This window comes from Bacteroides acidifaciens (assembly GCF_024623065.1).
GTDB classification, from domain to species: Bacteria; Bacteroidota; Bacteroidia; order Bacteroidales; family Bacteroidaceae; genus Bacteroides; species Bacteroides acidifaciens.
The window spans coordinates 1-41393 of the sequence record NZ_JANJZR010000036.1 but is presented as its reverse complement, the minus strand read 5'-3'; the positions used below and the strand labels follow the sequence as shown (position 1 = coordinate 41393).

General features: G+C 43.5%; 28 protein-coding genes, 1 tRNA gene and 2 pseudogenes. 14 read left to right on the top strand and 17 right to left on the bottom strand.

Annotated elements, in window-relative coordinates:
* Nucleotides 1-229: 229 nt before the first annotated feature.
* The 4 genes and pseudogenes from NSB03_RS11935 to NSB03_RS11920 all read right to left on the bottom strand — a co-directional run.
* A pseudogene (locus tag NSB03_RS11935) lies at nt 230-367 on the bottom strand (cupin domain-containing protein); the annotation flags it as partial.
* Nucleotides 368-467: 100 nt separating this feature from the next.
* Entirely contained in the window at nt 468-1799 is a 1332-nt protein-coding gene (locus tag NSB03_RS11930; RefSeq protein ID WP_024987347.1) for a mechanosensitive ion channel family protein, read from the bottom strand.
* A 24-nt stretch (nt 1800-1823) separates the two neighbouring features.
* Complete coding sequence (locus tag NSB03_RS11925; protein ID WP_024987348.1) at nt 1824-2831, bottom strand: DUF4435 domain-containing protein; 1008 nt, start codon at nt 2829-2831, stop codon at nt 1824-1826.
* A gap of 62 nt (nt 2832-2893) precedes the next feature.
* Nucleotides 2894-3751 carry an AAA family ATPase gene (locus NSB03_RS11920; protein ID WP_024987349.1) on the bottom strand — a complete coding sequence of 286 codons (858 nt, stop codon included), beginning with the start codon at nt 3749-3751 and terminating at the stop codon, nt 2894-2896.
* 168 nt (nt 3752-3919) lie between these two features.
* Here NSB03_RS11920 and NSB03_RS11915 point away from each other — a divergent pair, with 168 nt between their 5' ends.
* Nucleotides 3920-4837 carry a DMT family transporter gene (locus NSB03_RS11915; RefSeq protein ID WP_024987350.1) on the top strand — a complete coding sequence of 306 codons (918 nt, stop codon included), beginning with the start codon at nt 3920-3922 and terminating at the stop codon, nt 4835-4837.
* Between the two features lie 116 nt (nt 4838-4953).
* Here the strand turns inward: NSB03_RS11915 and NSB03_RS11910 are convergent, their stop codons facing one another.
* The 9 genes and pseudogenes from NSB03_RS11910 to NSB03_RS11870 all read right to left on the bottom strand — a co-directional run bounded on the left by NSB03_RS11910 (nt 4954) and on the right by NSB03_RS11870 (nt 22594).
* The gene (locus NSB03_RS11910; RefSeq protein WP_135034939.1) at nt 4954-8976 is read right to left on the bottom strand and encodes a glycoside hydrolase family 2 TIM barrel-domain containing protein; all 4023 of its coding nucleotides are present in this window, start codon (nt 8974-8976) and stop codon (nt 4954-4956) included.
* A 186-nt stretch (nt 8977-9162) separates the two neighbouring features.
* Nucleotides 9163-10254 carry a methylmalonyl Co-A mutase-associated GTPase MeaB gene (gene meaB / locus NSB03_RS11905; RefSeq protein WP_024987351.1) on the bottom strand — a complete coding sequence of 364 codons (1092 nt, stop codon included), beginning with the start codon at nt 10252-10254 and terminating at the stop codon, nt 9163-9165.
* Between the two features lie 11 nt (nt 10255-10265).
* The gene (locus NSB03_RS11900) at nt 10266-11333 is read right to left on the bottom strand and encodes a DUF1573 domain-containing protein (protein ID WP_121765227.1); all 1068 of its coding nucleotides are present in this window, start codon (nt 11331-11333) and stop codon (nt 10266-10268) included.
* A gap of 109 nt (nt 11334-11442) precedes the next feature.
* Nucleotides 11443-16512, bottom strand: a pseudogene (locus NSB03_RS11895) (alpha-2-macroglobulin family protein); the annotation flags it as partial.
* Nucleotides 16513-17366: 854 nt separating this feature from the next.
* Nucleotides 17367-17576, bottom strand: coding sequence for a DUF3791 domain-containing protein (locus tag NSB03_RS11890; protein ID WP_022139844.1), 210 nt, complete (start codon nt 17574-17576; stop codon nt 17367-17369).
* Nucleotides 17577-17585: 9 nt separating this feature from the next.
* A complete protein-coding gene (locus tag NSB03_RS11885; protein ID WP_022139845.1) occupies nt 17586-18077 on the bottom strand; it encodes a DUF3990 domain-containing protein in 492 nt (163 codons plus the stop codon).
* 3 nt (nt 18078-18080) lie between these two features.
* Entirely contained in the window at nt 18081-18302 is a 222-nt protein-coding gene (locus tag NSB03_RS11880; RefSeq protein WP_228099336.1) for a DUF3791 domain-containing protein, read from the bottom strand.
* A gap of 1700 nt (nt 18303-20002) precedes the next feature.
* On the bottom strand, nt 20003-21460 hold the full coding sequence (locus tag NSB03_RS11875; RefSeq protein ID WP_121765168.1) for an aminoacyl-histidine dipeptidase: 1458 nt from the start codon (nt 21458-21460) through the stop codon (nt 20003-20005).
* 147 nt (nt 21461-21607) lie between these two features.
* Nucleotides 21608-22594, bottom strand: a complete 987-nt coding sequence (locus NSB03_RS11870) for a lysylphosphatidylglycerol synthase transmembrane domain-containing protein (protein WP_121765167.1) — start codon at nt 22592-22594, stop codon at nt 21608-21610.
* 113 nt (nt 22595-22707) lie between these two features.
* On the opposite strand from NSB03_RS11870, the gene rsmA reads away from it, so the two are divergent.
* From rsmA to NSB03_RS11855, 3 genes are all read left to right on the top strand, one after another.
* Nucleotides 22708-23529 carry a 16S rRNA (adenine(1518)-N(6)/adenine(1519)-N(6))-dimethyltransferase RsmA gene (gene rsmA, locus NSB03_RS11865; RefSeq protein WP_024987354.1) on the top strand — a complete coding sequence of 274 codons (822 nt, stop codon included), beginning with the start codon at nt 22708-22710 and terminating at the stop codon, nt 23527-23529.
* 47 nt (nt 23530-23576) lie between these two features.
* The gene (mgtE, locus tag NSB03_RS11860) at nt 23577-24917 is read left to right on the top strand and encodes a magnesium transporter (RefSeq protein WP_024987355.1); all 1341 of its coding nucleotides are present in this window, start codon (nt 23577-23579) and stop codon (nt 24915-24917) included.
* A gap of 85 nt (nt 24918-25002) precedes the next feature.
* On the top strand, nt 25003-26859 hold the full coding sequence (locus tag NSB03_RS11855) for a DUF349 domain-containing protein (protein ID WP_257466408.1): 1857 nt from the start codon (nt 25003-25005) through the stop codon (nt 26857-26859).
* Nucleotides 26860-27290: 431 nt separating this feature from the next.
* Here the strand turns inward: NSB03_RS11855 and NSB03_RS11850 are convergent.
* A tRNA-Gln gene (locus tag NSB03_RS11850) sits at nt 27291-27361 on the bottom strand.
* 262 nt (nt 27362-27623) lie between these two features.
* Between NSB03_RS11850 and rsfS the strand changes: the two genes are divergently transcribed.
* Genes rsfS through NSB03_RS11835 form a run of 3 tightly spaced genes read left to right on the top strand, consistent with a single transcriptional unit; the run spans nt 27624 to nt 31007 of the window.
* On the top strand, nt 27624-27983 hold the full coding sequence (gene rsfS / locus NSB03_RS11845; RefSeq protein ID WP_024987356.1) for a ribosome silencing factor: 360 nt from the start codon (nt 27624-27626) through the stop codon (nt 27981-27983).
* A 9-nt stretch (nt 27984-27992) separates the two neighbouring features.
* A complete protein-coding gene (gene ftsH, locus NSB03_RS11840) occupies nt 27993-30143 on the top strand; it encodes an ATP-dependent zinc metalloprotease FtsH (RefSeq protein ID WP_121765162.1) in 2151 nt (716 codons plus the stop codon).
* Between the two features lie 15 nt (nt 30144-30158).
* Complete coding sequence (locus NSB03_RS11835; RefSeq protein WP_024987357.1) at nt 30159-31007, top strand: phosphatidate cytidylyltransferase; 849 nt, start codon at nt 30159-30161, stop codon at nt 31005-31007.
* A gap of 106 nt (nt 31008-31113) precedes the next feature.
* Here the strand turns inward: NSB03_RS11835 and NSB03_RS11830 are convergent, their stop codons facing one another.
* The 3 genes from NSB03_RS11830 to surE all read right to left on the bottom strand — a co-directional run bounded on the left by NSB03_RS11830 (nt 31114) and on the right by surE (nt 33954).
* On the bottom strand, nt 31114-31884 hold the full coding sequence (locus NSB03_RS11830) for a NigD1/NigD2 family lipoprotein (protein ID WP_024987358.1): 771 nt from the start codon (nt 31882-31884) through the stop codon (nt 31114-31116).
* Between the two features lie 93 nt (nt 31885-31977).
* A complete protein-coding gene (gene lpxB, locus NSB03_RS11825; protein ID WP_121765161.1) occupies nt 31978-33114 on the bottom strand; it encodes a lipid-A-disaccharide synthase in 1137 nt (378 codons plus the stop codon).
* Between the two features lie 66 nt (nt 33115-33180).
* Nucleotides 33181-33954 carry a 5'/3'-nucleotidase SurE gene (gene surE / locus NSB03_RS11820; RefSeq protein WP_121765225.1) on the bottom strand — a complete coding sequence of 258 codons (774 nt, stop codon included), beginning with the start codon at nt 33952-33954 and terminating at the stop codon, nt 33181-33183.
* A gap of 348 nt (nt 33955-34302) precedes the next feature.
* Between surE and NSB03_RS11815 the strand changes: the two genes are divergently transcribed.
* From NSB03_RS11815 to NSB03_RS11785, 7 genes are all read left to right on the top strand, one after another.
* Nucleotides 34303-35067, top strand: a complete 765-nt coding sequence (locus NSB03_RS11815) for a ParA family protein (RefSeq protein WP_024987359.1) — start codon at nt 34303-34305, stop codon at nt 35065-35067.
* Nucleotides 35068-35078: 11 nt separating this feature from the next.
* Complete coding sequence (locus tag NSB03_RS11810; RefSeq protein WP_024987360.1) at nt 35079-35969, top strand: ParB/RepB/Spo0J family partition protein; 891 nt, start codon at nt 35079-35081, stop codon at nt 35967-35969.
* Nucleotides 35970-36854: a DUF5683 domain-containing protein gene (locus NSB03_RS11805; protein WP_024987361.1), complete on the top strand. Its 885-nt coding sequence runs from the start codon at nt 35970-35972 to the stop codon at nt 36852-36854.
* 33 nt (nt 36855-36887) lie between these two features.
* Complete coding sequence (locus NSB03_RS11800; protein WP_024987362.1) at nt 36888-38183, top strand: lytic transglycosylase domain-containing protein; 1296 nt, start codon at nt 36888-36890, stop codon at nt 38181-38183.
* A gap of 72 nt (nt 38184-38255) precedes the next feature.
* Nucleotides 38256-40496 carry a RelA/SpoT family protein gene (locus NSB03_RS11795; RefSeq protein WP_024987363.1) on the top strand — a complete coding sequence of 747 codons (2241 nt, stop codon included), beginning with the start codon at nt 38256-38258 and terminating at the stop codon, nt 40494-40496.
* A 1-nt stretch (nt 40497) separates the two neighbouring features.
* Nucleotides 40498-41010, top strand: a complete 513-nt coding sequence (locus NSB03_RS11790; protein WP_024987364.1) for an RNA polymerase sigma-70 factor — start codon at nt 40498-40500, stop codon at nt 41008-41010.
* Nucleotides 41011-41089: 79 nt separating this feature from the next.
* Nucleotides 41090-41393, top strand: a 304-nt coding sequence (locus tag NSB03_RS11785) for a hypothetical protein (RefSeq protein WP_257466407.1), incomplete at its 3' end; no start/stop codon positions are given.

The following is a 41393-nucleotide window of genomic DNA, read 5'->3' as shown; positions in this document are numbered from 1 at the left end:
TAAATATACATAAAAGTTCTCTCATATCAGCGGATAGAGAGAACTTTTTTTTCGGTGGGGACTTTTTAGTCAGCCCCGCCTGTATCCATTACGGGATACGGGCGTTTCCATACAAGGAAACTATAGGAAACTCTATTGCACTGGTTCCTAACCCTATAAACGTTTCGCAGGAATGCACTAGATAAGCTTTTTCTTCTTTCGGTAATTCTCACGGAATTCTTTAGGCGACGTAGTCGCCTATTATCTCGGATGAATCTCCTACCACCCGCCTTACTCCCGCCGCTTTCTCCGTGAAGTTCAATTCAAACTCGGAATGGTTGTGGATGGGATAAGTGAATTCAGTCTTATAGCGTTCCGCAATGTAAAAGGAGTTATCTCACGGATAATTTGGTTAGGTAACGGTGTGTTCATGACATAAGTAGTTTATTATGATTTTATCGGACTATCGCTTGTTCTTATCGTGCTTGTCAGTTCTCTATCTTTACGCCTATCCGGCGCAAATCCGCTCCCGAAGGATTTTGGAATACCTGTAAGTCAAACTCGGGGATGATGGCAAGTACATGGTCAAAAACATCCGCCTGTATGCCTTCATACGCCACCCAGACTTTATTGGCGGAGAAGAAATAAAGTTCTAACGGAATACCGGTTTCGGTAGGCTGGAGCTGACGCACCATACAAGTCATGTCCTGATTGACGGTGGGCAGGTTCTTCAGATAATTGGTAAGATAGGCGCGGAAAACTCCCAGATTGGTCTGCCGGCGGCCGTTCACCAGTATTGAATTGTCAATATCGTGTTCCTTGTTATATTGTTCCACCACTTTCTCCGTTTCGTCCACATAGTCTTTCAATATTTGTATCTTCCGGTACTTTGCCAGCATTTCCGGTGTGCAGAAGCGTACGCTGGTCATGTCTATATTGATGGAACGCTTCACACGGCGGCCACCGGATTCCTGCATCCCCTGCCAGTTCTGGAAAGAGTCGCTGACCAACAAGTAAGGCGGAATAGTGGTAATGGTATTGTCGAAATTACGTACTTTCACAGTATTCAAAGTTACTTCTATCACTGTGCCGTCAGCACCGTATTTCGGCATCGTAATCCAATCCCCTACTTTCAACATATTGTTGGCGGAAAGCTGGATACCGGAGACAAAGCCCATGATACTGTCTTTAAAAACCAGCATCAGCACGGCAGCAGAAGCTCCAAGTCCGGTCAATAGCACCACAGGACTTTGCTTTATCAGGATACTGATGATGATAATAGCTCCTATAAAGAATAGAATCACTTGTGCTGTCTGAAGAAGCCCTTTCAGGGGTTTGTCCTTATACTGCTCGCGTGCGCTGTACACCAGATAAATGGCAGTACATAAGGCACTCACGAAACGAAGGAATACGGCAAGTATGTAAATCAGGCAGAGCCGGCGAAGAAAATCGAGCAAGGAGGAATCCGCATGTTCGGGGAATGCGATAGGAATGGCAATATAGATTAATATCGGTGCGACCATCCGGCTGACATTCGCCATTACTTTGTCATTAAATACAATGTCGTCCCAAGTGGCTTTCGTTTGTTTCACCAGCCTGGATACCGTGCGCAGGATAATCTTACGGCAAATCAGGTTAGCCAACAGAGCTACACCAATGATAATCAGTAATATGATAAAGTTATCAATCTTATCCGCCCACACTTCATCCACACCCATTGACAACAAGGTATCGTTCACGCCTTGCATCATTGCATTACCGATATCTTGCGTCTCTCCATCCACCAGTGCAACAGGCACTGCATTTATTACTTCTTCCATAAGCTGTTTTCTCTCTTTTTCTTTTTAGTTTTCTTTCCCTTTTTCTAAATACTCATGTATATCTTGTCTCAGCCAGTCATAGTGGAACAGCCGTTTGTAAGCTACGTTCTTCTTCAGCATGATTTCCACATTCACCTGACTGTTCTGATAGCAAGTCAGTTCATTCTTGAATTGTTCACTATGTTCGGCCAATCGTTTGATTTCCTGTTCACGTTCCCGACGCAGCACCGTACATACGGGAATCAGAAGTTTCATGACCACGCTATCCATGACATGGTGTCCCTGCATATATAAATAGGTGGTTTCCGGCATCAACCCCAATTCTCTCAATTCATTACCCAGCGCATTCACTTGGTTGATGATACGGGAGAAACGCTTTTTCAGTTCCGACAGTTTTTGGTTGACGCGCCGCTGCAAATCTTCCAGGCTCTTTTCAGGATGCTTGATACTTATCTCCCGCAAGGCAGTATAGGTGTGGAAGTCGTACATTGGGAAAGTATAGGTATCCCGTTGGCGGTAGAACCACACGTTCCACAGGAAAAGAGGATATACAATTTCGGAATACCGTTTCAGGTAGGCATTGAAATCAAAGATGAAGCGGTCGTTCAATGTAGCTTGTACGCATACTTCATGCAAGCTTTCGGCAAAACAATGGTAGTTTTCAATGGCGTATGTATAGGTTTGGAATATGTATCTGTTCCGGTTGATTTTGCGGGAAGTATTGGTGGCTCCCTGCAACAGGAAGTCATAATCGCTGTCTACGCAGGCTATCAGGCTTCTTCCCAGTTCGGCTGTGTTCAGCGTGTTCATGAGAACCATCTTTTTCCCTTTCGCGAGGGAGTTGGCGGAAGGGAGCATCACCTGGAAATAGTGCTCGTCATCTTCAAACTCTTCGAGCAGGGTACGCCAGAAAGCGATGTCGTCATAGCTTTCTACGTATGCTATGATGCGACGGCGGGCTTTCTTCGGGTAGAGTTTATGGGCTGCGTTGAAGTATGAAGAAGTCAGGTTATCTCGTAGTGATTTTGCCATGTAGATAGTGATTAACGGTTTAGTGATTAATGATTAATGGTTTAGTGATTAGTGATTAGTGACTAATGGTTAATGAGCGGGGGTACTTTAAATCCGTTCGCTTCCGTTGAAATATCACTTACTTCCGTCACGGCATCCAGCCAGCCTTCCATGATGACAGCAGGTGAATGGGTGGTCAGGATTATCTGTACGTTCGGATTCAGTTCACGTATCATGGCAATCAACTTCTGTTGCCATTCTATATGAAGAGAGGCTTCCGGTTCGTCCATAAAGAGTACACAATGGCTGTTGTCCTGCACGAGTACGGTGAGCAGGATGACGAGCATTTGCTTTTCGCCGGAAGAAAGTTTGTAGGGAAACAGCAGTTCGCCGTCCTGATAGAAGGCGATGTCGTTCCGTTTGCGGTCTATCTTCTTGCGGGTGTAACTGAAAAGTTCGTCAATCATATCCTGAAAACGGCGTTTGGCTATGGACAGGGTAGCAGCCCTGCGACGTTCTTCTTCATCGTCACTGGAAAGCATTTCTATCATTTTGTTGCCGATGTTGACCTGATAGTCGAGGTAGCGGCGTTGCAGTAGATAGAGTTGCCAGTCCAGTTCGGACTTTACGTTCTTATCGGCCATGCGGGCGGTGAAGTCTCCCATCATCAGGGGACGGTCGTAGCTCCGGATAACGTCGTAGGGGATATAGGTTGCTTCGGGATTGTCAAAGAAAAGACGTACTCCGTTCTTTTCGTCACTTTTCATTTCACCGTAAAGTTCTTCGAGATAGCCGACGGAACGGTTCAGAATGGTGGTCTTCCCCACTCCGTTGATGCCGGAAAGAATGTTCACATCGGGACGCAAATCCCATCCTATATTAAAGCGTTCCCATAGTCCGTGGATTTCGATACGACGGATATAATTGGCCTGTTGTTCCATAATATTCAGTATTAATCAAGGCAAATATAAATAAATCATATGACAAAGTTGCTAGTAAACTCATCAAATTCTGAAAATACAAGAATAAAAAACTACCTTTGTAGCCGTTTTCTCTTTTCAGATGTTATTTTTATTAAGAAAACATATCGCAAACTAAATCTTATCAACATGAACAAAAGTAAGAATTTGTACGGTCACCTATTTGCACTTACAGCAAACGTCATGTGGGGGCTGATGGCACCTATCGGCAAGTCTGCCCTCCAAGAGTTTTCCGCCCTTTCCGTTACAACTTTTCGTATGGTGGGTGCAGCAGCCGCTTTTTGGTTACTTTCTATATTTTGCAAGCAGGAACACGTGAATCATCAGGATATGCTTAAAATATTCTTCGCTTCACTATTCGCTTTAGTATTCAACCAAGGAGTATTTATTTTCGGACTGTCAATGACTTCACCTATCGACGCTTCGATTGTTACGACGACTTTACCGATTGTGACCATGATTGTAGCTGCTATTTATCTGAAAGAGCCGATTACAAACAAGAAAGTACTGGGAATTTTCGTAGGCGCCATGGGAGCACTTATTCTTATCCTGAGCAGCCAAGCGGGAAGTAATGGCAACGGAAGTTTGATTGGCGACTTGCTTTGCCTAACTGCACAAATCAGTTTCTCCATTTATTTAACCGTATTCAAGGGACTGACTCAGCAATATTCGGCAGTGACCATCAACAAGTGGATGTTCGTTTATGCTTCCATGTGCTATATACCGTTCTCTTACTACGACATTTCCACAATCCAATGGGCTTCTATTTCTACTATCGCTATCATTCAAGTGCTTTATGTAGTGTTAGGGGGAAGTTTTCTTGCCTATCTCTGCATTATGACTGCGCAGAAACTACTTCGTCCTACGGTTGTCAGCATGTACAATTATATGCAACCGATTGTAGCTACGATTGCCGCCATTATTATGGGAATCGGTAGTTTTGGCTGGCAGAAAGGAGTGGCTATCGCACTTGTATTTCTTGGAGTATATATTGTGACGCAAAGCAAGTCGAGAGCAGATTTCGAGAAGATAGGGAAAGAATTATAAAACCTGAGAGTTTGTCAAAACTCCCTTTTTAACGAAATCCCCCACGCTACATTTATCTTGAACAGTAGCGTGGGGGATTTTTATTTATAAGAGGATAAATGGCTGCGAATAGCCTTTTAGTTTGCCAGAATCGTAAGTTCTGCTCCCGACGCAAAATCCTGCCCGTTCTGCGAACTCAACGCAGTAAAGCGGATATAGCGTGCTTTGACAGGTTTGTCGAACAATACTCTCTTTTCTTTTGAGTTGTTGGTAAAGGTTCCTTTCTTAACAGGCGTTCCCCATTCTTTTCCATCCATACTGACTTGAATGGAGTAGTCTTTAATATTACCGTTATTTCCATTCTGACGTGGCAGGTAGGTGAATCCTTTGATTTCCTTTACTTCTCCCGCATCCAAATCCACCCAATGCGGATACTTGGCTACCGTAACAGAATACATGGTATGCCAAATGGTATTCGGGTCATTATCCGTCAGGTTGGAAGCATCACCATCGCCCGATTCCTGACTACTGGCATATACCACTTCCGTACGGATACTTTCTATCTTTTCGAATGTCATCGTAGCGTTTACTCTCGGGTCATGTTCATACCATGCCTTTATAGTCCCCCCGTCACGCATCGGAACAGGAGTTGTGTACCTGTTCGCTTTCTTGTCTCCATTCAGTGAATAAAGAATCACGGCATCCTTCCTTGCAGACTTCAATTCCACCCGACCGGCACGATCACGTATAATGGAAAGAGGTATTTCACCGGCAGGAGCGACATTGGCAATAGCAGTCAAATCCACCTTATTCGCAGGACGGATAATGAAGCCCATATTATGCTGGTCTGCCAATACACGGTCTTGTACGAGCGGGCCACCCTGACCGCAACTGTTTCCACCCAATCCGGTAACCGCACAATCCAAATGCAGATAAGTATCACTTGCTTTCGGTAACTGATAAGGATGTGAAGCCAAAATCAGGTCGAGAGCAGAATACTGAAGAGCAGAAGCCGACAGACGGTCGGTAGCAATAAAGATAGCACCCTTACCGGCTTGATTGGTCAATGCACACCAACGGACATCCTCATGGTTACCCATATCCTGTGGTTTCGGGAAGTTCACAAACTCTCCGGCCACGGTATTGGTATATTGTTCGATGAACTGTCCTGTCTTACGGTCGGCATAATTATCTATCGGGCCACGGCCATAATACGTAAAGTCTGCATATTGCTGCGGCATTTTCACCATATAACCCAAACGAGGGAGAACGAGACTCGAACGATTGGAAGTAATGCTTGCCTGCAACTCGATAGAACCATCCTGATAAACAGTCCATATCTGATTGGTAGTAAACTTAAAGTCGTTATTATCAAACTTCCGGTCTGTCAGTTCCTCAATGCTGTTTTTACCGGAGCTTGTGCCGCCTTTGATGCGTGCACCGTTCGGAGCTTGAGATTCTACCGTATAGCTCACCATAACGGTATTATCTTTTCCGACTACCGTTACTTCCTTCACTGTATGAATCAAATTGTGCAAGCCATGTTCAAACCAAGGCTGATAGAACCAGTTATCATTATTCGTGAAAGCACGGAGAGCATCCAATTTCGGGCCATTCCCGTCTGTTATTACTTTTTCACCGCCATAAGTCAGGTTATAGATGCTTCCGGTCTGTGAATCAAAATTCACTTCGAAGCCTGTTCCTGTTATCTGAACATTCCTTGTTTTAGGGTCAACAAGGCTTTTCAGTTCTTCTGAACCAGCAGCCACTTCGCTGATTGACGGACGGTCGGTAGCCGCTTTGACTTGAATCTGTTCTTCAGCCATCACAAAATCCTTAGCAGCCCAAGGCATCTTGTCTTTCAGGACAAACTGCACTTTTACAAAGTATTCGGCATCCTTTTTAAGAGTTTGGTTGTAAGGCAGCGTAACCTGCATACGTTGACGGGGTGCTACATTAATATCCATCGGCTGACCGGTTTGCACTGGTTTTCCATCTTCGTACAATGACCACACCAATTGATAATCATCCGCCAAGTTCTTGAAATAATACTTATTGAAGACTTCGAACATGCCTTTTTCAAGGTTAACCGCTTTTACATCTATATTCTGATATACTTTCTTCACTTCATAATATTGCGGTTTCGGCTCCAAATCACCGAATACAATGCCGTTCATTACAAACTGACCGTCATTAGGAGTATCCCCAAAGTCACCGCCATAAGCCAAGTAGCGAGTGCCCGTCTTCGGATCATAATTATACATAGACTGGTCTACCCAATCCCAGATAGCGCCACCACAGAAGAAATTGGTAGACTCCATCGCATCCCAGTAATCCACCAGATTACCACAGGCATTACCCATCGAATGAGCATATTCCGAAATATGGAAAGGATACTTAATGTCATATTTTCCCTTCACCGCACCGCGTACCCAACCGATAGACGGATACTGGTTAGAGCCCATATCCACAATATCATTATTACGTTCATACTGCACGGGGCGGGACAAATCAAACTTCTTCAACGCATCATAAGCAGCCACAAAGTTCTTACCCGGCCCGGCTTCGTTGCCCAACGACCAAATAACGATAGACGGATTATTCACATTAGCGTGTACCATCTCCATCACACGGGCTACATGCGCGTTCTTCCATTCCACCGGATGAGAAAGGGAAGCAGCGCCATAATAATATTCATGTGATTCGATATTCGCCTCATCTTCCAGATAAATTCCGTATTTATTACACAAAAAATACCAATAAGGATCATCGGGATAATGCGAATTACGCACATGGTTGATATTCGCACGTTTCATCAGCATTATCTCTTTTTCCATCATCTCACGGGTGATGGCATGTCCTACTGCCGGATTGGATTCATGACGGTTTACCCCTTTCAGCTTGACAGTTTTTCCATTGATATAGTAGTAACGTCCTGCAAGCCCGAATTCATCCGCCGATGCAGGCGTATCCTTAATTTCCACCTTACGGAATCCCACAATAGTAGAAACCGTCTCAATCGTCTTGTTCTTCTTGTCCTTCAGCTCGGCTACCAACGTATAGCGATACGGAAACTCTGCCGACCATTTATTCGGAGCTTTTACGTTAAAAACCGTCTGAATCCGGCCCGTTTCGTTCGGTTCAATTTTTTCTATCACAGGAGACAAGATACCATCCACCAACGTATTCTCGTCAGAGTAGAGCTTGTTGGCATACAAAGAATAATACACTTTATAATTCTTGGCCGCTTTCTTATCCAAATTACGAATATCGGCATTGATAGTCAGAGAACCGTCCGTATAAGCCGCATCCAAATCGGGAGTAGCCACCAAGTCGCGGAAGTGAACTTTAGGCACCGAATACAAAGCTACCGTACGGAAGATGCCCGGCAAACGGAACATATCCTGCGCTTCCAGAAAGGAGCCGTCCGAGCTGCGATATACTTCGGCAGCCACCATGTTCTTGCCTTTTTGCAGATACGGGGTGATATTAAAATTAGCGGTATTGCGTGAATTTTTGGAGAAACCTACATACTTGCCGTTAATCCACAGATAGAAGAAAGAATCCACCCCATCGAAACTGATAAAGATTTCTCGTCCGTCCCAATCCTGCGGTATATCAAAATCACGGCGGAATGAGCCCACTTCATTGCGGTCTTTATAGGTAGTCCAGTTGGCAGGCGGCGTGCGCATCACTCCCCCACGCCAGTCGTCCACCTTCACACTATGCTGGAAGATAACCGGTTGATTGACATAAACAGGCGTTCCATACTTCTGGCTTCCGTCTTTCTGAATACCATAAATATTCCAACTGGACGGCACGGGAATTACATCCCACGAAGTAACATCAAAATCAGTCTGATAAAAATCTTTCGGACGGACATCGGGATTAGACGACCAATGGAACTTCCAGTCACCATCCAGCGATAGCCAGAACTTACTGTTCTCTGGCAATACTTTACGTGCACTTTCCAAATTCTGGAATGAAAAGAAGTAAGCATGCGGCTGTTCCTTATTCAATGCCAGATTTTCGGGAGATTCCCACTCATTTCCTGCCGGAGCACTCACCGAAGCATACGTGAAGCCCTCTAATGGTTGGCCTGCAAAACTTTGTGTTGTCAGGGTACAACACAAAAGACCGGTTAACAAGGTTTTGTTCATAAGGTATTTAATTCGATAACAATTATTTATGCCATGCATTTATATCTATGCTTTCCACTTTATAATAAATACACGCAAAAGGCATAGAGTCCTACATGAAAACAAAAAATTTAACGTATTTTCTCTATTTTAAAGATAAAAAGTTTATTCAGCAAGCGACTCCTGCCACCAAGCTTTACGGTATTCTTACTTCAAATCTTCAAAATAAGTATCGAGCAAACTCTTCGCGGCAACGAATGAAGTCAAGTTGCCGCCCAGCACCTGACGTTCCTTTTCCTGAAGCATCGCTTCAATCTTCGGGTTATGATAGAAACTGTCGCGCAGTTGCTCGTTGATGCTTTCATACATCCAATATTTGCTTTGTTCGTTGCGCCGGTATTCAAAATAACCGTTCTCTTTTACAAAGTCAATATACGCATATACCATGTCCCACACTTCCTTGACACCTATATTATAAAAACCGGAATAGGTCAGTACTTGTGGCGTCCATCCCGATTCGGGTGCAGGAAACAGATGCAAAGCGCTGCGGAATTGCGTAGCGGCCAATTTTGCACGTTCCAGATTATCACCGTCCGCCTTATTTATCACAATGCCGTCCGCCATTTCCATAATACCGCGTTTGATACCCTGCAATTCATCCCCCGTCCCCGCCAGTTGAATCAGCAGGAAGAAATCCACCATCGAATGAACAGCCGTTTCACTCTGTCCCACACCGACGGTTTCCACAAAAATCTTATCGAATCCGGCAGCTTCACAAAGCACAATCGTCTCACGTGTCTTGCGTGCCACGCCGCCCAACGAACCCGCTGACGGGCTAGGTCGTATAAATGACTTCGGATGTACGGAAAGCTGCTCCATACGGGTCTTGTCTCCCAAGATACTCCCTTTACTGCGCTCACTGCTCGGGTCGATAGCCAATACAGCCAACTTCCCCCCTTTTTCGAGCACATGCAACCCGAACACATCTATCGACGTACTCTTTCCCGCACCGGGAACGCCACTGATACCCACCCGAATAGAATTGCCGGAATAAGGCAGACACTTCTCTATCACTTCCTGAGCAATAGCCTGATGCTCAGGCTTCACACTTTCCACCAACGTCACAGCCTGACTCAATATAGTGACATCACCTTTTGTTATACCTTCCACAAACTCAGCTACCGAAAGCTGGCGTTTTTTAGGTTTCCGTTTCAAATAAGGATTCACAGACGAAGGTTGCTCAATGCCTTTGTTGACAACAAGCCCTTTGTATTCTTCACTATTTTCAGGATGTTCCATGACAATAAGATTTAGCGTTTGATATTGATTTCGACTTTCGGGCGCATCGGGTCGTTTGTTATCATCAGAATACGTAAATGATGTTTCTTATTACCTACATCACGCTTGCGAATCGTCACTTTGAGCTTCGTCATTCCATCCGGTGGAAGTACCGTTTTCTTCAGGCTCACCCCTACCGATGAATTAAAGACTTGCAGTTTGCTAATAATCAGCGGAGTTTTTCCCGCATTAGCAATCAATATATCATAGCTTACCTTTTTCTTCTTAATCAACGGCACGCTGAGGTCGATATCCGTTTCCGAAATACGCATGGCAGGAGCATTCAGAGAATCTGTAGCCGTCATACGCGAGAAATCGGGAAGAAGAATGGCCGAGACAGGTATTTCGTTATCCTCGCTTACCTTATCACCGGCGAAACGGGAAAGGTAAACCGAAGTCTGTGTCAATCCGTAATCTTTCAACTGGCTGGCATCCAGTGTCAGTTTGACTGTCCCTTTCTTTCCTTTCAACAGAACTTTCGGTTCCGCTTCCATTTTGAGATAAGGCGGCAAATGCATCAATACCGGTTCGTACGGACGGTCAGACAGGTTGGCAATGTTGAAAGTCAACGAAGGTTTCTGACCATGATATACATCGGTGAAAGCAAACTCGTCACGGTCCAAACGTATATTTCCGATAGCATACGGAAGAATCTTTGTAAAATCCTTCACTTCCTGCACCACCTCTCCGGTGAACTTCAGATAAACCAGATTCGGAGTAGCATTGCTATATATCCCGACCGACTTTTCAAAACGCCCCAATGCTTTCGCATCAAAAGAAGCCTTTACCGTCCCTTTCGCTCCCGGAGCAATCGGTTCTTTCGTCCAGTCGGCTACAGAGCAGGCACAGGAAGTAGTGACATTGGTAAGGACCAACGGCTGGTTACCGGTATTAGTGATTGTATATTCCACTGTCACCGGGCGTTTCCACTCTATTTGTCCAAAATTATGTGTCTCTTTATTCGAAGAGATACGGGGTTGGGCAACGGCTGCCAAAGCGACAGTAAGTAGAAAAAATATAGATAGTAAACTACGTTTCATGCGATACATTTTATATTTGGTGCACAAATGTAGCTGTTTTAGATGAGATATTGATTGGATTGAAAGGATTATTAACGGTGAACGCCAAACGTTCACCGTTAATAAATAATTATTTCACTTCCACCGTCATTGAGGCGGAATGTGAAGCATATTCTGGCGCATAGGCACATTGCATGGTCGCCAATCCCGTTTCGTAGGTTCCTGTACGGCTCACGCGGTAACTATATTCCAGCACATATACCCCTTTTCCAAGATGGTCGAAGAAGAAGTTGGTGGAAGCATCCTTGATATCTACATAATAACCGATTCCGTTGTTCCAGCGATAACCGGATACGCTGCCGATAGGTTCGAAGCAAGCTCCACGCTGGTCTTTCAACTGTACGAAGTCCATTGCACGGTCTACGCGGATACTCAAGCGTGAAACGACTTTATCACCTACCTTGAGAACTGTCTTCGCTGTTATAGGTTGTAATTGAGGGGCGTTATTTACCATACGTTCCACATACAATTGTTTCTCTACATTCAACTCACCGCCCTGTTGTTTCACATCACTTATAGGCGATTCGTATTCCGCATAAACAGCTCCCCAGACAATACCCGGATTTCTCTTTTCTACTTCAATCTTGCGGGCGTCCACCACATTTTTCTGCGTAAACGAACGCTTGATGTATCCAAGTCCCGGAACGGTAGTCTTGCTCGGTGAAACCGTTTCCATCACTTCATTAGCAATCACGATACGTACGTCGCCCTGGTTATCGAGCAGGTTAGTGCCTTTCATCAGTAGCGCATATACCGCATCGGCAGTAGCCACCGGAGAGTTCCACTGCTGCGTCTGTTTCTGCTTCAGCAACCAGAGCTTCATTTCCTCTACCGTCTCCGTGTTGCCGCCCATCAATTCCAATGCCTCCATCACGTCTACGTGAGCCTGCATCTTCATACCGCCCCACATATAAGGATTCTCGTTGAAAGCGAAGAACATACCCTGCTCGTCCGTTTTCGTCAGATGTTCTTTCAAGGATGCGACAAACTCCTGCGCCTCTTTCTTATGTCCCGCCTTATCAAGCACGATAGCAGCGATAGCCTTGGTATCCATCGAAACTGACGGAAGCAGTTCTTTTACCTTGGAGAGATAATAAGCGTAAGCCGCTTTATTGGCCGCAGGAACCTGTTCACTGGAAATGGCGATAATATACAGATATTGCAGGATACTGCCCGAAACTCCCGTGAACTTCGTCCCTTTTTTCTGCTCTTTCAGAATATTCTTGTATTCTTCCAAAGCCGACCGGTGTAGATACTTCAACGCATTAGTCTGCAAAGTAAGCGCGGTTCCGCTCAACTTCTCACCTGTCAACAAGGCAAGGCGGGCGTTCAATTCCGCAATATAAGCAGTAACATAATTACTACCGTTCATACCTTTATACCATGACCATGCACCGCTTGAATTCTGCAATTCCTGCAATCTTGTCAAGGCAGCGATATTGTTGCTGCGGATATTGTTCAAGTCGAACAACGTAGCGATACGCTCTTTCTGTTGTTCTTCGGTCTGCGCTTCGAGTACCCATGGCGATTCTGACAAGAGGATATTCTTCACTTCCTGATTCTTTTGCAGATTGCTGAGGAATGTCTCTTTTGTACCACCTTGAAGTTTCCAGCTATCGAACACTGCCTTGATACGTGGCCGGCTGTTCATTATATATGAAGCCAATGTATTCGCATAATAAGCAGTAGCCCACGAAATGGCATTATTATTGACCGGAAGGCTCAAAGAGGGCAATGCCTGAATAGCATACCAAGCTGGATTTCCGGTAAATTCAATCGTCAGTTTACGGTCGGTTGCCGTCTTGCTGTGCTGATTGAACAGGCTATCGAGTGAGAAAGTACGGGTTTCTTCCCCGCGTACAGGCATCGGAAGCGTCTCTACCAGATGTTCCTTGTCACTAAGCACCGGAAGCAATTGTTGTTCCCCGTCGCTGAACGTGCCGCTGTCGGCTATCATCCGGCATCCCAGTATTTCGTATTTATCACTTACGGTAAACATGAAATTCACACCAATCGTCTTTCCGGCAGCTATCGAGAATTTCTGCTTTTGCGTACTGATAACCTTTTCCGTCATCGGGTCGAAAAGAATCATGCTTACTGTTCCTGCTTGCAGCTTACCTGTCATGTTGGAGATAGAAGCTGCAATGGAAGTTTTGTCCCCTACACGTACGAAACGCGGCAGATTGGGAGTGAGCATAAATTCCTTGCTCGTCGTGGCTTCACCGTCCAATGTCCCCGTCAACATTCCCTTTGTATGAGAATATCCGCGGAAGTTCCAACGTGTCAGACTTTCGGGCATGGTGAATGAGAAAGAAATCTCTCCTTGCTCGTTGGTACGGAGTTGCGGATAGAAGAAGGCTGTTTCGGCAAGATTTGTACGCAGGTCGGCAGGGGCTTCGGGAAGTGTCTCCTCTTCGGAGAATGTATCCGCTTTACCAGCCTCTACCGGTATCATTTCTGATTCAAACACTACATCTTGGACAGCATCGGTTACTATAGCCGGTGAAGACATCTCTTTCTTCACGCTCCGGCTCGCCACTCCCCGTATCATAATCCTTCCTTGCGCCGATGCACCATATGTTGCCGCATTTTTCGTTACCGCAAACAATTCTTCAACACCGAATCCAGGCTGCACGACAAATCTGTCATACAACATTGCAGGCACTTTGAGATTCTTGTTATTCCACCAGTAATTGAACGAGTTATTTCCGGCATACTCGCTCATCCAATTAAAATAAGGAAGTATCTGATTATAATAAACCTGAAAATCCTGGCGGCGGTTCCATATTTTATCCAGTGAAGCATCATACATCGTTGCCAGCATCTCCGCATTGGCGGCTTGTCCTTGCGGCGTCTTAATCGTCAGTTTCCATTCTTCCTTCTGTCCGGGACGCAATTTATCACGGAACACTTCCCACTTCATCGCCAGCGTCTTGTCCGGCAACCGCTTCTTCACCTGAACCTGTTCCTGACAAACTTGTCCGTCTCTTACCATACAGAAGTTCACAAAGATACCGTCGCCATAACTTTCCTGATACGGATAGGTAAAGCGCATAATCGTATCGGACAAATTCAGCGCCTTGCTTTCCAACAGCTTATCACCGCAGAATACGTTCATCATCACATAAGCATCCTTTTCCGAAGTTCCGAAACAGAACACAGCCGGATGCGTTGCATCAAATTCCGTATTCGGTGCATAGAACCATACGGTAGACTGCACAGGCGGACGTTTGTCTTCCCGTGAGAAAAGCACCGTGTTAGCATCTGCCGTCACTTCTTTTCCCTGATTATCTTTCACCGATGCTTTCAGCACATAAGCTCCCGACGGGATATTCTTCCAGTCGAGCGTCATTTCCTCATTGGAAGTAAATGTCCCCGTTAAAACCGGTTTCTCTTCCAGTTGTTTGAAATCCTGGTCTTTGGCAGGATATAAATAATAATTTCCTTTCACTTCCACAGGCTGTCCGTTCAAGTTCTGCGCCTTAAACACAATGCTGAACGGCTTATCCTTACAAGTCTTTTCCTGCAACTCCGCCTGCAAAACCAACGAACGGTTGCCCGCCGAAATCACATCCGTAGATGATTGCGTCTCACCCGCCACATTGGTAGCGGTGGCTTCAACGGAATAGCGGTAATAGACTTTATCATTATTCTTGTAAGCGTCACTCTCTTCCAGGCGAACCGGAATTGTAAATTCCCCATTCGCGTCGGCAATCACTTCTCCTGAAGCAATCTGCGTGGATTCCGAGATTCTCCAAAAACTATAAGTAGAACGCTTCACCGTATATTTCACCGGAAGGTCTTGAAGCAGCACACCACTATAAGACTGTATCTTACCTTTCACTTGTACTTCATCTCCGAGTTTGTAACTTCCGGTCTGTTTCTCAAAAGTGATATCAAATGTCGGACGTTTATAATCCTCTACACGGATGCTCGTCCTGCCATCCCCCGCCGTTAAAGAGAACATCCCGTTCAGGCAGGCGGAAGGTAACGCAAAATCAGCGGTAAATGAACCGAATTCATTGGTACGTACAGACTTTTGTCCCACTTCCTGATTGTTTGCGTCCAATAAAACGACTGTATAATCCTTGTTCGGCAGCACATTGGCAGTATCCGATTTCTGCATATAAGCAATCCCTTTCACATATACCGTCTGTCCCGGACGATACAGGGAACGGTCGGTCAGCAGCGTCATGCTTTCAGTCACTTTATTTTCATCACCGTAATATCCGAAACTTCCGCCGTAAATACCCTGTCGCGGCATCGCTGTATCCGCGCCTTTCGATGCCTTCAGATAGCGGTATTCGGATTTCCAAGGGAATACGACTTTACCATCTTCTCCGGTCGTGAACTCCTGCAACACTTTTTCGTCATTGCTATACAGCGTGACTTTCGCATTCGGTATAGGATGCCCGGTCTGTCCGTCCAGCGTCGCCACTTCATATTGCTTTTCAGGCAGGCGGCATGTCAACACTTTGAAACGTGTCACGTTAAAGGCGCTTTCGCTATCCCTCTTGGCACGAATATCGGGTACGATACGCATTATATAAGAGCCTAAGTCGGGAGACTTGAAAGTGAATACCGTATCTTGCGAGCGGTAGTCCTCCGGACGAAGAATCGAATAATGCTGTTCCTTCACCAGTTTTTTCGCCTGATACAACCGTACGGTGAAACCATCCAGATTCTTATGTGCAACATTCAACTTTATCTCTTCATTCGGGAAAGCCTGACTTTCCGCCCTGACGTTCAAGTAAGGTGCCAAAATCTCCTCGCGAAGATTCTTCAGCGCATTTATCCTGCGATAATTCGGATAAAGTCGAATCGCTTCGTCACAAAGTTGCAAGGCATTGAGCTGCTGTTGTTTCTCGATGGCATAGCGGGCTTGCGCCAAATAGACTTCCGCAGTGACGGGTTCTGACGCAAACTTACTTTTCAGTGTATTCAACGCAGTCAGAAACGTATCTTCCGTCAATCCCAAAAGTCCTTCCTGTACCTTGAAAGGTACAAAACTCCTATCCGCATTGCGTCTCCATTCCAAATAATTGAGCGCAGTCAATATATACCCTTCTTTCAGGCCGGCAGCTTTATAAGCGGCAATCATGCTTCCGTAGATGTTTATTATATCTTGCTTCACAAGGGAAGGCGTGTTCTCATTGAAACCGTTGTTCCGCGCCAGTCTTTCTATCTGATTCAAAGATTCGATGCCACGGGAAGCCAGCAGATGATACATATCATGGTGATAATATTCGCTCGTCTCGCCCAATTCAACAAAAGGGATATAATTCCGCGAGGAAGTTTTGAGCAGCAATACCGAGTCAGCCAACGCTTCCTTTATATTTGCCTGTACTTTCTCGACGAACATATTTGCTGTCCATTCGCGCATATCGGCAGAAGGGGTTTCCCCTACGATTTCCGTCCTTTGCCGGAGTTGCCATTGGTTGCTGGCAGCATAATTCGCATAGATATCTGCTATCAAAGAGTGTAATATTGCACGGTCCATCGGCTGGTCTGTCTGCTTTGCCCATTGTTCCAGACCTTTCAGACCGACATAGAAACTGTCGGGAGTCAAAGTCTCCTGAGTTTTCATCCGCCATATATAGGCTTTCAGCATTTGGGCGGAGTTCTTTTCTTTCTCTCCTTTCTGATAAATCTCATCAGTCAATTTGATTACCGTTTTAGGCAAGCTCTTCTTTTGCGCCTGCTCTACATCTTTCCATAATTTGTCGAAAGTTTGTGCCTGCACTGCAGGAATCACTCCTAGCCCAAACAGCACCATCATGCAAATCTGCTTTATTTTCATAATCTTTCTAGTTTAAGTTCACTATAAATCTCACAGTATAAATAACAAAGTAAAGAAATAAAGTTTAAACAATCACCTTTTTTCACATAAAAAAGCATCCTTCCCGATGGGAGAAGGATGCCACACAAACAAAACAAACGTTCTGATTGAATATCACAGGAACTATATCGACAGATTTCAACCTTTGAGAATTATTACTCTTGTTTCCGCTGTAATTCAAGCATTATTTCATCAGTGATATAATCATCACTCATAGTTATTAGCGGATATTCTTTGTTGAGTAAAAAAGAATAAACCTTACTATTATAGAATAGATTCAATGCCCTTTCCGGAGAGATGTTCAGGCGTTCTGCCAGTTGCATCACGATACGGGTATATTTATTCCACACTAATACATCTATCATAAACCTTTACTATTTTATTATTATACATTCTTCAAAAGAAAGACATTCATCTATGAGTTGCTGATTCAGTATACAGAGCTGATTGTTAGGTTTTTCATAACGTAAACGTCCCAAAGCTATATCTTTGGAAATCTGCCCTTCAATATAATTTTCTATCGTATCAAAGACGCGGTCATTGGCTACACCACCTTCTACTAAATCATATCCAATCCATGGTTTCTTTCCTTGTCGGCTACTAACTATAAAGTCAAGCCATTCACTATTATAGCCCTCAAAACGAAGCAACTTATAATTAGCAGAAGACAGTCTGGCAACATCCAATTCATATACATTGACCATGGCAGAACTATCAGGACGGCGCAGCATCATAACAGATGCCCAACGTTTGGCCTGATTATAGATATCGGTCACATAAAATCCTTTTCCGAAATCAAGATTATCCCGCCCCACTCCTGCCAAAGGATATTGTACCACCAATGTACTTCCATGATAAACTTTCATACTTTATATTCCTTTTTCCTTATTATTATAGTGAGTTTCCCAATTTTCCAATGCCTCTATCAATGTGTCAGCAATGTATTCCTTACTTTGGGTGTGAAGCATATCATATCCTTCCACCAAATAATGTTGGATAAGATTTACTTTCTCCAGACGATTATAAAGAAGCGGAGCCGGAATTCTCATTTTTTGGGCTGCACATTCAATGGCAAAAATAACGAATTCCATTATTTTAGTATTAATATGAAGGGTATTTGCCATAGGCTATATCAATATTTACTAATTGACAAACAACTTTATTTAAATAATAACACATACAAAGATAGCAATGTTTGCTAAAGATTTCAAGGATCCCAGATAAAATTACCAAATACTTACTACTAACCTTTGTGGTAAGAATGCCAAAATCAACTTTTTTGTTACTTATATCCATACGGTATTTCCGCTTTTCTGGTAGATATTCAGCAAGAATGTGATTCCAACATCCGCAGAACTGATTCAGTCTACAGCCTTCCCATATTCTAGAATAAAAAAACAAAATCATTTCTCATATTCTCATAGGAAAGTATATTCATCTGATTACAAGCATTATATACAATGAGAATAAAATTATTTACATGCATTTCTCATGGTTTTATCAAGAAAATACACTTAAATCAATGCATTTCTCATACTATTATCGGCATTTCTCATTCATCAAAAATAGTATTCTCATAGCCTGATCATCAATGCTTAATGAACTGTAGTAAAGCTACCGTTCATTTTCATTACAACTAACTGTCAATCAAAGATTATGCTACTGTAATCAACAGATTTTCAATAAGGAATCTCTATCGTTCCACTCCAGTGAACAGGCTCGTGCACTAGAGTGCACAGTTTTATCTACTAGAGTGCACAGGTCTGTCCACTGGAGTGGAATAATACGGATGAAGGCAGGAAAACACAATAATGTCAGTTGTGAAAGATATGCCATCTGCCTACTCAACATACAAACTACGGCTATATTGACCTATGCATATTAGTATCCTGAAACAAGGACAAGCATAATATGCATCATGAGAAATGCGAAACAATGCATGAGAAATACCTTCTTTAAAGGCATTTTAGAGCTATAAACCATGAGAAATGCATGTAAATATTTTAATTCTCATTCATTATGTATCTGGTAATCAAATGAATATATTCCGCTATGAGAACATGAGAAATGATTTTATTTTTTTTATTCTAGTAGCGCGGAGCGATTTTGCATAGACAAATCGGAACTTTGCTCCATATACATATCACTTTTGGGCAAACAAGACAAGGAAATCAGAATGTATGAAGCAACAAAAAGTGGGGATATCGTTTTCAATAACGTATCCCCACTATAAACTTAGTTAATGCACTTTTTCTCATTTCTCAATTCTGTACCCCCATGCAAGCATTTCGTTGCGACCTACTTCACTGAGGATTTTTCTTACTAAAGAACTCATTTTCTTTGCCATAATCTTTAAACCTTTTAAATTACTAATTCCTGAAAACTAAAACTACTTTTCTTCGTTCGGGAGAGTATTAATTGTTGAATATCCCCAAACATGTACGTCGGCTTCGCCGAACTTTCTAAACAATCTTTTTAACCTTTTCATTTTGTTATCCTTTCATTTACATGTTTTATAACACAAAAATAAGGCCTTTGTTTATAGGTTGTACCTAAAAAAGGCAGATTTTTATGTTTTACAGCATATTAATTGATTTGCATCAATTAATTTAATTCTTAAGAAACTATTTCGTAATATAAATGGCAGTAAACCGATAACAAAGTGGCAGCAAATAAGACAAAAAGGCACGGAAGAAATATCATCCGTGCCTTTTTCCATACGATACCTATTATATAATAGAAAGGAATAAGCTATATAACAGGAAAGAATACGTTATATCATACGTTTTTTTTACTTCATTGGAGTCTGTTCCAAAGTAGCCACAAGGAAGTCATAGAACTTCTGTACGGTAGGAATCAATGCTCTTTCGTCCGGCGAGTGCGGAGAACGCAATGTCGGGCCGAAGGAAATCATATCCAATCCCGGAATAATAGCACCAATGATACCACATTCCAGACCTGCATGAATCACTTTCACCGCGGGTTCTACTCCAAACTGCTGCTTATAAGATGATTTCATCGCGTGCAGAATCGGTGAATTCACATCGGGCTGCCAACCGGAATAGCCGCCTGTCATCTCTACCTTCATTCCTGCCATAGAGAAACAAGATTCAAGACTGGTAGTGAGATATTCCTTCATGCTATCACTGGAGCTACGAGCTAAAATCTTAATAGCCGCCTTACCTTCGCCAATCGTGATAATGGCAAGATTGGAAGAAGTTTCCACCGTATCGGGCACAGTCGGAATCATACGTGTCACACCATTCTGACAAGCAAAAATCGCATCAATCAAGTTATCCTGAATTTCTTCGGGCACTTGACCTGCCGGAAGTTCCACACGTTCTGCCGTGAAACTAATCGGAGTTTCGATAGCCGAATACTCTTCATTGAACAAGTCTTCGCAATACTTCACCAAACCCAGCAACTCTTCTTCATTCTCGGCAGGGATGGTTACGACTGCATGCGCTTCACGCGGAATGGCATTCCGCATATTGCCACCTTCCCAACCTGCCAAACGAGCTTCGTAACTTGCAACAGCTTCACGGATAAAGCGAACCAGCAATTTATTGGCATTGGCGCGTCCTTCGTTGATTTCCAATCCGGAATGTCCGCCACGCAAGCCTTTCAACGTAACTTTTACAGCGATATCTCCTTCTTCCGGAGCCACTTCCTTATATTCCAATGTAGCAGTGACGTCCATACCGCCGGCACAACCGATGTACAGTTCGCCTTCGTCTTCCGAGTCGAGGTTCAGAAGGATTTCCCCATTCACCGTACCCGGTTTCAATCCGAATGCACCGTACATTCCGGTTTCCTCGTCTTTGGTGATGAGGGCTTCCAAAGAACCGTGTTTCAAGTCTTTGGATTCGAGCACAGCCATGATGGCAGCTACACCAAGACCGTTGTCAGCACCCAGGGTAGTGCCTTTCGCTTTTACCCAGTCGCCATCTATATATGTTTCAATCGGGTCTTTTTCAAAATCGTGCACTGTATCGTTGTTTTTCTGAGGAACCATATCCATATGTGCCTGAAGAATAACGCCCTTCCGGTTTTCCATGCCCGGAGTCGCGGGTTTGCGGATAATAACATTACCCGCTTCATCGACAAAAGACTCCAAGCCTAAGCCCTTTCCAAAATTAATTAGGAAGTCAGTCACTTTTTCCATATGCCCTGACGGACGAGGAATCTGAGTCAACGAATAAAAATGCTTCCACACGTTCTGTGGAGCCAGAGAAAGAATTGTACTCATAACAAATATTTTAAAACTGTTTTAAATCTAATAATTAAACAGTGGCAAGTTATGGAAAAGTTTTCAGATAGCAAAGAACGTTAGCAAAAACATTCATTCCAAAGCCAACATTCGCATATCACCCAAGGATTTTCTTTTGGAAAAACATCATTTCCGATGCCTATTAGCAAACGGCAGAGCTGCCAAACCATAGACACCCAATAAAACAACCAAAAAGGTTTGAATACCGTGTACAATCAGGGCAAATATTCCGGCATCCGTCACGTTTACTCCATAAAGCATCATCATAGAAATGATGGCAAAATGCCAGGGTCCCGCTCCGTTAGGGGTAGGCACAATCACGGCAAACGTACCGCCTACAAACATGATTAAAGCTGCTATCATACCCAAATGGGCAGTAAAAGCAAAGCAATAAAACGTAAAATAGAAATGAAAAAAGTAACACGCCCAAATGGCTAATGTATAGAATATGAAGAGGGGGATATTGCGCACGCTTTTCAATGACATGATTCCTTCCCAAATATTGAGGACAAATCCTTTCACTCTTTCATAAAAGAACAACGTCTTCCTTAAATAATAAAGAAGTATCACTACTCCGATGAAACAAAACAGGACAATATAGAACCAGACAGATGTCAGCAGATGCAGCACGGAAGGTATCTTAATCCCTGTATGTTGAAGGAAAGCAACAAACACCGACATTTGAAGTAACACGGTAATCCCTGTTATCAGGAGGATTGTCAGTGTATCAACCAGCCGTTCGGTCACGACCGTACCCAGTGATTTGGCAAATGATACATTATCATATTTGGCTAATATACCGCAACGGCTCACCTCGCCTATTCTGGGAATAACCAGGCTGGCAGCATAAGAGACAAAAATGGCATTCACACAATCGCTTCTCTTCGGAAAAGCATCCAGCGGCTCCAACGTCTGCCGCCACCGCCAGCCACGAAACACTTGGGCAAAGACTCCGAACAACAACGAGAAAAGCATCCACCACCAGCTTGTGCCGTGCATCAATACATCGCCCACCTTTGTAATATCAAAGTCGCGATATACCCAAAACAAAATAAAGCCGCCTAAAACAACCGGTAATATAAGTTGCAGCGTCTTTTTTAACAGTTTCTTCATCCTTTACTCTTTATTAGCTTCGCCGACACATCATTTATTTTCTAAATAGTGGCAGGTTCTTCATTTAAAAGAATTACCTTTGTCGGCTGCAAAAGTAATTATTTAGTTGGTAAATGAAATTAGTAAAGCCTAAAAAGTTTCTCGGACAGCACTTTCTGAAAGATTTGAAAGTTGCGCAGGATATCGCCGATACAGTCGACACTTTCCCTGAATTGCCTATTCTCGAAGTAGGTCCTGGCATGGGAGTACTGACTCAGTTTCTGATAAAAAAAGACCGGTTGGTAAAAGTCGTAGAAGTTGACTATGAATCGGTTGCCTATCTCCGCGAAGCCTATCCGTCACTGGAAGACCATATCATTGAAGATGATTTTTTGAAAATGAATCTCAACCGGTTGTTTGATGGCAAACCTTTCGTTCTGACCGGTAATTACCCGTATAATATCTCCAGCCAAATCTTTTTCAAGATGCTGGACAATAAAGATATCATCCCCTGTTGCACGGGAATGATTCAAAAAGAGGTAGCCGAACGTATTGCAGCCGGACCGGGCAGCAAGACATACGGTATCCTCAGCGTATTGATACAGGCATGGTATAAAGTGGAATACTTGTTCACTGTCAGCGAACATGTGTTCAATCCGCCTCCCAAAGTGAAAAGCGCTGTTATCCGCATGACACGCAACGAAACCAAGGAGCTGGGATGCGACGAAAAACTATTCAAGCAAGTAGTGAAAACGACCTTCAACCAACGCCGCAAGACATTGCGCAACTCTATCAAACCGATTTTAGGCAAGGATTTCCCGCTGACAGAGGACATATTATTTAATAAACGCCCGGAACAACTATCCGTAGAGGAATTTATCGACCTGACCAACAAAGTGGAACAAGCATTGAAGATGGTCGGCAGCAACGAATTGTTGACAAGCCTAAATGAATAGAGAACCGGATTTTGTAATTTGTAATTCGTAATTTGTAACAGACAACAATGAACGAGGAATACATTGACAGCGTAAAGCATCTTATCGAACAGAAGGATGCCGATAAGGTAAAAGAACTTCTCATCGACCTTCATCCGGCCGACATCGCAGAATTATGCAATGACCTGAACCCGGAAGAAGCCAAGTTAGTCTACCGACTGCTCGATAATGAGGTAGCCGCCGACGTACTTGTCGAAATGGATGAGGATGCCCGTAAAGAGTTTCTCGAAATGCTTCCTTCGGAGACTATCGCCAAGCGTTTCGTCGACTATATGGATACGGACGACGCCGTAGACCTGATGCGCGAACTTGACGAAGACAAACAGGAAGAGGTTCTTTCGCATATTGAGGACATCGAACAGGCGGGGGACATTGTAGACTTGTTAAAGTACGACGAAAATACCGCCGGTGGTTTGATGGGTACGGAAATGGTACTTGTCAATGAGAACTGGAGTATGCCCGAATGTCTGAAAGAGATGCGCCAGCAGGCGGAAGAGCTGGATGAAATCTATTATGTATATGTCATCGACGACGACGAACGTCTACGAGGTATTTTCCCGCTCAAGAAAATGATAACTTCCCCTTCTGTATCCAAAGTGAAACACGTGATGCAGAAAGACCCGATTTCGGTACATGTGGATACGCCTATCGACGAAGTGGTACAGGCAATCGAAAAGTATGACCTGGTGGCTATCCCCGTTGTCGACAGTATCGGCCGGCTCGTCGGACAGATTACGGTCGATGACGTCATGGACGAAGTCCGTGAACAATCGGAACGCGACTACCAGTTGGCTTCCGGTCTTTCGCAGGACGTAGAAACGGACGACAACGTGTTCAAACAAACAACGGCTCGCCTTCCATGGCTGCTTATCGGCATGATTGGCGGAATCGGAAATTCCATGATATTAGGCAATTTCGACTCTACGTTCGCCACTCATCCAGAAATGGCATTATATATCCCGCTAATCGGTGGTACAGGTGGAAATGTCGGAACACAGTCTTCGGCTATCATCGTACAAGGACTTGCAAACAGTTCGCTGGACGCTAAAGATATATTCAAACAAATCACGAAGGAAGCGGTAGTGGCCTTAATCAATGCTACTATTATTTCGCTATTAGTATATACCTACAACTTTATCCGGTTCGGAGCAACGGCTACGGTTACCTATTCAGTATCTATCAGTTTGTTTGCCGTGGTGATGTTCGCTTCCATTTTCGGAACACTGGTGCCGATGACTCTTGAAAAACTTAAAGTCGATCCTGCCATAGCGACAGGCCCGTTTATATCCATTACAAATGACATCATCGGCATGATGTTGTATATGGGAATTACGGTTTTATTATCATAAAAATGAAGTAAACAAAAAAAAATAAGCAAAATAGTATGAAGTAATCGTTTTATTTCATTAATTTGTGACCCAAAACTAATATACAATGATGGACGCCCATGACACTAATCAACCCTTGAACCAAGGGGAATTAGAAGAAGAAAAGAAAACAGTCGATGTTTCTGAACCTATTACAGAGACTCCAACTGAAAAAGTTACTGCCGAAGTTCAACCTGAAGCAGTTTCTAAACCTGCCACTAAAAAAGATGTACTAAACCTGTTGAAAGAACTTGCACAGGATGCCGAGAATGCGAACAAGCAGGAAATTGACAACCTGAAACAATCATTCTACAAGTTACATAACACTGAGCTGGAAGCTGCCAAGAAGCAGTTTACAGACAACGGTGGCGCCGTTGAAGACTTTGTTGCCCAAGAAGATCCGATAGAAAAAGAGTTCAAGCGTCTGATGGGAGTCATTAAAGACAAAAGGAGCAAGCTGGTTGCCGAGCAAGAGCGGCAGAAAGAGGAAAACCTGCAAGTTAAACTTTCCATTATAGAGGAACTGAAGGAATTGGTGGAATCCGGCGATGACGCCAATAAATCCTATACGGAATTCAAGAAGTTGCAACAACAATGGAATGAAACAAAGTTGGTGCCGCAAGGCAAAGTGAATGAACTTTGGAAGAACTACCAATTATATGTAGAGAAGTTCTACGATTTACTGAAACTGAACAACGAATTCCGCGAATATGACTTCAAGAAGAACTTGGAAATAAAGATGCATCTCTGCGAAGCTGCTGAAAAGCTGGCTGACGAGGAAGATGTGGTTTCAGCTTTCCACCAACTCCAGAAGTTGCACCAGGAATTTCGTGATACAGGTCCGGTGACAAAAGAGTTGCGTGATGAAATTTGGAACCGCTTCAAAGTCGCGTCTACTACTGTCAACCGTCGCCATCAGCAACACTTCGAGGCCCTAAAAGAAACGGAGCAGCATAATCTGGACCAAAAAACCGTTATCTGCGAAATCGTAGAAGCGATAGAGTACAATGAACTGAAAACATTCTCAGCTTGGGAAAACAAGACCCAAGAAGTTATTGCCCTGCAGAACAAATGGAAAACTATCGGTTTTGCTCCCCAGAAAATGAACGTGAAGATTTTCGAACGCTTCCGCCATGCCTGCGACGATTTCTTCAAGAAAAAGGGAGAATTCTTCAAGAGCCTGAAAGAAGGAATGAACGAGAATCTGGAAAAGAAAAAAGCGCTCTGCGAAAAAGCGGAAGCTTTGAAAGACAGCACGGACTGGAAAACAACCGCTGACACATTGACCAAGCTCCAAAAAGAATGGAAAACAATCGGCCCGGTATCCAAGAAACATTCGGATGCTGTTTGGAAACGTTTTATCTCAGCCTGTGATTATTTCTTTGAACAAAAGAACAACGCTACTTCTTCCCAACGCTCTGTCGAAATAGAGAATATGGATAAAAAGAAAGCGCTGATTGAAAAACTGTCTACCATTGACGAAAACATGGATACCGAGGAAGCCAGCACACTCGTACGCGATTTGATGAAAGAGTGGAATGCCATCGGCCATGTACCATTCAAAGAGAAAGACAGATTATACAAACAATATCATGGTATCATCGACCAATTGTTTGACCGTTTCAATATCAGTGCTTCTAACAAGAAATTGAGTAACTTCCGCTCGAATATCAGCAACATACAAGACAACAACGGTTCTCAATCCCTGTACAGAGAACGCGAGAAACTGATGCGTGCTTATGAGAATATGAAGAACGAACTCCAGACTTACGAAAACAATCTGGGCTTCCTTACTTCTACTTCCAAAAAGGGCAGCAGCTTGCTGACCGAACTAAACCGCAAAGTAGATAAATTGAAAGCGGATTTGGAACTGGTATTACAGAAGATCAAGGTGATTGATGAGTCAATAAAGACAGAGGAGTAACCTTTCCCTGTCGATTTAGAAATATAAAAAACAGGTTTTATCACGCCTATGGGTGATAAAACCTGTTTTTGGTTATCTACACACCACTCAACATATCCCGGCTCAGTTTGGAAATTTGAGGGAATTAGTTTAAAATATATGGTTCAGTTATAATTCTTCTTTTTTTGGGGAGGGGCAGGACACAGCCATATCCCTAAAAATTTATTCATTCCCATACTGTTTTGAACAAAATCCCCAACTATCTGCATCTCAACCAGCCAAAACCCTCTTATTGAACTTTCATGCTATAATCCGCTTTCAGCCGTTTATTACTATGGCCAGGTTTATTACTATGCGCCCTCCATATCCCTAAAGTACAATTTCCTTAAACAACAAAACCCTGCAGAGAATTACTTCTTGCAGGGTTTTATCTCATTATTTTTTATTTCCTGTTGGGCTACCTGGATTCGAACCAGGAATGACAGGACCAGAATCTGTAGTGTTACCATTACACCATAGCCCAATGATTTTCGTTTGCGAGTGCAAAGATACAAATAATTTGGGAATTCAAAACATTTCTGCTGTTTTTTTTGCTAAAATCCTAAAATTAGCTTTTTCTTGGCAAGTATCTCCACTAAAAAACACAAAAATTGGGGTATAACTTTCTTGTATCCAATAAATCAGCGTATATTTGTCAAAAATATCACGTTTATAACCAGAAACAAAGGATAGTCTTTTTTTGTTATAAACTAAAAGAACATGAATTATTAATTTCAATTGTAGAAATGAACAATACAAAAGTATTAATTGAAAAAATAAAAGAAGGAATTCAAGAGAAAAAAGGTAAAAACATAATTATTGCCGATTTAACCAGTATAGAAGATACCATCTGTAAATATTTCGTCATCTGTCAGGGGAACTCCCCCAGTCAAGTAAGTGCCATTGTAGATTCAATCAGAGAATTTACACGCAAAGGCGCTGACAGCAAACCTTTTGCCATTGACGGACTTCGGAATGCAGAATGGGTAGCTATGGACTATTCTGATGTATTAGTGCATGTTTTTTTGCCGGAAACAAGAGATTTTTACAACCTTGAGCATCTTTGGGCAGATGCTAAACTTACTCAAATCCCCGATTTAGACTAATTTATAATTATGGACAATAATAGCAAAAATAACAGCAGCAATAAACCTAACAATAAGGTTAATTTGCCGAAGTTCAATCTGAACTGGATGTATATGATTATTGCCCTGATGCTTCTCGGCCTCTGGTGGGGCAGTGATTCAAAGGGTGCTGGAAGCAAAGCTGTCACTTACAGCGAGTTTCAGGATTACGTTAGAAATGGGTATATCAGCAAAGTATTGGGTTATGAAGACAAGTCTATCGAAGCATATCTGAAACCAACTGCAGTAGGTGCCGTATTTGGTGCGGACTCTATAAAGGTAGGACGTAACCCTATCATCACAAGTAGAACTCCGTCTACTGATAAACTGGAAGAATTTCTACAGGCTGAAAAAGAAGCCGGACATTTCGACGGTACATCGGATTATCTCCCTAAATCGGATATATTCCCTGCCATCCTGGTTCAGATACTTCCGCTTGTTCTGCTGGTTGCTTTATGGATATTCTTCATGCGGCGCATGAGTGGAGGTGGTAGCGGTGGTCCCGGCGGTGTATTCAACGTAGGAAAATCCAAAGCCCAACTTTTTGAAAAAGGCGGCTCTATCAAAGTAACATTCAAAGATGTAGCAGGTCTGGCAGAAGCCAAACAAGAAGTGGAAGAAATTGTAGAGTTCTTGAAAGAGCCTCAAAAATATACAGATTTGGGCGGTAAAATTCCCAAAGGAGCATTGTTAGTAGGTCCTCCGGGAACCGGTAAAACTTTGCTTGCCAAAGCTGTTGCCGGTGAAGCGAATGTACCTTTCTTCTCATTGGCGGGTTCTGACTTTGTGGAAATGTTCGTGGGTGTAGGTGCATCCCGTGTCCGCGACTTGTTCAAGCAGGCAAAGGAAAAGGCTCCCTGCATCGTCTTTATTGATGAGATTGACGCTGTGGGACGTGCACGTGGCAAGAACCCTGCAATGGGTGGAAATGATGAACGCGAAAACACATTGAACCAGTTGTTGACAGAGATGGATGGTTTCGGTTCCAACAGTGGCGTTATCATCCTGGCTGCTACCAACCGTGTAGACGTATTGGATAAAGCGTTGCTTCGTGCCGGACGTTTTGACCGCCAGATACATGTAGACCTGCCCGACCTGAACGAACGTAAAGAAGTATTTGGCGTACATTTGCGCCCGATTAAAATAGATGATACAGTGGACGTAGATTTGCTGGCACGCCAGACTCCGGGATTCTCCGGTGCGGATATAGCCAATGTCTGCAATGAAGCGGCATTGATTGCAGCCCGCCACGGTAAGAAATTCGTAGGCAAACAGGATTTCCTTGATGCCGTTGACCGTATCATCGGTGGTCTGGAAAAGAAGACCAAGATTACGACGGAAGCCGAAAGACGTTCTATTGCCCTGCATGAAGCGGGTCACGCTTCTATCTCCTGGTTGTTGGAATATGCCAATCCGCTGATTAAGGTAACGATTGTTCCTCGCGGACGTGCACTGGGCGCTGCCTGGTATCTGCCGGAAGAGCGTCAGATTACGACTAAGGAACAGATGCTTGACGAAATGTGTGCAACCCTTGGCGGACGCGCGGCTGAAGATTTATTCATGGGCCGTATCTCAACTGGAGCCATGAACGACTTGGAGAGAGTAACGAAACAGGCATATGGCATGATCGCTTATCTAGGTATGAGCGATAAGTTGCCGAACCTGTGTTATTATAATAATGAAGAATATTCTTTCAACCGTCCATATAGCGAAAAGACTGCCGAACTCATTGACGAAGAAGTCAAGAAAATGGTAAACGAGCAGTATGAACGTGCCAAGCAAATTCTATCCGAGCATAAAGAAGGACATAACAAACTGACACAGTTACTGATTGACAAAGAAGTTATCTTTGCGGAAGACGTTGAACGTATCTTCGGGAAACGTCCGTGGGCGTCCCGTTCGGAAGAAATCATGGCTGCAAAAGAAAGCCAGGATGCTGCGAAAGCAGAAAGGGAATTAGCTGAAAAACTGAAAGGAGAAGAAAAAGAAACCAAAGAAGAGGAAGCTGAAAATACCACAGAAGAAAAAGCAACTGCTACGGGAACTAAAATAACCGCACAAGGAACAAAAGTGACTGTAGAGAGAAATACGTCTACAGGAGCAGAAACAAATGAGGAAAATAAGCTGTCCAAATCCAACTAATTAAACACGCTGATTTTGATTAACAATTTTATAAAACGAGCTATTACGGGTGTACTCTTCGTTGCCATTCTGGTGGGGTGCATCCTTTCCAACCCATTAAGTTTTGGCATTCTGTTCACTATTATCAGTGCGCTGACTATATATGAGTTTGGCCAGCTGGTTAATATGCGGGCTGAAGGAGTCAATATCAACAAGATGATTACAATGTTAGGCGGAGCCTACTTATTCCTTGCAATAATGGGATTCTGCACAAATGAAGGACAGGAAGGTTCGAAGATTTTCATTCCGTATGTACTTCTACTCCTCTATATGATGATTAGTGAATTGTATCTGAAGAAAGAGAATCCGATACTCAACTGGGCTTATTCCATGCTCAGCCAATTGTATATCGGTCTGCCTTTTGCCATGTTGAATATATTGGCATTCAATTATGACCCGACATACAGCAGTGTTTCTTACAATCCGATTTTACCGTTATCCATCTTCATTTTCCTTTGGTTGAATGACACAGGTGCATATTGCATCGGCTCGCTTATCGGCAAACACAGACTGTTTGAACGTATTTCACCAAAGAAATCCTGGGAAGGCTCTATCGGCGGCGGAGTGGTAGCTATCGGAGTTTCTTTTGTACTGGCTCACTATTTCCCGTTCATGTCCATGTGGGAATGGGCAGGATTGGCATTGGTGGTTGTCGTATTCGGTACATGGGGTGACCTGACGGAATCATTGTTCAAACGCCAGTTGCACGTTAAAGATTCGGGAACAATTCTTCCGGGACATGGCGGAATGCTCGATCGGTTTGACAGTGCTTTGATGGCTATTCCAGCGGCAGTTGCTTATATATACGCATTGACGTGGTTTTAATCCGAACTTCTTTCAGAAGAATAAAATTGCAATAAAATAATAAAGGTCGGGACTTCTTTGGAAAATGTCCCGACCTTTTTCACACACAGCAAATCATAGTTAGAGGTTATCGGATTGAAGAAGTAGAGTGTACATCCTTCGCTTTTTCCGGTACACCGACCGGATGATTCAAATCAAACACAATCACTCTGCCTTCTCCATTATCTTTTGAGTTTATTGTAACCTTAAAACCTTTTGGTGCCGTCCAGGAATCTTTTGGTGTCGGATAGAATTTCTCCAAATTATAGGAAACTCGTCCCCATCCCCAATAACCGGTCTTGTCATCATACGTATTATAGCGCAGTTCCAAGTGTACATAACCGTCTTCCGCCACTTTTAGAGGTGTCGGTTCTTCCCCACCAATCAGGTTTTGTACAAGACTGATACGATGTTTTTCAGAGCGGGGAATATCCTGGCGGAAGATAACATTCAGAAACTTTCCACCCAACCACATATCCCCCTCATAAATCACGATAGGGTCGTTTCCAAATTCCTCGGACTGTTCTTCGGTTTTCATTTCTTCCACTTCTTTTGTCAGCACATCTCGAATCCCTTCCATCTTCACCTGAACACCATTTTCCACATCATACAAAGGATTGAAGAATGCCACTACACGTTCGCCATCCACAGGCTTATACCAAGGAATAGAAGTACTAACCGGATCAATCGTTCCCCAACGGTCACCTTCCAAATAATACCCTCCGCCACCGGTTGTATGAACCGTCGCCCAGTCCCAACTGAAATCTCCTATCGAATAACCGTCATTATCATCACATGACTGCAACATCGGCACTAATGCCAGCAATAAAAGACCTAAAAACCACTTAATTTTTTTCATATCGTTTTTCCTTTCTTTTTTAACCTTCTGTACTATAAATAAAAGAGCCGTGCAAATATTGCATCGGCTTTACGTTTATTCAGAAAAAGAAAGTTATTTTTTCAACAGGGCTAGCATTTCACGTGCCGCATGACGGGGAGCACCGGCAGGACCTAACCGTTCTGCCATATACTCATATTCTTTAAGCATCTGTTTTCTATACTTTTCATTTTCAAGAATATTCCTCAATTCCTGCTGCATATTCTTCACGGTCATCGTGTCCGCCACCAACTCTTTCACCACTTCACGGTCGGCAATCAAATTGACCAATGAAATAAATCTTACCGTCAGAATATGACGCCGCAAGAATGAAATGACTTTCCCGATAGGAGTATGATAACAAACGACTTGGGGAACACGGAACAAAGCCGTCTCAAGAGTCGCCGTCCCCGAAGTGACCAAAGCGGCATCCGCATGTTGCAAAAGACGATACGTCTGTTCGAAAATGATTTTCACATTCGCATCACCTATGTATTGCTTGTAGTATTCGGGAGCAATGGAAGGAGCACCCGCCAGGACAAGCTGATAGTCAGGAAAAGCGGAAGCAGCTTTCAACATATCCGGCAGATTATCCTTTATCTCCTGTTTCCGGCTTCCCGCCAAAAGGGCGATTATCGGCTTATTATCCAATTGGTTCTCCGCTATAAATTCTTCAAAGTCTTTCGGATATGCTTTCTGATACGCAGTAACTTCATCTACCGTAGGATTGCCTACATAATGAATAGGATACTGATGTTTTCCTTCAAAAAATTCCACTTCGAAAGGAAGGATAGAGAAAAGCTCGTCCACATCACGCTTTATATTCTTGATACGGTACTCTTTCCATGCCCATATCTTCGGAGAAATATAATAGTAAACCGGAATCTGCGTCTTGGCATGCACGAATTTGGCAATATCGAGGTTGAATCCCGGATAGTCTACCAAGATTACTACATCAGGATTCCAGGAAACGATATCCTCCTTGCAACGTTTCATGTTTGCAAAAATGGTGCGCAGATGAAGCAACACAGGAATAAAACCCATATAAGCCAATTCCTTATAATGCTTAACCATTGTTCCGCCGACAGCAGCCATCAGGTCGCCCCCGAAAAAACGGAAATCAGCCTGCGGGTCTTCTGCTTTCAGGGCAGACATCAGATGGGATGCATGCAAGTCGCCGGATGCTTCGCCGACAATCAGATAATACTTCATATTTAATAGATTACAGATAATGAAGAATAAAGAATGAGGAAAAGAATGTCATTCATTCCCCCATTATCATTTATCCGTTATCCATTTGTTCAATTCGTCGATAAAGTCATATGCCGTCACATCAACGGTAGTCGGAGTGATAGCCACATAGCCATTTGCCAGTGCCCAGTGGTCGTTCTTCTCGTTTTCGGGTTCATGGTCAGTAAATTCACCCGCCAGCCAGAAATAATTCGGGTCGGTCAGACGGGGACAAGCAGTCCATTCATTCCCCCAATGCCCTTTAGCTTGTTCACAGACCTTTATTCCTTTTATATCAGTTGTATCCGGAAAGTTCACATTAAGACAAGTCAGAGCGGGAAGTCCTTTTTCCAGTACCATCGCGGCAATACTGCGGATGTAAGGGCCGGTTGCGTTAAAATCAGCATCCTGCTCATGGTTGCACAAAGAGAAGCCTATGGAGGGAATTCCATTCAGGCAACCCTCAATCACCACTCCCATTGTACCGGAATAATGCACATTTGAAGCCGAATTATCGCCGTGGTTGATACCGCCGACTACCAGATCCGGAATTCTGTCGAGCACAGTATTTCGTGCCAATTTGATACAGTCGGTCGGTGTACCCGTGCATTTATAGACCGTCAATCCTACTTCTCTCCTGACCAGTTGATAATGAACAGGCTGCGTCACCGTCAGCGCACAACCGCTGCCCGAACGTGGGGAATCAGGTGCCATTACTACAATTTCCCCCAAAGGGCGAAGAAACTTCACCAGTTCATTAATACCTTTGGCCATCACGCCATCGTCATTCGATACGAGTATCAACGGCTTTTCATTTTCCATATATTCAATCCTTTCCTTTTTAATATCCGCACAAAAATAGCAAAAAGAAGCCGTATCGCCAAACCCTCTACTCATCAGATGAAAAGTATCTTTCCACTCTCACCCGTTTACAAATCTTAATCTTCTGCAAGCGAGCAAAAAAAGAAATAAATATCCAATATAAATATGTATATTTGCATGCTCACAAAGAGAAAAGTAGATGAGGAACCAGCCTTGGTTTTGCAACCGTTTCGTCCGACAGTTATTAACAAAACAGGTGACTTATCAACAGAAATTGCAAAGTTTCTCTTTTTTCGTAGGCGCTCTAAGGATTTATCACTTATTTCGCTGCCAATAAATTTAGAGAATATGGGAAAAATTATTGCTTTGGCCAATCAAAAAGGTGGTGTAGGAAAGACAACGACTACGATTAACCTCGCAGCTTCGCTTGCTACACTCGAAAAAAAGGTACTCGTGATAGATGCCGACCCGCAAGCTAATGCCTCTTCCGGCCTGGGAGTAGACATCAAGCAGTCGGAATGTACTATCTATGAATGCATTATTGACAGAGCTAACGTACAGGACGCTATCCTCGACACTGAAATTGATTCTTTAAAAATAATCTCTTCGCACATCAATCTTGTAGGAGCAGAGATTGAAATGTTGAACCTCCCAAACCGCGAAAAGATTCTGAAAGAAGTGCTCACACCTTTGAAGAAAGAATATGACTATATACTGATAGACTGTTCGCCTTCATTGGGGCTCATTACTATCAATGCCCTGACAGCCGCCGACTCTGTGATTATCCCCGTGCAAGCCGAATATTTTGCTCTCGAGGGTATCAGCAAGTTGCTGAACACCATTAAAATCATCAAATCGAAACTGAATCCGGCCTTGGAAATCGAAGGTTTCCTACTCACAATGTACGATTCACGCCTGCGTCAGGCGAATCAAATCTACGATGAAGTGAAAAGACACTTTCAAGAACTGGTGTTCAACACCGTTGTTCAACGGAATGTCAAACTGAGCGAGGCTCCCAGCTACGGTATTCCGACCATCCTTTACGATGCGGACTCTACCGGTGCCAAGAATCACCTAGCTCTTGCCAAAGAGATTATCAACCGAAATAAATAAAAGAAGAAGATATGGCAACACTAAGAAGAAATGCATTAGGACGCGGACTTGACGCCTTGCTCTCTATGGATGATGTGAAAACCGAAGGTTCTTCTTCCATTAATGAAATAGAGTTGGCGAAGATTGCCGTCAATCCCAACCAGCCCCGCCGTGAGTTTGACGAAACGGCATTACAGGAGCTGGCTGATTCGATTGCTGAAATCGGAATTATCCAACCTATTACTTTACGTAAAGTGTCGGACGACGAATATCAAATCATCGCCGGAGAGCGTCGCTACCGTGCTTCGCAAAAAGCAGGGCTGAAAACAATCCCCGCATATATCCGTACAGCCGACGACGAAAACATGATGGAAATGGCGCTGATTGAAAATATCCAGCGCGAAGACTTGAATGCCGTAGAAATCGCACTTGCCTACCAACACCTGCTCGACCAGTATGAACTGACACAGGAACGCCTGAGCGAACGTATCGGCAAAAACCGGACAACAATCGCCAATTACCTGCGCCTGCTGAAATTGCCGGCTCCCATACAGATGGCTTTACAAAACAAACAGTTAGACATGGGACATGCACGTGCACTTATTTCATTGGGCGATCCCAAGCTACAAGTTAAAATATTTGAAGAGATACAAGAACATGGATATTCAGTCCGCAAAGTAGAAGAAATTGTTAAATCATTAAGCGAAGGAGAAGCTGTGAAAAGCGGCACACGGAAAATAACCCCCAAACGTGCCAAACTTCCGGAAGAGTTCAACTTGCTGAAACAACAACTCACAGGCTTTTTCAACACCAAGGTACAACTCACCTGCTCTGAAAAGGGGAAAGGAAAAATCAGCATTCCTTTCAGCAACGAAGAGGAGCTGGAACGTATCATGGAAATCTTCGACACGCTAAAGAAGTAAATGATTAGAAAAAGTAAGAAATATCAGTCACTCGTCATCACCCTGCTTCTCTGTCTTTTACAGGTAGCAGGGATTGATGTGTTTGCACAATCCACCGTAACTCCAGTGCAAAAAGACACTACCGTCGTGCAGCGAGAAGCACCAAAAGCCCGCGCACGCAGACATCGTAAACCGATTGTGGAGGATTCGATAAAAAAAGATTCTATCCGGATCATACCCTCCAAAGAACTCCCGTCCATCGATAGCTTGTCGGCAGCCAAGATACAGATAGCGGACAGCCTGGATACTGTCAACAAGAAAGAACTGGAAAAGATAGAACAGCCGGCATCTATCGTTGTCAAGACAGACAGTGTTCCACCTGCACAGGATATCAACAAAAAAATATTTATCCCGAATCCCACCAAAGCGACCTGGCTTGCCGTCGTATTCCCCGGTGGCGGACAGATTTACAATCGTAAATACTGGAAGTTACCTATTATATATGGTGGGTTCGCAGGTTGCGCCTATGCCTTAAGCTGGAACGGAAAGATGTACAAAGACTATTCACAAGCCTATCTGGACATCATGGACAGCAATCCGAATACTAAAAGTTACGAAGATTTGCTACCCCCAAACGCTACTTACAATGAGGAGCAATTGAAAAATACATTAAAACGAAGAAAAGATATGTTCCGGCGTTACCGGGATCTTAGTATATTTGCATTTATCGGAGTTTACCTTATCTCTATCATCGACGCTTATGTAGATGCAGAGTTGTCCAACTTCGACATAACTCCCGACTTAAGCATGAAAGTGGAACCGACCGTTATCGACAATAACAATCAATTCCGCTCAAGTAGTTTAAAAAGCAAGTCGGTTGGGTTACAATGCGTATTACGATTTTAAAAATACAATTTAGATTGATCTTATTATTGAAGCATGAAGAAATTAGTAAACTATTGTTCGATTATTTTCCTTTTACTGGTAGCAACGTCTCAGGTAAAAGCGCAAAGTGTAGATGTAGTGATTCGTGAAAATGGAACTGAACGCAAAGAAAGCATCGACCTGCCTAAAAGTATGACATACCCTCTTGACAGTCTGCTGAACGACTGGAAAGCTAAAAATTACATTGACTTAGGCAAGGATTGCAGTACGGCGAAAATCAATCCCCTGTTCAGCGACTCTGTTTATATCGACCGTCTGTCACGTATCCCAGCTATCATGGAGATGCCCTACAACGATATTGTACGCAAATTCATCGATATGTATGCAGGACGCTTGCGCAATCAGGTATCGTTCATGCTGAGTGCCTGCAACTTCTATATGCCGATTTTCGAAGAAGCACTGGATGCATACGGACTTCCGCTGGAACTGAGATACCTTCCGATCATCGAATCTGCATTGAATCCATCTGCCATATCCCGTGCGGGAGCTTCCGGTCTATGGCAATTTATGATTGGTACAGGCAAAATCTATGGTTTGGAATCCAACAGCCTGGTAGACGACCGTCGCGACCCGATAAAAGCTACGTGGGCTGCCGCCCGCTATCTCAAGGAGATGTATGCCATCTACGGAGACTGGAACCTTGTGATAGCCGCTTACAACTGCGGTCCAGGCACTATCAACAAAGCCATCCGGCGTGCTAATGGCGAAACGGATTATTGGAAAATCTATAATTATCTGCCGAAAGAAACACGTGGATATGTACCAGCCTTTATCGCAGCCAACTACGTGATGACTTACTATTGCGACCATAACATCTGCCCGATGGAAACAAATATCCCGGCAAGTACGGACACGGTGCAAGTCAACAAGAACCTGCATTTCGAACAGATTGCCGATCTTTGTAATGTGCCGTTAGATCAAGTCAAGAGTTTGAATCCTCAATATAAGAAGATGATGATTCCGGGAGCCAGCAAGCCCTATACACTTCGATTGCCCATCGAAGCAATCAGCAACTTTATCGACAAACAAGATACCATCTATGCACACCGCGCCGACGAATTGTTCCGCAACCGTAAGACAGTGGCAGTGAAAGATATTACACCTGCAACACGTAAAGCGGCAACAGCCGTTGCCGGCAAGGGAAAATTGTCCTATCATACAATAAAAAGTGGAGACACATTGTCATCTATTGCCGGAAGATATGGTGTCAGCGTTAAGGATATACAACGGTGGAACGGCCTATCCAGCACGAAAATTGCAGCAGGAAAACGATTGAAAATATACAAATAAGTGGCATCACGCTTGCATCGTTCGGAAATTTGCTTATTTTTGCAAAACTAAGCAAGTGAAAGGATAACAATTATGGATAATCTGACCCCCAAAGAAATAGCTGATGAAGAGATGATCAATCAAGCATTCCACGAATTACTGAATGATTACCTCAGCACTAAACATCGCAAGAAAGTTGAAATCATTACGAAAGCTTTCAACTTCGCCAATCAAGCGCATAAAGGTATTAAACGCCGTTCTGGCGAACCATATATCATGCACCCGATTGCCGTAGCAAGCATTGTTTGCAATGAAATCGGGCTTGGTTCCACTTCTATCTGTGCCGCTCTGCTACACGATGTAGTGGAGGACACAGATTATACGGTGGAAGATATCGAAAATATCTTTGGTCCGAAGATTGCCCAAATTGTGGACGGGCTGACCAAGATATCCGGTGGAATCTTTGGCGACCGAGCTTCTGCACAAGCAGAGAACTTCAAGAAGTTACTTCTCACGATGTCAAATGATATCCGTGTCATCCTTATCAAGATAGCCGACCGCCTGCATAATATGCGCACCCTCGGTTCCATGCTGCCCAATAAACAATACAAAATCGCGGGTGAAACCTTGTATATCTACGCCCCATTGGCCAATCGGTTGGGACTTTACAAGATAAAGACCGAACTCGAAAATCTAAGTTTCAAATACGAACACCCGGAAGAATATGCAGAAATAGAAGAGAAGCTCAATGCTACCGCTGCCGAACGCGACAAGGTATTCTATGAATTCACCGCTCCCATCCGCACACAACTGGACAAGATGGGATTGAAATACCGGATACTCGCCCGGGTAAAATCAATCTATTCCATTTGGAACAAGATGCAGACCAAGCACGTTCCTTTCGAAGAAATCTACGACTTACTGGCTGTCCGAATCATCTTCGAGCCACGCAACATAGAAGAAGAACTCAACGATTGCTTCGACATTTACGTCTCTATCTCCAAGATATACAAGCCTCATCCCGACCGCCTGCGCGATTGGGTAAGCCATCCTAAAGCAAACGGATATCAGGCTTTGCACGTCACTTTGATGGGCAACAACGGACAATGGATTGAAGTCCAAATCCGAAGCGAACGAATGAACGATGTGGCCGAACAAGGCTTTGCCGCCCACTGGAAATACAAAGAAGGGGGCGGCAGCGAAGATGAAGGTGAACTGGAAAAATGGCTAAAGACCATCAAAGAGATATTGGACGATCCGCAACCGGATGCCATCGACTTCCTTGATACTATCAAACTGAATCTGTTTGCTTCCGAAATTTTTGTATTCACACCGAAAGGGGAACTGAAGACCATGCCGCAGAACTCAACAGCACTCGATTTCGCTTTTTCCCTGCACACAGATATCGGCAGTCATTGTATCGGCGCCAAAGTGAATCATAAATTAGTACCTTTAAGCCACAAGTTACAAAGTGGCGACCAGGTGGAAATCCTTACTTCCAAATCCCAACGTGTGCAACCGCAATGGGAAGTATTTGCGACCACTGCCCGCGCACGTGCCAAGATAGCGGCAATTCTCCGCAAAGAACGAAAGGCAAACCAGAAAATCGGTGAAGAAATTCTCAGCGAGTTTCTGAAGAAAGAAGAAATCCGCCCGAAAGAAACCGTTATCGAAAAGCTACGCAAGCTGCACAACGCCAAGAATGAAGAAGAATTGCTGGCGGCTATCGGCAGTAAAGCTATCATCTTGGGAGAAGCAGACAAAAATGAGCTGAAAGAAAAACAAACCAGCAATTGGATGAAGTATCTCACCTTCTCCTTCGGCAATAAAGAAAAGCCGCAAGAAGAGAAAGAGCCGCAAGAGAAAGAAAAAATCAATCCGAAACAAATACTCAAACTGACCGAAGAAAGTCTGCAAAAGAAATATATTATGGCCGAATGTTGCCACCCCATTCCCGGTGACGATGTATTGGGCTATGTGGACGAAAACGACCGGATTATCATTCATAAACGCCAGTGTCCCGTTGCCGCCAAACTGAAAAGCAGTTATGGAAATCGTATATTGGCAACTGAGTGGGATACACATAAAGAGCTTTCTTTCCTTGTTTATATATATATAAAAGGTATAGACAGCATGGGACTTCTGAACGAAGTAACCCAAGTCATCTCAAGACAGCTCAACGTAAACATCCGCAAACTAGCCATAGAAACCGAGGATGGCATCTTTGAAGGTAAAATACAATTATGGGTGCACGATGTGGAAGATGTGAAAACAATCTGCAACAACTTGAAGAAGATTCAGAATATCAAACAGGTGAGCCGCGTAGAAGAATAACATGAAAAGAAAAACGGAGAAAGAAAGAGACTACGAGATTCTATTCAAAACACATTACAAGCAATTCTTTTACTACGCGCTTCGGTATGTCAACGATACGGAAAGCGCCGCCGACATTACCAACGATGTATTTTGCTACCTTTGGGAGAAATACGACCAATTGACTTGGGACGACTCTCCCCTTCCCTTGCTATATACTCTGACACGAAACTTTTGTGTAAACTATCTACGCAAAAAAGAGGCTGAGCAAAAAAAGTTCAACCTTCTCCTAGCATCCGACATATATACCAACTCGATAGTGGAGACAATCAGGCAAGAACAGAAAATCGAACAAATTATGGAAAACATACAGCAGCTTCCTCCACAAACGCATCACATTTTCAATGAGTGTTTTATAAAAGGAAGAACTTACAAAGAAGTGGCCGATGAAAACCAAATAAGTATCAATACTGTAAAAACACATATCAAACGAGCCTTATCGCTGTTACGTAAAAAAACTACGAATAAGTATTAATAATATTCAAAAAAGAAGTCATGATATCACCCTCTGAGTACTTAAAAAACGATTTATAATAAAAAAAGACAGCCAGCATATGAATCCAATAGAGAACATACCGGACTTTGTAGTCTACGCATTATCAACTCCCGAGTTGCGGTCGTCGGAAGAATTGCAACAATGGCTGGCAGAAAGCCAAGCTAACAAAGACTTGTTTGATGACCTGCTCGCATATCGCGAAGCAGAACGTCGCCTGCTTCCAGAAAACACTCCTGATGTAGAACTTCAATGGAAACGGATAAGACAGAAAAAGCGGCAAAAACGAAGAAGGTGTGTCAAAATGCGCACCTTCTTTTTTTATGCACAAAGCCCCTACTTTCACAAGCTGGGGCTTTGTTATT

Excerpts from the sequence above, each read along its gene's own strand:
- NSB03_RS11930 (WP_024987347.1), bottom strand. The coding sequence starts at position 1,799 with ATGGAAGAAGTAATAAATGCAGTGCCTGTTGCACTGGTGGATGGAGAG.
- NSB03_RS11925 (WP_024987348.1), bottom strand. The coding sequence starts at position 2,831 with ATGGCAAAATCACTACGAGATAACCTGACTTCTTCATACTTCAACGCA.
- NSB03_RS11920 (WP_024987349.1), bottom strand. The coding sequence starts at position 3,751 with ATGGAACAACAGGCCAATTATATCCGTCGTATCGAAATCCACGGACTA.
- NSB03_RS11915 (WP_024987350.1), top strand. The coding sequence starts at position 3,920 with ATGAACAAAAGTAAGAATTTGTACGGTCACCTATTTGCACTTACAGCA.
- NSB03_RS11910 (WP_135034939.1), bottom strand. The coding sequence starts at position 8,976 with ATGAACAAAACCTTGTTAACCGGTCTTTTGTGTTGTACCCTGACAACA.
- meaB (WP_024987351.1), bottom strand. The coding sequence starts at position 10,254 with ATGGAACATCCTGAAAATAGTGAAGAATACAAAGGGCTTGTTGTCAAC.
- NSB03_RS11900 (WP_121765227.1), bottom strand. The coding sequence starts at position 11,333 with ATGAAACGTAGTTTACTATCTATATTTTTTCTACTTACTGTCGCTTTG.
- NSB03_RS11890 (WP_022139844.1), bottom strand. The coding sequence starts at position 17,576 with ATGATAGATGTATTAGTGTGGAATAAATATACCCGTATCGTGATGCAA.
- NSB03_RS11885 (WP_022139845.1), bottom strand. The coding sequence starts at position 18,077 with ATGAAAGTTTATCATGGAAGTACATTGGTGGTACAATATCCTTTGGCA.
- NSB03_RS11880 (WP_228099336.1), bottom strand. The coding sequence starts at position 18,302 with ATGGAATTCGTTATTTTTGCCATTGAATGTGCAGCCCAAAAAATGAGA.
- NSB03_RS11875 (WP_121765168.1), bottom strand. The coding sequence starts at position 21,460 with ATGAGTACAATTCTTTCTCTGGCTCCACAGAACGTGTGGAAGCATTTT.
- NSB03_RS11870 (WP_121765167.1), bottom strand. The coding sequence starts at position 22,594 with ATGAAGAAACTGTTAAAAAAGACGCTGCAACTTATATTACCGGTTGTT.
- rsmA (WP_024987354.1), top strand. The coding sequence starts at position 22,708 with ATGAAATTAGTAAAGCCTAAAAAGTTTCTCGGACAGCACTTTCTGAAA.
- mgtE (WP_024987355.1), top strand. The coding sequence starts at position 23,577 with ATGAACGAGGAATACATTGACAGCGTAAAGCATCTTATCGAACAGAAG.
- NSB03_RS11855 (WP_257466408.1), top strand. The coding sequence starts at position 25,003 with ATGATGGACGCCCATGACACTAATCAACCCTTGAACCAAGGGGAATTA.
- rsfS (WP_024987356.1), top strand. The coding sequence starts at position 27,624 with ATGAACAATACAAAAGTATTAATTGAAAAAATAAAAGAAGGAATTCAA.
- ftsH (WP_121765162.1), top strand. The coding sequence starts at position 27,993 with ATGGACAATAATAGCAAAAATAACAGCAGCAATAAACCTAACAATAAG.
- NSB03_RS11830 (WP_024987358.1), bottom strand. The coding sequence starts at position 31,884 with ATGAAAAAAATTAAGTGGTTTTTAGGTCTTTTATTGCTGGCATTAGTG.
- lpxB (WP_121765161.1), bottom strand. The coding sequence starts at position 33,114 with ATGAAGTATTATCTGATTGTCGGCGAAGCATCCGGCGACTTGCATGCA.
- surE (WP_121765225.1), bottom strand. The coding sequence starts at position 33,954 with ATGGAAAATGAAAAGCCGTTGATACTCGTATCGAATGACGATGGCGTG.
- NSB03_RS11815 (WP_024987359.1), top strand. The coding sequence starts at position 34,303 with ATGGGAAAAATTATTGCTTTGGCCAATCAAAAAGGTGGTGTAGGAAAG.
- NSB03_RS11810 (WP_024987360.1), top strand. The coding sequence starts at position 35,079 with ATGGCAACACTAAGAAGAAATGCATTAGGACGCGGACTTGACGCCTTG.
- NSB03_RS11805 (WP_024987361.1), top strand. The coding sequence starts at position 35,970 with ATGATTAGAAAAAGTAAGAAATATCAGTCACTCGTCATCACCCTGCTT.
- NSB03_RS11800 (WP_024987362.1), top strand. The coding sequence starts at position 36,888 with ATGAAGAAATTAGTAAACTATTGTTCGATTATTTTCCTTTTACTGGTA.
- NSB03_RS11795 (WP_024987363.1), top strand. The coding sequence starts at position 38,256 with ATGGATAATCTGACCCCCAAAGAAATAGCTGATGAAGAGATGATCAAT.
- NSB03_RS11790 (WP_024987364.1), top strand. The coding sequence starts at position 40,498 with ATGAAAAGAAAAACGGAGAAAGAAAGAGACTACGAGATTCTATTCAAA.